Here is a 56,412-nt window from a genome sequence, read left to right as displayed (position 1 = left end):
GCCTATGGCACATTTCGGGTGACCTGCGTAACAGTTTCGAGTGCTTCGCGATACGTGGGTTCGGCGCGTTTGAGGTACCGGACGACGGTGTAGGTGACCGGCATGATCACGATCTCCACCAACGTCTTCCACACGAATCCGATCACCACGTAGTTGATGAAATCGGACCAGGTGCTGATGCCGATCGCCGTCGCGGCGATGGAGCAGAAGACCAGGGTGTCGAAGAACTCCCCGACGACGGTCGAGCCGATGAGCCGAGCCCACAGATGCTGTTCGCCGGCGCGCTCCTTCATCTTCACGAGAACGAACGAGTTCAAGAGCTCGCCGACGACGTATCCGGCGAGACCGGCGGCGACGATTCTCGGGACGGTGCCGAGCACGGCTTCGAAGCCGGCCTGGCCGTCGTAGAAGTCGGCGGCGGGGAGCTCGATCGCGACCCAGAAGCACAGGGAGGCAAGGACGATCACACCGAAGCCCGAGGCGATGGTACGACGCATCGCACGGAAGCCGTATACCTCGCTGATGACGTCGCCGATCACATAGCTGAGCGGGAACAGGAAGAACGCGCCGTCGGTCACGAGGCCGTTGACGTGCAGCGGTCCGAGATCGAACTGGAGCCAGTCGAACAGCACGACGGCTTTGGTGGCGGCGATGTTGCTGATGAGCATCACGCCGACGAACACCGCGGTGAGAACCGCGAAGTACGGGGTGGCGATTCTGGCGAAGACCGCCTTGCCCGACCGGGTCATGCGTTCGGGCGGAGGTAGGGCGGGACGTCCGTTCCGCAGCCGAACAGTTCGCCGATCACGCCCGGTTCGGACGTCGAGACCTCGGTTCGTGCGCCGACCTGCGTTTGATCGCCGGGCGGAATCAAGATCTCACGACGGCCGACTTCGGAACCGTCCTTGGCGCGGGCACGGACGATGCACACGACGGCGTCGTCGGGATTCGCGCGATTGACCGTGTACTGCACGGCCACCCGATCGGACGAGAGGAGCTCGTAGGCGGTGGCCTGACCGGAGATGTCGGGGTCGCCGAATCGCTGGTAGCCGATGACCGCCAGGCCGACGCCTGCGATGATCACCGCGACGCCGAGCGTGTAGAACCAGCGACGCTTGGCACTCGGAGTGCGTTCTGTGGGGTACGTCGCTCGAGGGCCGCTGCGCGGAGTCTGCTGGTCATGGCCCCCGTCTGATGTGCTCACGTGTCAATACCTACCATGTTCAGTAAGAGCGAGCGAAGGTGAGGAAGCGTGACCGAACGCGCGAACGGGCTACGACTCATGGCAGTCCACGCCCATCCCGACGACGAGTCGAGCAAAGCGGCCGCCACCCTGGCACGATACGCCGCGCAGGGCGCTGAGGTGATGGTTGTCACGCTGACCGGCGGCGAACGCGGCGACATCCTGAATCCGGCGATGGATCGACCGGGGGTGCTGGAGAACCTGCCCGAGGTCCGACGCGAGGAGATGGCCGCCGCGGCCGCGGCGCTCGGCGTGGAACAGCGTTGGCTGGGATTCGTCGATTCGGGTCTGCCGGAAGGCGATCCGCTGCCTCCGCTGCCCGAGGGCTGCTTCGCGTTGGTTCCCGTGGAGGAGGCCGACGAGCGGCTGACGGCGGTGATCCGCGAGTTCCGACCGCACGTGATCATCACGTACGACGAGAACGGCGGCTACCCGCACCCCGACCACATCAAGTGCCACGAGGTCTCGATGGCGGCGTGGGAGTCGGCGGGCGACCCCGACAAGTACCCGGACGCCGGCGAGCCGTGGACACCGCTGAAGCTGTACTACACGCACGGCTTCATCCGCGACCGGATCCTGGCCTTCTCCGAGGAGTTCGAGAAGGCCGGTCAGGAGAGCCCGTTCACCGAGTGGCTGAACAAGTGGCGCCGCAATCAGGGCGACATGATGGCCCGCGTGACCACCCAGGTCGAGTGCGCCGAGTACTTCCCCCAGCGTGATGCCGCACTGCGTGCGCATGCGACGCAGATCGACCCGAACGGGTTCTTCTTCGCTGTGCCGATGGAATGGCAGCAGCGGCTGTGGCCGACCGAGGAGTTCGAGTTGGCGCAGACTCGGGTGCACACCGATCTTCCCGAGAACGATCTCTTCACCGGAATCGAGCAGTAATGAACGTCCTGTCCCTCCCGACTCACGCCGCGATGTTCCTGGCCGAAGAGCCCGCGAAGGGCCCGGAGTTCGGTAAAGCGTCGCCGGTCGGACTGCTGATCATCCTGTTGCTGCTGGTCGCCGTCTTCCTGTTGATCCGGTCGATGAACAAGCAGCTCAAGAAACTGCCGGAGAGTTTCGACACGGAGAATCCCGAAGCCGATCAGGCGTTCGACGACGGGACCGACCGCGTCGACGCCGACCCGACGCAGCCGCCCGCCGCCGACGAGAACACGGGAACGTCCGACGAGGCCAAGGGATCCGATGAGGAGCACAGAACCCCGTAGCCGGTGTAGGACGCCTGCTACGGGGTTTCGCCCGAGTGCTCGCTACTTTCCGCTGTACACGGGAAACACGCTCGACTCGCCGTAATCGCGGTCGTTGAGATCCCGCAGCGCGGTCATGTCGTCGTCGGAGATCGTGAAGTCGACGTCGGCGTTGGCGCGCATATGGTCCGGATTCGCGGTCTTGGGCAGCGACACGGTGCCCAACTGCAGGGTGTACCGGATGCACAGTTGGGGCACGCTCACACCGTACTTGTCGGCGATCGCGACGACCTGCGGGTTGTCGAGGATCTCCCCGTGAGCGATCGGCGAGTACGCCTGGACGAGGATGTCGTTGCGTCGGCAGTAGTCGATCAGGGCGGACGGCGTGTTCCCGGCGTGCACGAGGATCTGATTCACGTGGGGTGCGACGACACCGCGCGTGCGGATGTTCTCCAGATCCGCCTCCACGAAGTTCGACACCCCGATGGCGCGGACGCGTCCGGCCTGATAGGCGGCTTCGAGCGCCGTCCAGGCGGCCAGGTTGCCGTCGGCGTAGTCGCCGCCACGAAAATCGTTCCACGGTTGCGGGGAGTGGATCAGCATGAGGTCGACGTAGTCGAGCCCGAGCGTCTCCAGCGAGCCGTCGATGGCGGCGACGGCGTCGTCGTAGTCCTTGATCTCGGCGGCCAGCTTGGTGGAGACGAAGAGACGATCGCGGGGGACGCTCGCGGTCCGTATGCCTTCGCCGACGCCGCGCTCGTTGCCGTACGCCTGCGCGGTGTCGATGTTGCGATACCCGAGGTCGATGGCGGCACGGACCGCGTCGGCGGCCGCCGCGTCGTCGATGAACCAGGTCCCGAGCCCCAGCGCGGGAATCTGGACGTCGTTGGCGAGGGTGTAGGTCTGGGTCAGTGCGGTCATGCATCGTCTCCGTTCGTCGGAAGCTGTCCGTACACCTCGTCGGTGACGGGTTCGAGCCATTCGTTGCGGACGTCGTCGCCCGGTGTGATGAACGCGAGGTGCGAGAACCACGCGTCGGCCTTGGCGCCGTGCCAGTGCTTGGTACCTGCGGGCACCCGGATCACGTCGCCGGGCTTCATGCTGACGGGGGCCCGGCCCTCCGCCTGGTACCAGCCGCTGCCTGCCGTGCACAGGAGGATCTGGTCGCCGCCTCCCGCAGCGCCGTGATGAATGTGCCAGTTATTGCGGCATCCGGGTTCGAACGACACGTTGCTGACCGGCACCGGCCCGTCGGCGACCGGTGCGAGGTAACTCTGGCCGATGAAGTACTGGGCGTAGGCGGTGTTCGGCTCACCGAGCGGGAAGAGCTGATCGAAGTGATCGGTCATGATGACTCCTTGGTTGAGGGTTTCAGTGGGAGGGTGCAGGCACCGGATCGGGTGTCGATGCGGTGACGGTCGGTGACGGCGTCGGCGAACGACGGCGGAGGAGGACGGCATAGGCGACGCCGGCGAGGCCGACCGACACCACGGTCACGACGCCGAGCGGCAGCGCGCTCTGCCCGCCGCCGATTCCGACCAGCGGCGCCGCCAGCCCGCCCAAGCCGAACCGGGCGCAGCCGAAGATCGACGACGCGGTTCCGGCCAGGTCTGGATAGTCGGCCAGCGCGAGGGCGGTCGCCGCCGGCGAACCGACCGCGACGCCCGACGCGAGCGTGAACAGGGAGATCAGCACCACAGCCAGCGGCAGGTGCCACAGTCCGGCGGCGAGCAGACCGAGGGCCGCGATCCCGCTGATCACGACGCCGACCACCAGCGTGCCGCGTCGCGACCAGCGCTCGGAGGCTCGTCCGGCGAGCCAACCGCAGGCCATGAAGCCCGCAGAGTTGGCGCCGAACGCGATCGAGTACGCCTGCGGCGACAGCCCGTAACCGCCTTGGAGAATGTAGGTGGCACCGGACAGGTACGCGAAGAGGGCTGCATAAGTGAGGCCGCAGACGAGCACCGCTCCGACGAAGTGGTGGTCGCGCAACAGTCGCCGGAAAGCGCGTGAGGTGTGTGCGCGGCCGCCCGCGATCCGTCGCTCCACCGGCAGCGTCTCTCGGAAGACGACGAGCGTGGCGAGCAACAGCACCACCCCGATCACGGCCAGGAACGTGAACGTGCCGCGCCAATCGGTGACCTGCGCGAGTTGGCCGCCGATCACCGGGCCGATGATCGCAGCGAGACCGCCGAGCACCGTCAGTCGTGCGTAGTAGCGGATCAGCGCACCGCCCTCGTACACATCGCGCCCGGCGGCTTGCGCGATGACGATGCCGACCGCACCGGCCAGCCCCTGCACGAGGCGGGCGACGACCAGGGTGACGATGGTGGGGCTCACCGCGCACAGCGCCGACGCGGCGATGTAGGCGACGATCCCGATGATCAGCGGTGTTCGGCGGCCGAACCGGTCGGAGAGAGGTCCGGCGATCACCTGGCCGACGGCGAGTCCGATGAGGCACGCGGTGAGCGTGAGCTGTGCGGCCGACGTCGTCGCGTCGAGGTCGTCGGTCAGCGCGGGCAGCACCGGCAGATACAGGTCCATGGAGATGGGACCGAACACGGTCAACACCATGAGCAGCGTGGCGAGCGCGTTCCCGACAGTGCGTCGGGAGGCGATGGGTGGCATGCGGTGGTCTTTCGTGAGTCGAGACAGCGCGGATCCGCTGCCGAGATCCACGTTCCTCTGTCACCTCTCCTCGCGGGAGTCCCGCTCGAGAGGGGTACTGCGAGAGCCTCCCAGCGACTGCCGCCTCGGCTTACCGTTGACACATGGACAATCGAGCACAAGTGCGGGAATTCCTGACGTCGCGGCGTGCTCGGGTGACCCCCGACCAGGTGGGATTGCCCGCAGGCACCAACCGTCGGGTGGCCGGGCTGCGTCGCACCGAGGTGGCCACGCTCGCCGGCGTGAGTGTGGAGTACTACACGAAGATCGAGCGCGGGGCCATCAGCGGAGCGTCACCGGAGATCCTGGACGCCCTCGCTCGAGCGCTGCGACTCGACGACGCCGAACGCGCCCACCTGTTCGACCTGGCGCACGCCGCGAGCCCCGTCGCCCGTCCGCCCCGCCGTCGGAACCCGAAGTCGTGGCGGCCGCACGAGAGCTTGCAGTGGGTGCTCGACGCCATCACCGCCGGTCCCGCGTTCGTACGCAACGGTCGTCTCGACATCCTGGCCGCGAACCCGCTGGGGCGCGCGTTCTACAAAGACGTCTTCGACATGCCGGGCCAGCCGCCGAACATGGCGCGCTACACCTTCCTGGACGATCGGGCGCAGCAGTTCTATCCGGACTGGGATCGATTCGCCGACGTCACCGTCGCCATCCTGCGCACGGAGGCCGGTCGCGATCCGCACAACAAAGACCTGCACGATCTGATCGGGGAACTCTGCACCCGCAGCAACGACTTCCGCGCGCGGTGGGGTTCGCACGACGTCCGGCATCACGGCACCGGGATCAAGACGTTCCACCACGACGTCGTCGGCGAGGTGACGGTGGCCTACGAGGGGATGGAGATGGAGTCCGAGCCGGGGCTCACCCTGACGGTCTACGCCGCGGAGCCGGGCTCGCCGTCGGCCGAGCGGATCCAGTTGCTCGCCTCCTGGGCGGCCAGCGAGTACGGCGCGGACGACACTCGGGCGTCGGACGAGGTGCCCCTGGACCGGTGAGGCCCGACGCAGGTCGGCGGTGAGGCACCATGGAGCCATGAACCGTCTCGCGCAGTCCTCGAGCCCGTACCTGAAGCAGCACGCGGGCAACCCGGTGGACTGGCAGGAGTGGGGCGACGACGCGTTCGCCCAGGCGCGTGAGCGCGACGTGCCGGTCCTCCTGTCTGTCGGCTACGCCGCGTGCCACTGGTGTCACGTGATGGCGCACGAGACGTTCGAGGACGAGCACCTCGCCGAGCAGATGAACCGCGACTTCGTGTGCATCAAGGTGGACCGCGAGGAACGCCCCGACATCGACTCGATCTACATGGCCGCGACCGTCGCGATGACCGGGCAGGGCGGCTGGCCGATGACCTGCTTCCTGACCCCCGACGGCGACCCCTTCTACTGCGGCACCTACTATCCGCCGCACGCCCGCAACGGGATGCCCGGGTTCACCGAGGTGATGGACGCGATCACGCGGACGTGGACGCAGCGGCGCGACGAGGTGCTGGTCGCGGGAACCAAGATCGCCGAACACCTGCGCGCCAACTCGGAGTCGCTGCCGTCCGGACCGCTACCGGATGCGCAACTGTTGGCTGACGCGGTGCGCGCGATCCTGGCCGACGAGGACCCGCGGTCGTCGGGATTCGGCGGCGCACCGAAGTTCCCGCCGACGGCACTGCTGGAATCCCTGCTGCGCGCCGACGAGCTCGCCGGTCACGCCGACGCCGCCGACGCGGCGACGCGCACCGCTCATGCGATGGCCCGCGGCGGCATCTACGACCAGCTCGCAGGCGGTTTCGCGCGCTACGCCGTCGACGCGGAGTGGGTGGTCCCGCACTTCGAGAAGATGCTCTACGACAATGCGCTCCTGCTGCGCGCCTACGTACACCTCGCGCGTCGCGGCGACGCGCTCGCACTGCGCATCGCCGAGGAGACCGTCGCGTTCCTGGACGAGGATCTGTGGACGGGAACGGGATATGCGTCGTCGCTCGACGCGGACACCGAGGGCGTCGAAGGACTGACCTATGTGTGGCGTCCCGACGAGCTCGTCGCCGTCCTCGGGCCCGACGACGGCGCCTGGGCCGCCGAGGTGTTCACCGTCACCGAGACAGGCACCTTCGAGCACGGCTCGTCCACGCTGCAGCTGTTGCGCGACCCCGACGATCTGCTCCGCTTCGCCTCGGTGCGGACCCGGCTGCGCGCCGCGCGCGACGAGCGTCCCCAGCCCGACCGCGACGACAAGGTCGTCACCGCGTGGAACGCGATGGCGGTCACCGCGTTGGCCGAAGGCGGTGCGGCACTGGGGCGTTCGTCGTGGGTGGAACGCGCCGCCGAGTGCGCGCGCGGACTGCTCACGCTGCACCGGGTGGACGGCGATGTCCGACGCTCCTCGCTCGACGGTCGTGCTGCGGTCCCGCTCGGCGGACTCGACGACTACGCCGCATTCGTGACCGCGCTGCTGACCCTGCACCAGGTGACCGGCGAGGTGGAGTGGCGGACCGCCGCGTTGGAGATCGTCGAGCGGATGATCGCGGTCTTCGTCGACCCGGAGGCCGAGGGCGCCTGGTACGACGCGCACGACGACGTCGACCTGCTGCTGCGCCCCCGCGATCCGGTCGACGGCGCCACCCCGGCCGGCGCGTCGCTCGCCGCCGAAGCACTGCTGTTGGCGTCGCTGCTGACGCCCGACCTGGATGCCGCCGCACGGTACGAGGAACTGCTCGACGCCACCATCGGGCGGTCGGGACTGATCCTCGCGAAGGCGCCGCGATCGGCGGGCCACTGGCTCTCGACCGTGCTGGCGCGCACGGCCGGGCCCCTCCAGGTGGCCGTCGCGCAGACCGTCGCGGGCGATGGCGCGATGGCGACCGCGATTCGACGCGGTGCCCCCGGCGGGACGGTGATCGTGGCGGGGGAGAAGGACTCGCTCCCGCTGCTGGCCGATCGTGGACCGGTCGACGGCGCCGACGCCGCCTACGTCTGCCACGGCAAGGTCTGCGACTTGCCGGTGACGGAGGCGGCCGTCGCACTGCTGCGCCTGCGCTGACAGGGACACCCGAGTCCGTCGTCCGGGCGACAGCGGCCACCTCGGACGCTATTCTGTGCTTCCTCAGGCCACATGCGAAGGACGGCACAACCATGCAGCTCGTCTCGACGACGAAACGGGTGGTCGAAGCACACCTGGAGAACAGTTCGATCCGCGCTCTCAGCGGATCGATGATCGCCTTCGAGGGCCAGGTGGCCTTCAAGTCCGCCGGCTTCGGCGGCGGCGAGGGGATCGTCGCCGGGATCAAGAAGAAGGCGACCGGCGAGGGCCTGTCGCTGATGGAGTGCACCGGAACCGGGATCGTCTACCTGGCCCAGGACGCGGCGAACGTCACCGTCGTCGACCTGACCGGCGAGACTCTGCAGGTGGAGGCGGAGCAGTTGCTGGCGCTGACGGCGAATCTGACCACCAACGTGACCTTCGCGGGCGTTCGCGGCGGCGTGTCGGGGCAGGGACTGTTCACGACCACGGTCACCGGTCACGGCCAGGTGGCCCTGCTGTCGCAGGGCGGCCCGCTGGTTCACCTGGAGGTCTCGCCGGAGTTTCCGCTGGTGGTGGATCCGGATGCCTTCGTCTGCGCGCGCGGCGCCCTGTCGCAGTCCTTCGTGACCGACGTGTCGTGGCGCACCGTGGTCGGCCAAGGGAGCGGCGAAGCGTTCTCGCTCCGCTGGGACGGTTCCGGCGTCGTCTCCATCCAACCGGCCGAGCGATAGGAGAGCGACGTGTTCACGAAGGTCAACAACAAGGTCGTCTCGGTCGATCTCGCGCGCAGCGGGCCCATCGTCGCCCGCCGCGGCGCGATGCTGTTCTACACCGGAAACGTGTTCTTCCAGCCGCATCAGATCCCCGGCAGCGGCGGCACGGGCGCGCTGAGCGGCATGGTCGGGGTCGCCGGACGCATGATGCAGGGCGAGCACGAGTCGACGATGGTCGCGCAGGGCGACGGCACCGTCCACTACGGCTTCCGCGGACTCGAGGTCGAGATCGTCGACGTGAACGGGGGCGGCGAGCTCCGAGTGGAGGCGTCTCGACTCCTCGGACACACCCAGGGCCTCCAGTCGTCGATCGTCTCCATCTCCGCGCAATCCGGCGGCGGGGGAGGCGGACTGCGCGGCGCGCTCCGATCGGCGGCGGGCGGCGTGGCGACCGGCCAGGGCATGTACACGACGCGGCTGGTCGGCGCCGGTTCCGCGGTCATTCTGGGACACGGCGGCTTCATCCGACTGCAGGTGGCTCCGGATCGCCCGGTGACAGTCGACCCGCAGGCCTTCGCGGCGTCGATCGGGCAGGTCGAGACCCGCCTGCGGTCGACGGTCAGCTTCCGGAACATGGGCCGCACCGGCGGCGAGGCCTTCCAACTCGACTGCACCGGGCACGGTGTGGTCTACGTTCAAGCATCGGAGCAGCGGCTATGACCCAGGTGAACACGGTGTGGAACCCGCACACCCTGCCTGCCGACGACAACGTCCCGGACAACAAGTACGCCTACACGATCGACCTCGGGAAACCGTGGTTCCTGTCGAAGGGTGCGATGATCGCGTACTACGGCCAGGTGACCTTTACGTCGTTGGAGCACGGACTGCAGGCAGGCATGCTGCACATGGTCGCGCAGACCTTCTCGGCGCCGCTGTATCTCGGCGACTACGTGGTGGCGGAAGGCCACGGCAAGGTGGTGATCGGCGACCGCGGCTACGAGATCAACTCCTACAACCTCGAAGACGACGGCAACCTGACGATCCGGGCGGCCAATCTTCTCGCCTTCGAACCACGCTGGCGCTGAAGCAGTCGATCGTTCCCGGCTTCCTCACCCTCATCGGCACCGGTCGCTTTCTGGCGTCGTCGAACGGTCCGGTGATGTTCGTCGAGCCTCCCGTGCGGGTGGATCCCGAAGCGATGGTCGGCTGGGCCGACTGCCCGTCGCCCAGCCACCACTACGACCAGACGTGGGTCACGGGCCTGCTGCAGGCGGCGGCCTCGCGCGTGGGCGTCCGTTCGGGTGAGGAGCAGCAGTTCGATTTCACGGGGGCGGGCACCGTCCTGGTGCAGTCGAGCGAGAAGGTGATCGACGACAGCGCCGTGGTGCGCAGTATCACCGGACAGCTTCCGGGCGTGTCGGTGGCCGGATTGCAGCAGATCAACAGCCATCTGCAGTCGCAGATGTCACAGCATCAGTAGCGTCTCGTGTTGCGACGGGTCCGCGGTGCGTGTTAGCTTCGACGGCATGTCGACCACCGCATATTGGCGCTTTATCCAGGCTCCGGGAGAGCCTGCGATCCAGCATCGATAACGCGCGTCGCACATCCCGGAGCCCAAGCAGTGACCATTCGGTCACTGCTTTTCACGTTCCGGGATGATTCTTGTCGAGCAGGGCGTTCCGGGACACGAGACCACACCACTCCTGCCGACAGCATCGAAAGGCACATCGTGACCATCACGACCGGTTCCACCACGCAGTCCACCTCCGACCGGAGGGTCACGGCGTTCTCGCCGATCCCGTCGCCGGAGGCACTGCGCACCGAGCTTCCGCTGACCGCTCGGCGCGCCGAGATGGTGCAGCGCGACCGGGAAGAGATCGCCGCGATCCTCGCCGGCCAGGACGACCGGATGATCGTCGTCGTCGGCCCCTGCTCGGTGCACGATCCGGTCGCCGCACTCGACTACGCGCGACGCCTCGCGCCGCTCGCGAAGGAGTACGCGGATTCGCTGAAGATCGTGATGCGGGTGTACTTCGAGAAGCCGCGCACCACGGTCGGTTGGAAGGGCCTCATCAACGATCCGGGAATGGACGGCTCGTTCGACGTGGAGCGCGGCCTGCGTACGGCGCGTTCGCTGTTGCTCGATGTGATCGACCTCGGCCTTCCGGTCGGCTGCGAGTTCCTGGAGCCCACCAGCCCGCAGTACATCGCCGACACCGTCTCGTGGGGAGCCATCGGCGCCCGGACCACCGAGTCGCAGGTCCACCGCCAGCTGGTCTCCGGTCTGTCGATGCCGGTCGGTTTCAAGAACGGCACCGACGGCAACATCCAGGTGGCGATCGACGGCGTCAAGGCCGCAGCCTCCGAGCACGTCTTCTTCGGTGTCGACGACTTCGGTCGCGGCGCGGTGGTCCACACGGCGGGCAACGACGAGTGCCACGTGATCTTGCGCGGCGGCACCCCCGGCCCCAACTACGATGCTCAGTCGGTCGCCGACACCGCGGCCAAGCTCGAGAAGGCCGGACTGTCGCCGAAGGTGATGGTGGACTGCTCGCACGCGAACTCCGGTAAGGACCACGAGCGACAGGCCGAGGTGGCCGTCGAGGTGGCCGAGGCGTTCGCTGCGAACCGTCGCGAGGGCAACGGTCCGGTGCTGTCGGGCGTCATGCTCGAGAGCTTCCTGGTGGCCGGCGCGCAGTCGCTGGGCGGCGAGCTGGTCTACGGCCAGAGCGTCACCGACAAGTGCATGGGCTGGGAGGCGTCGGCGTCGGTGCTCGACGCCCTCGCGCGCGCCGCTCGCTGAGAAAGCGGCGACTGCCCTAGACCGATGGCTGCTTTTCCGGGGCCCAGACCCGGAAAAGCAGCCATCGCTGTCGGACGGGTCAGGACTTCGGTAGTGCTGCCTCCCGCACCCGCGGCAGCACCGTGTCGATCACCAGGAAGGCGAGCAGGGGCCAGCCGAGCAGCGGAAGAAGCCACCCGACCGCGGCCGCGACGACCAGGATTCCCGCAGCGAGGGGCAGCGGAAGATCCCGGAGAGCCCCGCGCGCGGGTGCGGTGCCCGCGCGGGCGTCGCGGGCCCGGCGCTGCCACCACGACCGGTAGCCGAGCACGATCAGCGTGATCAACGCGAGCATGACCGTCAACAGCAGCACCTGGTTCGGCAGACCGAACAGCAGCCCCATGTGCAGGGTGATGCCCCAGGTGGAGAGCTTCGCGGCGAGCGGCCAGTCGGCGAATCGATTGAGGTCGACGACGGCGTCGCGCGAGGGATCCACCGTGATGGAGCTGGTCGATGCGCGCCACGGGACTCGGCGCTGAGCGACGGTGAACGCCGTCGCGTCGTCGGTCGGGACGGTGACCTCCACCGCGCCGTCCACCCCGTTCGCGCGGGCGATGCCGACGGCACCGTCGATCCCGGCCACGGCGTCGACCGTGGCGTCGGAGTGGCCGCCCATGTCGTGACCGCCGTGCTCGGCGTGCTCGCCGCCGGTGGGCGCCTGCCCGCCGGTCAGCGAGGCGTCAGCCGTCGGGGTGGTCCAGCCCAGCGTGGACCGCAGATCGGTGACGTGCTGCCCCGCGTAGGTGGACCAGGTGAGGCCCGTCGCCGAGAGGAAGAGCAGTGCCACGACGATCCAGGCGCCGATGACGCCGTGCCGGTTGACCGTCGCGGCACGACCGCGAGCACCCGGCGACCCACGCAGCAGGGACCCGCGTCCGGTCGCGCGGCGCCGTTTGCGAATCTGCATCACCCAGAGGGTGAGGCCGCCGAGAGCGACCAACCACAGCCACGACGCCGCGAGCTCGGAGTAGAGGCGGCCGGGGTCGCCGAGGTGAAGGTCGCGATGCAAGCGGTCGATCCAGGTCCGAAGCGGAAGCGCACCGGAGGAGCCATAGCTCACGAGCTGCCCGCGAGACTGCGTGGTGACGGGGTCGATGAACACCGCGAGGCGCTCGGAGGCGCCCAGCGACGGGTCGTCGAACAGCACGCGCGTGGTGTCGCCAGGGTTGGTGGCCGGCCAGACGCCAGAGAGATGGAGGTCGGGTCGAACGGCTTGCGCGGCGCGGACCTGCGCCGCGAGAGAGGCCGCCGACCCGGTGGAGTCGGTGTGGAGTTGCGCTCGGTAGACGAGATTCTCGACGGTCGGGGAGACCGAGTACAGCGCGCCGGTCACCGCAGCGACGAGGAGGAACGGGGCCACCAGGACGCCTGCGTAGAAGTGGAGGCGTCGGACGAGCCGGTGAAGAACGGTGCTCACCGGCGCGGAACGCGGCGGTGCGGAGGGTGTCTTCGGGGTCGCCGAAGAGACAGAGATGGACACGAGGTGCCTTTCGGTCAAGCAGCAGGGATCGCGCGCCGACGTCGGCGCGCGATGAGTGAGAACGGGGTGCTACTGAACCGGGGGCGGGCCGCGGCGGCCGATGCCGCCGAGGTAGACCAGTGCCGCAGGCGCGGCGACGGCGGGATACGCCGGAACGGTGACCGTGGTGAGCGGCCGTAGCCGCACGTGCAGGCGCATCGCGCGCAGGGCGAGCGCCGACGCCGCGTGGACCAGGAGTTCGACACCGCACAACAGAAGCAGCGCGGCCAGGGTGCCGACGGTGTGCATCGCCGCCATCGGCGCGGTGAGCAGATCGTGGTGATGGCCGGACGACAGGACCAGCAGGACGTGCACCATCGCTTGACCGCCGATGAGTGCGGGAAGCACACGCGCGGCGGGAAGCGCCGCGACGGCGACGCCGAGCGCGATGGCGGTCGTCGCGACCATCAGCAACGACGCGGTCTCGGGCAGCATGCCCTGTGCCGCCGCGTGCGCTCCGATGCCGGTCAGCGCGGAGGCTCCGCCGACGACGGCGCCGCGCAGGCGCGAGAGTGTCGTCGGGGTCATCCGCTGACTGTAGCCGAGGCCACTCAGCCGATGACCACCAGCCATACGGCGATGTAGTGCAGGAGCGCGGCGATCGCGGTGCACGCGTGGAACACCTCGTGGTGACCGAACACCCCCGGCCACGGATCGGGCCAGCGAAGCGCGAACAGCACGCCGCCGAGACTGTAGAAGACGCCGCCGGTGGCGAGCAGCACGATAACGGCGACCCCGGTGTTGTGGATCAGCATCGGGGCCACCGCGATGATCACCCAGCCGAGCACGATGTAGAGGACCACGCCCAGCCAGCGCGGGGACCCGGGCCAGAGCATCTTCAGGGTGACACCGAGAGCGGCGCCCACCCAGACGATGCCGAGCACCCACCAGCGAGTGGGGGAATCGAGTCCCATGACGCAGAACGGGGTGTAGCTGCCCGCGATGAACACGAAGATCATCGAATGATCGGCGCGTTTCATCGCGATACGGGCGCGCGGTGACGTCCAATTGACTCGGTGATACACGGTGCTGACGCCGAACAGCGCGCAGATGGTGACCACATAGATCACCACGGCGACCACCGAGACGGCACTGCGGTGCATCGCCGTGCCGACGATCAAGACGATGCCGACCGCGGCAGCGATGAACGAGGAGTACTTGTGGATCACACCGCGCAGCGTCGGCTTGGTCTCCGGACCGGTCACACCGTCGATATTAGTGGGCGCCGAGGTCGGGAGAGGGGACTGCTGCATGAACCTACGGTACCGTAAGTTCCGCGCCGGTAACCTACCGTGAGAGTAAGATCGCGGCTGTGAAATTGCTCCCGGACCGGGTGCGCGGCGGCATGCTGCGCGTGTACGAACACCGTCTCGTGCAACTGATGGACGGCACCCGCATACCCCGCCATGTGGCGATCATCTGCGACGGCAACCGGCGGTGGGCGCGCGAAGCGGGATTCGAGGACGTCAGCCACGGACACCGTGTCGGTGCGCGACGCATCGCCGACATGCTGGGCTGGTGCTCGGAACTGGGGATCGAGGCGGTGACGATCTACCTCCTCTCGACCGAGAACCTCTCGCGGGAGTCCGACGAGCTCGACGCGCTGATGGAGATCGTGCCGGACATCGTCGACGAGATCAGCGACGTCGACGCCGACTGGCGGGTCCGGATCGTCGGCAACCTGGACCAGCTGCCCGACGCGGTGGCACGACGGCTCCGCGAGGCGTCGAACCGAACCGAAGGCGCCGCCGACATGACGGTCAACGTGGCCGTCGGCTACGGCGGTCGCCAGGAGATCGTGGACGCCGTGCAGACGCTGCTGACCGAAGCCATCGAGAAGGGCGCCTCGGGCGCTGAACTGGTGGACGCGGTCTCCGTCGACGGGATCGACTCACACCTCTACACCAGCGGCACCCCCGACCCCGACCTGGTGATCCGCACCTCGGGGGAGCAGCGGCTCAGCGGGTTTCTGCTGTGGCAGTCGGCGTACTCGGAGATCTGGTTCACCGATGCGTACTGGCCGGAGTTCCGCCGCGTCGATTTTCTCCGTGCGCTGCGCGATTTCACCGCACGCAATCGCAGATTCGGCAAATGAGACCCAGCAACTGATGAGATCTGGAAGGGACTGACAAGACATGCGGGTGACGGTCGTCGGCGCGAGCGGAGAGTTCGGTTCGATCCTCTGCGAGATCCTCCTCAAACGGGGCGCCCAAGTGATCCCCGCACATCGGAAGACCGGCGTCGACGCGGTCACCGGCACGGGCCTCTCGGCGGCCTGCGCCGGCGCCGATGTCATCGTCGACGCCACCAGCCTGATGTCGCGCAGCGCCGCCGACTCCGAGCGGTTCTTCTCCGCGGTCGCACAGAACATCGCGATCGCCGCCGACGACGCCGACGCCGCCGTGGTGTACCTGACGATCTACGGCGCCTCCGACTCTGCCGTGAACAAGAAGATGGGGCACTACCGCGGCAAGGCGCAGCAGGAGGCCGTATACACCGAGATGCTGGGCGACGCCGCGACCGCGTTCCGATCAACGCAGTGGTATTCGCTGCCGGAGAAGTTCCTCGCCGCGATGACGTTCGGTCCGGTCGCCGTCGCGCCGCGCATGCTGAGCAGACCTGCGGCGGTCGAGGACGTGGCCGAGGCGATGGCCGACGTGGTCCTGGATCCGTCCCGGCCGTCGGACATCATCGTCGCCGGACCGGCGACGATGAACCTGGTCGACATCGCGAAAGCCGTTGCGGCCAAGAACGGCTCACCGAAGAAGGTGTTCGGTGTGAACGTCGGCGGATCCGCGATCCGGTCCGGCGGGCTGGTGCCTGAGCACCCCGACGTGACGACGTCCACGACCTTCGAGCAGTGGCTGGCCGCGCGCTGATGGCCGCTGCGACGCCCGCCATCGCGGCGCTGGAGCGGGCCGCCGTGCCGTTCGACGTGCACAAGTACAAACACGACCGTCACCGCGCCGACTACGGCGACGAGGCCGTCGCCGTCACCGCGTCGACGCTCGGGGTGCAGGCCGCGCAGATCTTCAAGACTCTCGTTATCGACCTCGGCGGCACCCTCGGCGTCGCGGTGATCCCGGTGCCGGAGAAGCTCTCGCTCAAAGCGGCGGCGAAAGCGCTCGGCGCAGCGAAAGGGGAGATGGCGCAGGCGGCGAAGGTCACCCGGTCCACCGGATACGTGCTCGGCGGGGTGTCGCCGCTGGGGCAGAAGACGGCACTGCCGACCGTCGTGGACGCCTCCGCGCTGCAGTGGGACTCGGTCCTGTGCAGCGGTGGTCGCCGCGGCCTCGAGATCCAGTTGGCGCCGTCGGACCTGGTGGCCGTGACCGGCGCGGTGGTCGCCGAGATCACGGCCTGACGCGCCGAATCGGCGATCACAACTTCCGCAGGCGCACCCGGTTGATGGCGTGGTTACCGTCCTTGCGCAGGACCAGCGTCGCGCGCGGCCGGGTCGGCAGGATGTTCTCGATCAGGTTGGGACGATTGATCGACGTCCAGATGTCGCGGGCGGCGATCGTCGCCTGATCGTCGGTCAACGACGAGTAGTAGTGGAAGTGCGATTCCGGGTCGGCGAACGATCCGGTCCGCATCTGGAGGAAGCGGGAGATGTACCACTTCTCGATGTCGGAGGTCTTGGCGTCGACGTAGATCGAGAAGTCGAACAGATCCGAGACTGTCAGCGTGGGCCCGGTCTGCAGCACATTGAGGCCTTCGACGATGAGGATGTCCGGCTGTTTCACCGAATGGACGACGTCCGGCACGATGTCGTAGCTGACGTGGTCGTAGACCGGTGCGGTGACCTCCGGGTTTCCGGACTTGACCTCGGTGACGAAGCGCAGCAGTGCGCGGCGGTCGTACGATTCGGGAAAGCCCTTGCGGTGCATGATGCCCCGGCGTTCCAACTCCTTGGTGGGAAGCAGGAAGCCGTCGGTGGTGATCAGATCGACCTTGGGGTGGGTCTCCCAGCGGGACAGGAGCGTCGCCAGCACGCGGGCGGTGGTCGACTTGCCGACCGCCACCGACCCGGCGATGCCGATCACGAACGGCACCTGGCGATTTCGCTGGCGTTGCCCGAGGAAGGTCGACGTGGCAGCGAAGAGTCGCTGTCTGGCCTCCACCTGCAGGTGGATGAGACGAGACAGCGGCAGGTACACCTCGGCGACCTCGTTGAGGTCGATCTGCTCACCCAGGCCGACGAGCTTCTCCAGCTCCGACTCGTTCAGCACCATCGGCATCGATTTGCGCAGTGCACGCCACTGCGTTCGGTCGAGCTCGAGGTACAGGCCGGGATCGCGGTCGTGCGAATGACGCGCCATGGACCGATAGGTTACTAGGACGTGCGACGCGTTGGCCGACCCCCGGTAGCTTTGGTCACATGAGTGCTGCCGCGGATCCTGTCATCGAGTACCTGCGACTCGGGTTGGCGTTCGACCGGATCGAGGAGGGGTTCGTCGACGCGTACACCGGCGACCGGGCACTGCGGGCCGAATCGGAGAACGGGCCGACGCCCGATCCCGCGGAGTTGGCCAGGCGCGCCAGGGCGCTGCACGAGGAACTCCCCGCCGGGCTGCCCGCCGACCGCGCCGAGTTCGTCGGCACCCACCTGCGGGCGCTGGAGGTCTCCGCACGCAAGTTCGCGGGGGAGCGGGTCGGTTTCATCGACGAGGTGCAGGCGTACTTCGACGTCCGGATCGAACCCGGTGACGAGGACGTCTACCGCCAGGCGCACGCGCGAATGGCCGACGCGCTGGGCGTGCCCGGCGCCACCGGCGATCGACTGCGCGAGGCCTACGCCGCCTATCGCCGGGCCGACGAGATCCCCGCCGACCTCGTCTCCCCGCTGATCCACGAGTTCGCGGGAAGCCTGCGCGAGACCGTCCGCCGCGAGTTTCCGCTCCCCGACTCGGAAGTGGTCGATTTCGAGGTGGTCAGCGACAAGCCGTGGTCGGGCTTCAACTACTACCTCGGCGACTTCCACTCCACGGTGGCCGTCAACACCGATCTGCCGCAACACATGTCGGCGCTGCCCGGCCTGATCGCCCACGAGGCGTATCCGGGGCACCACACCGAGCACTGCCGGAAGGAGCAACGGCTGGTCGGGACCGGACAGCTCGAGCACACCATCTTCCTGGTCAACACGCCGCAGTGTCTGATGGCGGAGGGGTTGGCCGACCATGCGCTCGCCGCGGCCATGGGCACGTCGTGGCACGAATGGGCGGCCGAGATCTACGCCGACTTCGGTCTTCGCTTCGACGCCGAGCGAGCGCGTGCGGTCGGAACTGCGGCGGCGGGACTGCTCCGCGTGCGGCAGGACGCAGCGCTGGCCCTGCACGACCGGGGCGAGAACATCGACGACGTCGCGTTGTTTCTGCAGCGCTGGCTGCTGGTGGCGCCCGATCGGGCCCGCCAGATGCTCCGCTTTCTGACTTCGCCGCTCTGGCGCGCCTACATCTCGACGTACGTGGAGGGATACGCGCTGCTGGGGGCGTGGCTCGACGAGGCGGGCCCCGCAGGTCCGGCGCGGCTCGCGCGCTTCGGTCGGCTGCTCGACGAACCGCTCACCCCGGGGGTGCTGCGCAGCGAACTCGGGTTCTAGACTTGGTGGCCATGAGCCTGTTTTCCCAGTCCCTTGCCGACCTGGACCCCGACGTCGCCGCAGCCATGAACGGAGAGCTGTCGCGTCAGCGCGACACGCTCGAGATGATCGCATCGGAGAACTTCGTTCCCCGTGCCGTGCTGCAGGCGCAGGGCAGCGTGCTGACCAACAAGTACGCCGAGGGCTACCCCGGCCGTCGGTACTACGGCGGCTGCGAGCACGTCGACGTCGTCGAGGACATCGCGCGGAACCGGGCCAAGGAACTGTTCGGCGCCGAGTTCGCCAACGTGCAGCCGCACGCCGGTGCGCAGGCCAACGCGGCGGTCCTGCAGGCACTGATGGAGCCGGGCGAGACCCTGCTCGGACTCGATCTGGCACACGGCGGTCACCTCACCCACGGCATGCGGCTCAACTTCTCGGGTAAGCTCTACGAGAACGCCTTCTACGGCGTCAGCAAGGAAGACTTCCGGATCGACATGGACGAGGTGCGCAAGATCGCCCTCGACACCAAGCCGAAGGTGATCGTCGCAGGCTGGTCGGCCTACCCGCGGACCCTCGACTTCGCGGCGTTCCGTGAGATCGCGGACGAGGTCGGCGCTCACCTCTGGGTCGACATGGCGCACTTCGCCGGGCTCGTCGCCGCCGGTCTGCATCCCAGCCCGGTGCCGCACGCCGACGTCGTCTCGACCACCGTCCACAAGACCCTCGGCGGACCGCGCTCGGGTCTGATCCTGGCCAAGAAGGACTGGGCCAAGAAGCTCAACTCGGCCGTCTTCCCGGGCCAGCAGGGCGGGCCGCTGATGCACGTCGTCGCCGCGAAGGCCGTCGCGCTCAAGATCGCCGCCACGGAGGAGTTCGCCGAGCGTCAGCGTCGCACCCTGTCCGGCGCCAAGATCCTGGCCGACCGACTCACCGGCGACGATGTCGCCAAGGCCGGCGTCTCGGTGCTGACCGGCGGCACGGACGTCCACCTGGTCCTGGTGGACCTGCGCAACTCCGATCTCGACGGCCAGCAGGCCGAAGACCTGCTCCACGAGGTCGGGATCACCGTGAACCGCAACGCCGTGCCGTTCGATCCGCGCCCGCCGATGGTCACCTCCGGACTGCGCATCGGCACCCCGGCGCTCGCGACCCGCGGGTTCGGCGACGCCGAGTTCACCGAGGTCGCCGACATCATCGGCACCGCGCTCGCCGCGGGCAAGTCGGCCGACGTCTCCGCACTCCGCGCACGGGTCAGCAAACTCGCTCTCGACATCCCGCTGTACGACGGCCTGGAGGGCTGGGGTCTGATGAGCTCGACGGGGTCGGCGGAATAACCAACTTCCGCACATCTCGTTTAGGGTGGGTGCCGTGGCCGTACTGAGCAATGAAGACCTGATCAACGCGCTGGAGAAGGCGCTTCCGGAAATCGCGGAGGAGCACGCCGAAGCCGCCCTCTCGTGGACCCCGTCCGACTGGGTGCCGTGGGATCTCGGCCGGAACTTCGCCTTCCTCGGCGGCGAGGACTACGTCCCCGAGGACTCGAAGCTCTCCGACACCGCCGCGGCGGGCCTGTTGGCGCTGCTGTTGACGAAGGACAACCTGCCGTCGTTCCACCGGGTGCTCGCCATGCACTTCCCGGCGTTCTCGGACTGGCGCCAACTGGTCGGCGTGTGGACCGCGGAGGACAATCGGCACTCGATCGTGCTGCGCGACTACCTCGTCGTCACGCGCGCGGTGGATCCGGCCGAAGCCGAGACGCGTCGCCGCATCCACATCGTCGCGGGCTGGCGGCAGACCCCGGAGACCGTCGAGAACGTCGGTCCGATGGACGCTCTCGCACTGCTCGCCGTGCATGAGAACCAGAGCGTGACGTTCGCCGACAAGCTCCTGGCCTACGCCGACGACGACGTGCTGCGACAGATCGTCTCCAAGATCCGCACGGACGATGCCGTGCAGGCGGCGACCTTCCAGGCCTTCCTGGCGGCGGGCATGGTCGCCGACCAGGAGGCGACGATCATCGCCGTCGACAAGGCCCTCGCAGGCATCGAGCACATCGGTGCCGACATCGCCGACTTCGATGATCGTCGGGACTTCATCGCCGACTTCGAAGACGCGTCGACCGACGCCGCGATCGCGAAGAAGCTCGCCGACGAGCTCAAGCTCGACAGCGTCCAGGAACTCAGCGACGAGGCCGAGGCCGCCCGGCAGCGGATCCTGGCCCTCGCCGCGGAGCCCGGCGCCTGATCAACCGAACGAGACCAGCTTCTCGAGCGCGGTCACGTGTGCGGCGAACGCCCGGCGTCCGGCTTTCGTGATGCGATAGGTGGTGACGCTGCCGCGGCCGCGCGAGCGTGTGGAGGTCACGTACTCCGCGGCGATCAGCGCGGCCATCTGCTTCGACAGGTCCGAGTCGCCGATCTGCAGATGGTCCTTTAGGAACGGGAAGTCGGTCGCCGTCGAATGCGCCAGGACGGCCATTGCGGCCAGGCGTTTCGGCTGTTGCAGGACCGGATCGATGCCGTCGAGCGGGCTGTTCATGCCAGGCGCAGGCGAGTCGCGGCGGCGGCGCGGGCGTACGCGCGCTCGTACAGCGCGATCCCGCCGGTGACGAGGACGAACGTCGTCGCGATGGCCGCGAGCGGCGGCGCGAACAGGATCAGCGGGATCACGATCACCCCGAGGACGATGACCCCCATCAGGTAGTGCCGGAAGATGCGCCGGAACTCCGGGGGCGCGTCGGTGATCGTCGGCTGGGTTCCGCGCAGCCGGCCGTACCAGCCGACGAAGCCGCCGAGCAGACCGAGCAAGAACACGAAGATGACGATCGCGATGAGCGGTTCGGGACGGTAGGCGACCACCCCGGCGAGCGTCGCCGCCCACGCGCCGACCGCGGGCGCATACCACGCGGGCGTCGGCGGATAGTCGATGAACGGCGCCGCCGCCGCCCGTTCGGCGATGCGGAGGAGAGCGCGGAGGTCGTCGGGCTGATCGCTTTCCATGATGGAAAGCGTAGGCATCGGTTTCCGGATTGGCAAGTGATCGTGCGGTGGGGCTGATGGTGTGCCTGTGAAACCGGAGGCGGGAGTGCTCTGACGGCGACCTTTCGGTCACGCGAACTTAACCGACGCGCCGACACGTGGTCGCCAATAGGCGGTGTGACCCCGCGTACGTTGAGCCCTAACGGGCCGCGGGGAAGCGGTTCGTTCGGGAGGTTCGATTCGTGAACGACGCAGGTGTCACGAGAGAGCCGGCCCCGGCTCTCGCCGAGGTCCGCTGACCGTCATCAGACGGTGAACGGGCAAGGCACGAGCCGACCGGCTGCTCAAGACAACATGGTTCCGTGCGGGGCCGCACGGACGCCTAGGAGTCCGACGTGACCGTTCGCACCTACGTCCTCGATACCTCCGTTCTGCTGTCCGACCCGTGGGCGGTGACTCGCTTCGCCGAGCACCACGTCGTCCTCCCACTGGTCGTCATCTCAGAACTCGAGGGCAAACGCCACCACAGCGAGCTGGGCTGGTTCGCCCGCCAGGCTCTGCGACTGCTCGACGACCTGCGCATCAAGCACGAGCGCCTCGACATCGCCATCCCCATCGGGGACGACGGCGGCACCGTGCAAGTCGAGCTGAATCACACCGATCCCTCGGTGCTTCCGGCGGGCTTCCGCAACGACACCAACGATTCGCGGATCCTCGCGTGCGCGCTGAATCTGCGCGCCGAGGGTCGTGACGTCACGCTGGTCTCGAAGGACACGCCGCTGCGGGTGAAGGCCGGAGCGGTGGGACTCGCGGCCGACGAGTACCACGCGCAGGACGTGGTGGTCTCCGGATGGACCGGCATGGACGAGGTCGACGTCGCCGACACCGCGATCGACGCGCTGTTCGCCGACGGCGTCATCGATCTCGACGAGGCCCGCGACCTGCCGTGCCACACCGGACTGCGGCTGCTGGGCAACGGGCAGAGCGCGCTCGGTCGGGTCACCGACACCAAGCAGGTGCGGCTGGTGCGAGGCGACCGGGAGGCCTTCGGGCTGCGCGGTCGCTCGGCGGAGCAGCGGGTTGCGCTGGATCTGCTGCTCGACGAGTCGGTGGGGATCGTCTCGCTCGGCGGCAAGGCGGGCACGGGCAAGTCGGCACTCGCCCTGTGCGCCGGTCTGGAAGCCGTGCTGGAGCGACGGACGCACCGCAAGGTGGTCGTCTTCCGGCCGCTGTACGCGGTCGGCGGCCAACAGCTCGGCTACCTGCCCGGCAGCGAGGCCGAGAAGATGGGGCCCTGGGCTCAGGCGGTGTTCGACACCCTGGAAGGACTGGTGTCGACGGAGGTCATCGACGAGGTCCTCGATCGCGGCATGCTGGAGGTGCTGCCGCTGACCCATATCCGCGGGCGGTCGTTGCACGACTCGTTCGTGATCGTCGACGAGGCGCAGTCGCTGGAGCGCAACGTGCTGCTGACCGTGCTGTCCCGACTCGGCTCCGGATCGCGCGTGGTGCTGACGCACGACGTCGCGCAGCGTGACAACCTGCGCGTTGGACGGCACGACGGCGTGGCCGCGGTCATCGAGAAGTTGAAGGGGCATCCGCTGTTCGCCCACATCACACTCTCGCGCAGCGAGCGGTCGCCGATCGCCGCGCTGGTCACTGAGATGCTGGAGGAGTTCGCGCCCGGCGCGGGTGCATAGCCGCAGCTACTGACATCTGCGTCCCCGTAGCACCCTTGCCGAGGGCATCCGCCCTCGCCTCGGTGTCACGGGGACGCAGATCTTCTCTGCTGTGCCCACTTACGCAGTCGCCCGCGTTCTCGGTGCCCGAGTCCTCAGTGTCGCAGGATCGAGACGGCGAAGTCGGCGTCGTCGTGCCAGGGGCGGAGGTCCCACGTCGCCAGACGCAGATCCAGGACGAGGTCGGTCTCGGCCAGCGCGGCGTCGAAATCGGCCAGTGCGAGTTTCGCGACGTGGAAGCCGACCGCGAGGCGGCCGGTCGGGGCGAGGTGCTCGCCGAGCCGGCGCAGCACCTGCGCCTCGGTGTCTGGGGCGACGAAGGCGAGGACGTTGCCCGCGCAGACGATGGCGTCGAATCGGGTTCGACTGCCATCGGGCTCTCGGAGGTCGAGCTCGGCGAGATCGCCGACCCGCCAGTCCGGTCCCGGGTAGTCGGCCTCGGCGGCTTCGATCAGCGTGGGATCGACGTCGACGCCGGTGACGCGGTGACCCACCGTGTGCAGATATCCGCCGACGCGGCCGGGACCGCACCCGGCGTCGAGCAGACGGGAGCCGCGGCCGACCATCGCGTCGACGAAGCGCGCCTCGCCGAACAGGTCGGCGCCGTCGGCGGCCATCTCACGAAAGCGCTGGATGTACCACTCGCTGTGGCCGGGTTCGGTGTCGGTGATCCATCGGGGAGCAGGAGTCATGGTCTCCACCGTAGTCGGATTCGCGCTACGTCGTTCTTGTCGGGATCTGACCGTTTGTGCTGCTCACAGAACAGTTGCGGAAAGGTGACGATGATCTCCGCGGGTGGCGATCACGTCGTCTCGGCTGGCACACTGAGGTGGTGCTGAAGTTACTGATGAGGCGAATGTTACAACTGGGGTTTGCGCTGACGGCGCTCCTCGGAGCACTTGTCGTGGGTGCTGGACAGGCCGCAGCGGTTCCGCAGACGGCGCCGCAGACCGGGTCCGGCAGCATCACCACGCTGATCGACAATCTGCTCAAGGGGCTGACCACTCCGGGCGCACCCGCCGTGCCCGGTGCCGCGGAGACTTCACAGATGATCGTGGTGACCGCGCCGGTGGCGTCGTCCCAGACGGCGACACTCACCGGGTTCGAGAAGGACGCGACCGGGACGTGGAAACCGGTCCTCGGTCCCACCAAGGCGTACCTCGGCGAGAAGGGCATGGGGAAGGCGCAGGACAATGTCTACCGCACCCCGCAGGGCACCTTCCCGATGAACATCGCGTTCGGTCGGCAGGACAAGCCCGAGGGAACCAAGATGGAGTACTTCAAGACCACCACGCGCGATTGGTGGGACTCGAACGAGAAGTCTCCCACCTACAACACCCACGTCGTCTCCGACACCAGCCCGGGCGGCGACAGTGAGAACCTGTACAACTCGGGACCGGTGTACGACTACGCGGTCAACATCAACCACAACCCGACGCGCACACCCGGCGACGCATCGGCGATCTTCCTGCACGTGACCGACGGCAAGCCGACTCAGGGCTGTGTCGCCATCGCCCGCGACGAGATGGTGAAGGTGCTGCAGTGGCTTGATCCCGCCAAGAACCCGCAGATCACGATCGGTGTCAACGTCGATGCGCCGAAGGATGCACCCAGTGCGCAGCAGCAGTCGTTGCCGGGTGCGGACGTGATCGGCGGAGTCGTCGGGAACCTCGCCGACCTGATTCCTTCCGTGCTGGCGGGTTCAGCATCCTGAGGTAGCCACGAAAGCCATACCGGTGATCCCGGGGCCGTACGCGAACGAGCGTGCGGCCCCGGTGCTGTGTCGGGGCTACTCCGTCGGGCGAATCTGCTCGAAGCCCGATGCCCGGGCGGCGTCGAAGCCGTCGATCGGCTGGGTGGACCACTCCACTTGCTGACGTGCCTGGGCCTGGACCGGGGTGGCTGGATCGAGCACCTCGAGGTAGACCTGGTGGCAGGTCAACGACTCGACGGCCTTCTCGGTGAAGCCGGTGACGTCGACCGCGTGAGTCGGATTGGGCCCGTTCCAGAACACGGTGGACCGTGCGTCGGGCAGTTCGTCATACGCGTCGATCACTGCTGCGGCGAACTCGATGTGGTCGCGCTGATTCGGCGGCTTGCCCTCGCCCCAACTGGGGCCGCCGTAGGTGCAGGCGATGACGTCGGGGTCGACGCGTTGGATGACCTCTCGGATCTTGGCGCGCAGTTCGGGGGAGTTGAAGACCTGGCTGTCCGGGAATCCCCAGAACTCCACGTCGTCGACGCCGACCACCGCGGCCGACGCGATCTGTTCGGCCTCGCGCAGCGGCCCGGCTTCGGCGGCGTCCATGCCCTCGATGCCGACCTCGCCGCTGGTCGCCAGGCCGTAGACGACGTGCTTGCCTTCGGACGTCCACCGCGCGACGGCGGCGGCCATTCCGTACTCGGGGTCGTCCGGGTGCGCGACCAGGACGAGTGCGGTGGACCAGTCGGTGGGGAATGTCGCAGGAGTCATGGTGGTCACGCTACCGGGGGAGTGGCCCGGGTGAACGATGTTGGACGAGCGGTGCTCGGGAGGCGAGATCTCACGTCTCGATCAGTGCGCGTTCGGCATCGGTCGAGACCGGTCGGATCGAGACCGTCCGGCCCGCGCCCTCGGCGAGGATCGTCTCGTCCGGGCCGCGTCGAAGGGCCGGACCGGTGTCGGACGGCGGATCGTCGATGCGATGGATTCTGATCAGGGTGGCGCCGGGCGGTGCGGTCACCCCGCCGGCGTCGGAGTCGTCGACGACCACCTGTACCGGACGCTGTGGAGCACCGCCCGACCCGAGGCCAACGCCGACCGAGTCGGCGAGCCGCTGCCATGGCTGCGCGTCGTCGGACGCGACGTCGACGGCGAAACCGAGCGCGGCGAGGCGGACGACGACCTGCTGTGCGACGGCTCGATCGCCGAGGACGTTGCAGCGCGGAATGTCGCGACCGGCGAGTCGGAGGGTGACCGGTCGTCCGGACCGATCGGCGCCGACGAGCTGACCGTCGCCTGCGATCGGGATCGGCAGCGTGAGGAGAGGCAGTGTTTCGGCAGGCCCCACACGAGGGACCATCGCGTCGATTCGCGGACTGCGGCGCCGGAGCGGCGGCAGCCCGACGGGAAGGCCGATCGCCGCAGCAGGCGGAGCCTCGAGCCGCATGAGCCCGAGCTCGCCGGTCCGGTCGACGGCACGACCGCCGTTGTCGCGGACGGTCACGCGCATCGACGGTCCGGCCGCGATGCTGACCGTGACCGTCGTGGAGAGTGCGTCGGCGGAGATTGGCGCGGCCAGTAGCGCGGCCAACGACTCTGGCGTCGGAGCGGGCAACGCGTAGCTGACCAGCGACGATCCGGGCGTCTGCAGGCTCCGGACGTCGATGCCCTCGGTCAGTCGCGCGGTCAGTTCGGTGATCTCCGCGGCGGTCAGCGGGCGGGTGCCCACCGCGGCATCAGACAGTCGGGAGCGGACGCGGCGTAGGCACCAGAGGGCGGTCCGCAGGGTTCCCGCGCCCGGCCCTCCGCGTGCGTTGACAGCAGCGGGGAAGGCGGCTGGTCGGAGTCGGACCACGAGGTGGACGCTGCGGTGCGACGCGATGTGCAGCCCGCCGAGAAGGCCGCGATAGCTGCGCGCCGCGGGGGTGGCGCCCCAGCAGCCCATCGTGTGGCTGACGACGTCGATCGCGACCGGGGCCGCGTCGTGATGCGTGAGAGCCGCGGCGACCGCGTTCAGCAGCTGTGCATCGCCGGAGGCGGCCGCGCCGACGACGATCGGCGCCGGTGCCGTCGGCGTCACGGCGAGGACGCCGATGAGAGTGTCGCCGTCCCGCTGGAGGCCGATGTACTCCTCGCCCGCCGGGACGTCGAACGGCGCCGTGGGGTGCCATGCGGAGTCGCGGCGAGACAACAGTCGTGTCTGCAATGTTGAGTTCCCCCTGACAACGATTTGTCCGAATCGTCGTGGAGTGAGGCTATCGCGCGGTTAGTCTCCATGCGGGGAAATCGATCGGGGGAATGGATGTCACGACACCTCACCACGCGTGCTCAGGTCAGTGGATACCGGTTCGGCCTGGCACGAGCCGAGCACGCGCTGGTTCGGCGAGACGTGCGGATGATGCATGATCCGATGCGCGCACAGACCCGTTCGCTGATCGCAGGCGCCATCCTGGCGGTGGTGATCGTCGCCGGCGCGGGGATCTACGGATTCATCCGGCCGCAACCCGCGGTGAAGGACGCCCAGATCGTCACCGACGACGCCGGCGCGGTCTTCGTCCTGCTGGACGAGGTGATGCATCCGGCGACGAATGTGGCCTCGGCGCGGCTGATCCTCGGGCAGGCCGCGCCCGTGCGTCATGTCAGCGAGAGCGCGCTCGCGACGTACCCGCGCGGCGCGCAAGTGGGCATCGTCGGCGCACCGTCGGCCCTCGCGGGAGCCGCCGACGCCGATCGCTCCACCTGGACCCTGTGCGAGTCCGCCGGGATCGACGCGGTGATCGTCGGCGCCACGGCTCCCGCGTCGCCGACCGCGACCGCTCTGGTGGAGAGCGACGGCGTCGTCTGGCTGCTCTATTCCGCCCCGGAGACCGGCGGGACCGCGACACCGGTGCGCGCCAGCGTCGACCGAGGCAGCGTGGAACTGCTGCGCGGTCTTGGACTGGAATCGGCGACGCCGCGACCGGTCGCCGCGGGGTTCCTCGGCTCGTTTCCAGTTCGCCCGGCACTGCGGGTGCCCGATGTGCCCGGTCGCGGCGGCGTCGGCGTGCTCGGCATGCCGGTCGGCTCGGTGGTGGCGACGGCGGGAGCGGACGGGACCGTGCGCTACCACTTGATCCTGCGCGATGCGGTGCAGCCGCTGTCCGCGGCGGCGGCCGAGGTGATGCGGCTCGCCGATCCCGCCGCGGGACAGACGGTGCGGCGGGTGGCGCCTGCCGAGGTGGCGACGTTGCCGGTCCGGGAGCAGGTGTCGCTGACGCATTTTCCGCGGACAGTGCCGGTGATCTCGGACGACGAGCAGCCGGTCCTGTGTCATCGCTGGAGCCGTGGGCGCGACGATTCCCGCGCGAGCACTCAACTTCTCACCGCCCGTCGCCTGCCGGTTCCTGATGGCGGGCGGCCGGTGGCGCTGGCGTCGGCGGACGGGGTGGGACCGGCGCTCGATCTGGTCTACCTCGCACCAGGGTCCGGCGAGCATGTGCTGCTGACCGGCGTCGAGACGGACTCGCGACGCGCGTCGACACCGCTTTACATCAGCGATGCCGGGGTGCGCTACCAACTGGCGGGTGCCGAGACGGCGACGATGCTCGGGCTCGACGACCCACTTCTCGCTCCGTGGCCGATGGTGTCGCTGCTGCCGAGCGGCCCGGAATTGAGTCGCGAGGCCGCCGCGGTCACCCGCGACGGAACCGGCTGAGCGCGGCGTGCGGCAGCGAGGTCAGTGCCCCGCCACCAGGCGCCGGATCATGGCCTCCCAGTCGTCGGCGATCTCGGCGCGCGTCATGCCGATCACGTCGACCAGGTGGCGCACGGTCTGCGCCATCAGCGGCGCCTGAATCGCCTGGGCGGTCACCTCGATGCGACCGCTGAAACCGAGTTCGCCCAACAGCATGCGGACATGGTGCGTGGACATCGTCCACACCGGATGCGACAGATGATCGGGCTGGTCGGCACCCGCTTCGAGGAGGATGTCGAGGTGGTCGGTGGTCATCTTCAGTCGCGCGCGTCCATAGGCGATCAGCCGCTCGAGCGGCGGTGCGCCGGGACCGAGCGGTTCGGGACCGGACAAGAAGCCCTGCTGCAGATCCGACTCGGAGTGGTCGAGCAGCGCCAGCATCAGGCCGGTGCGGTTCCCGAAGCGGCGAAACACGGTCCCCTTGCCGACGCCGGCGGCGCGCGCGACGGCCTCCATCGTCACCGCGGCGGCGCCCTGGCTGTCGATCAGCGACTGCGCGGCGGCCAGCAGCAGACGACGATTGCGCGCGGCGTCGGCCCGCTCCGGCAGGGGAGCGGGGGAGTTCGTCACGTGCAGTTCGAGTGGTCCGGGGCCGTCGAGTGGCATGCTCCGACCATAGTTCATGTCGGCGATGTCGTAGTCGTCCCAATGGCGGCGTCGCAGAATTCCGGACCGCGGTCCGGATGTGTCGGGTGTCACGGCTCGGATTTGGAATCATGGCGGGTCAAGGCATGTTGTCCCTCGGGTAACCCGCGGTAGCTTCGGCGCCGTACGCAGACATCACTTCAGGGAGATCGACCATGTCGGACAGCAATCTCACCATCGCCATCCTCGTCGGCAGCCTCCGTGCCGGTTCGCACAACCGCGCACTCGCCGAGCTCGCCGTCGCCAACGCACCCGAGGGCATCTCGCTCAGCATCGTCGACGGTCTGGGGGAACTGCCCTTCTACAACGAGGACCTCGACACCGCCGAGGCGCTGCCCGCCTCCATCGCGGCGCTCCGCGGGTCCGTCGCCGAGGTGGACGCATTCCTGTTCGTCACTCCGGAGTACAACGGCACCATCCCGGCCGTCCTGAAGAACGCCATCGACTGGTTGTCGCGTCCCTACGGCGCCGGCGCCCTGGCGGGCAAGCCCGCGGGCGTCATCGGTGCGGCCCTGGGTCGCTATGCGGGCACCTGGTCGCGTGAGGACGCTCGGAAGTCGGTCGGCATCGCAGGCGCCAAGGTCGTCGAGAAGGTCGAGATCGGCATCGGCACCGGCGACCTGGGCGACGAGGGTCTCGCCACCGCCGAGATCGTGGAGAGCGTCGTCGCCGCCGTGCGCAGCCTCGCCGACGAGGTCGCCGTCGCCGTCTGATCCACGCCCTGCGAACGTGTGGCCGCGACCGATTGGTCGCGGCCACAGTCGTCTCAGGGAGAGGGCTCGCACGGCGCCGATCGACGTCGTCCACAGATGCTGTGGACTGCCCTGTGAGTGGTGCTGTGGACGCCTGTGAACGACACGCCCGGACACGCCGAGACACGCCGATTCGGTTGTGGACAAGGAGCGCGCGACCTGCGAGTTTCATGAATGTTATTCACAAGTTCTTGTGGTCTGGCAAAAGGTCAGCCACAAGGTGTAGTGTTTGAAGAGTCCGGGGGGCGGACGGCGACCGACGGAATTACGCGGATGTCGTTCACTGCGAGAGCAGGTACCGGGTCAGAGAAGTGCAGCGGCGCGAGTCGCGGCAGAGAATTCGTCTTCAAGGGAGCTCATCGATGGCCATCACCGTTTACACCAAGCCCGCATGCGTCCAGTGCAACATGACCTACAAGGCGCTCGACAAGGCCGGGCTGGAGTACGACGTCGTGGACATCAGTCAGGACGACGAGGCCCGCGACTACGTGATGGCTCTCGGCTACCTGCAGGCGCCCGTCGTGGTCGTCGGCGACGACCACTGGTCGGGCTTCCGCCCGGAGCGCATCAAGTCTCTCGCCGCTTCTGCAGCCTGATCGGGGGCGCGCCGATGGCCGCTGACACTGACACTCGGATCTCGACGTCGGAGTCGTCGTACGGAACCGGCGATCTCCCCTTGATCGTCTACTTCTCGTCGGTCTCGGAGTACACCCACCGCTTTGTGCAGAAGTTGGGACTCCGGTCGGTCCGGATACCGCTCATCGATCGCACCGCGTCGTTCCGCGTGGACGAGCCCTACGTCTTGATCACCCCGACGTACGGGGGTGGCAAGATCAGCGACACGGGTTCGGTCATGGCGCACGCAGGTGGCGGGTACGTGCCCAAGCAAGTCATCAAATTCCTCAACATCGAGCACAACCGGGCACTGATCCGGGGCGTGATCGCCGGGGGCAACACGAACTTCGGAGCGGAGTTCGCGTTGGCCGGGGACATCGTCTCGCACAAATGCCAGGTGCCCTATCTGTTCCGATTCGAACTGATGGGCACCACCGACGACGTCGACAGGGTGCGCGAGGGGCTGGCGAGCTTCGCCCAGAGTTCCGCGTTCACCGGTCGAGCGGCCTGAGGTCGCCCGACCAACCACCACGATCGGATTCGTTCCGATCGATTCATTCACATCACGTTTTACCCAGGGAGAAGCAGTGTCGCCCACCGCAGTTTCTGTCAATGACTCCGACGTCTCGGCCAGCAAGTCGGGGGTGCACGCCGGGCCCGCGGGGCATGAGCCGGGTGACCTCGATTTCCACGCGCTCAACGCGATGCTGAACCTGTACGACGCCGACGGCAAGATCCAGTTCGACAAGGACAAGGAAGCTGCGCGCCAGTACTTCCTGCAGCACGTCAATCAGAACACCGTCTTCTTCCACGATCTGGACGAGAAGCTCGAGTACCTGATCAAGGAGAACTACTACGAGCCCGAGGTTCTCGAGCCGTACGACCGTGAGTTCGTGAAACTGCTGTTCAGCCACGCCTACGGCAAGAAGTTCCGCTTCCCGACGTTCCTGGGCGCGTTCAAGTACTACACCAGCTACACGCTCAAGACGTTCGACGGCAAGCGTTACCTCGAGCGTTTCGAGGACCGCGTTTGCATGGTGGCGCTGACGCTGGCCGCGGGCGACACGGCGCTGGCTCGTCACCTGGTCGACGAGATCATCGAGGGTCGCTTCCAGCCGGCCACGCCGACCTTCCTGAACTCGGGCAAGAAGCAGCGCGGCGAGCCGGTCTCGTGCTTCCTGCTGCGGATCGAAGACAACATGGAGTCGATCGGCCGCTCCATCAACTCTGCGCTGCAGCTGTCGAAGCGTGGCGGCGGCGTCGCACTGCTCCTCTCGAACGTCCGGGAGCACGGCGCCCCGATCAAGCGCATCGAGAACCAGAGCTCGGGCGTCATTCCGATCATGAAGCTGCTCGAGGACTCGTTCAGCTACGCCAACCAGCTCGGCGCACGTCAGGGCGCGGGCGCGGTCTACCTGCACGCGCACCACCCGGACATCTACCGGTTCCTGGACACCAAGCGTGAGAACGCCGACGAGAAGATCCGCATCAAGACGCTCTCGCTCGGCGTCGTGATCCCGGACATCACGTTCCAGCTGGCGAAGAACAACGACGACATGTACCTGTTCAGCCCGTACGACGTCGAACGCGTCTACGGGGTGCCGTTCGCGGACATCAACGTCACCGACAAGTACGACGAGATGGTCGGCGACAAGCGGATCCGCAAGACCAAGATCAAGGCGCGTGAGTTCTTCCAGACGCTCGCCGAGCTGCAGTTCGAGTCGGGATACCCGTACATCATGTTCGAGGACACGGTGAACCGCGCGAACCCGATCGAGGGCAAGGTGACGCACTCCAACCTGTGCTCGGAGATCCTGCAGGTCTCGACGCCGTCGGAGTTCAACGAGGACTTGAGCTACGCGAAGGTCGGCCGCGACATCTCGTGCAACCTCGGCTCGATGAACATCGCGAAGACGATGGACTCGCCCGATTTCAGCCTCAGCATCGAGACCGCCATCCGCGGCCTCACCGCCGTCGCCGATCAGACCTCCATCGAGTCGGTGCCGTCGATCAAGCGCGCGAACGACGAGGGCCACGCGATCGGTCTCGGTCAGATGAACCTGCACGGCTACCTGGCGCGCGAGCGGATCTTCTACGGCAGCGACGAGGGCATCGACTTCACGAACATGTACTTCTACACGGTCGTGTACCACGCGATCCGTGCGTCGAACGTCATCGCGAAGGAGCGCGGCACGGCATTCGCAGGCTTCGAGAACAGCAAGTACGCGTCCGGCGAGTACTTCGACAAGTACACCGACCAGGTCTGGGAGCCCGCCACCGAGAAGGTGCGGACCCTCTTCGACGACGCGGGCATCGCGATCCCGACGCAGGACGACTGGCGTGCGCTGAAGGCCTCGGTCCAGGAGCACGGCATCTACAACCAGAACCTGCAAGCCGTCCCGCCGACCGGCTCGATCAGCTACATCAACCACTCGACCAGCTCGATCCACCCGATCGCATCGCGGATCGAGATCCGCAAGGAAGGCAAGATCGGCCGCGTCTACTACCCGGCGCCGTACCTCACCAACGACAACCTGGAGTACTTCCAGGACGCGTACGAGATCGGTTACGAGAAGGTCATCGACACGTACGCGGCCGCGACCCAGCACGTCGACCAGGGACTGAGCCTGACCCTGTTCTTCAAGGACACCGCCTCGACACGCGATGTCAACAAGGCCCAGATCTACGCGTGGCGCAAGGGCATCAAGACGCTCTACTACATCCGCCTGCGTCAGATGGCGCTTGAGGGCACCGAGCTGGAGAACTGCGTCAGCTGCATGCTCTAGCGGTACCGTCGCTACACTCGCTGGCCAGGGGAGATATCCTCTGGCCAGCGTTTTGTCTCCGGGAGCGAGACAGTTGGACGATGCCGCCGGCTCATCGATTGGCGAGGTGCGTGCGAATGAGGAAGAGCACGGCGCCGACCGCGATCGCCGCCGCGCCTGCTGCGACGGACGCCCACGGCAGAGTGACGGCGAGAACGACGCAGCCGACGGCTCCGAGGACCGGAATCACGCGTGCGGGACGACCTTCGGACTCCGACAGGGTCCACGCGGAGGCGTTGGCGATGCAGTAATACGCGAGCACACCGAACGAGGAGAAGCCGATCGCCCCGCGGACATCGACGGTGGCGGCCAGGACGGCGACGATCACGCCGACGGCCAACTCGGCGCGATGCGGAACTCGATAGACCGGGTGCACCGACGCGAGCAGCGGTGGCAGGTGGCGGTCTCGGGCCATCGCCAGGCTGGTGCGGGAGACTCCGAGGATCAGCGACAGCAGCGAGCCCAGGGCTGCGATGGCACCGCCGAATCCGACGATCACCACGATGCCAGGGACTCCGCCGACCCTGGCGACATCGGTCAGCGGCGCGGTCGACGCAGCCATCTGCTGCGGGCCCAGCACCGCGAGCGCGGTCACGGCGACGACTCCGTAGACGACCAAGGTCACCGCCAGCGCGAGGGAGATGGCCCGGGGGATGGTGCGCTGCGGATCGCGGACCTCTTCTCCAAGGGTCGCGATCCGGGCGTAGCCCGCGAATGCGAAGAACAGCAGGCCCGCGGCCTGCAAGACCCCGTACGCGGAGACGTCGGCGGAGGGCATGAGCCGATCTGCGTGCAGCGCCCCGGTGCCTGCTGCGCAGATCACCACCGCGGCCAGCACCGCGAGCACAGCGGCGACGATCGCCCGGGTCGCCAGCGCTGACTTCTGGATGCCGCGGTAGTTCAGTGCGGTCAGGGCCACGACCGCGGCGACCCCGACCGCCCGTGCATGGTCCGGCCACGCATACGCGCCGACTGTCAGCGCCATCGCCGCACAGGACGCGGTCTTCCCGACCACGAACGCCCACCCTGCCAGATGGCCCCAGAACGGGCCCAGCCGCTCACGCCCATAGACGTAGGCGCCACCGGACTGCGGATACCTGGCTGCGAGCCGGGCCGAGGACACCGCGTTGCAGTACGCGATGACAGCGGCCACCGCCAACCCGATCAGCAATCCGGATCCCGCCGCGGCGGCTGCCGGTGCCAGCGCAGCGAAGATCCCCGCGCCGATCATCGATCCCAGGCCGACGACGACCGCGTCCCCGAGCCCTAACCGTCGCTGCAGCGCGGGCTGCTCCACCATCAGATTCCCAGTTCGCTCGGGTTCCCTCGAATGCTGATGACGGTAGTCGACATCGCCGGGTGCCACCGGCTGAGCGGTCGTGGACGACGGCATGGGCCACGGCGTCGTTGCGGTCGCGCGATCACGTCGCGGGCCGCGGCGGCGGGGCGGCGGCGATTCCGCGGACCGCCTGCTCGAGCACATGTCGCGCCACCGGGTCGGCGACGCCCTCGCCTCTCAACAGCAACGCTCCGGGCAGATCCACGACGCCGTGCCTGATCGCGGTCACGGCGGGGCGATCCGTGCGGTCCCACAGGGCAGCCGACAGTTGGACGGACAACTGCCCGAGTTCGCTGCGGAGACGGTCCAGCATGGTGCGGGAGGACTCGTCGAGTTCGGGGGTAAGCAGCTCGTCCCGATCGGCGGCGAGCAGGACGCGGGCGCCGTCGACGTCGTTCTCTGCGTAGGTCGCCGGCGCGAGGGCTGCTGCGACGAAGGCCGCCACCGGACCGTCCTCCGCCATCGCCGCGGTCACGTGCTCCTGCTGAAAGACGAGGAATTCGTGGGCGTCTCGCGCCCAGACGCGGGCGAGAACCCCGGCTCGCGAGCCGAAAGCATGGTAGACGGCGCCGTTCGAGGCGCCGGACGCCGTGCTCAGGGCGCGGATCGTGACGGCGGCGACGCCGCCGGTGAGCCACAGCGTCCGGGCGTGGTCGAGAAGATCGTCGACGTCGTACCGGCGGGGTCGTCCCACGCGGCCTACTTCGTGCCGCCGGTGCTGTCGCCGGTCAGCGCGTCGACGGCGTCGCCGAACAGGCGCGACTTGATGGTGCCGAGCGTCGTCCGGTCCTTACCCGCCAAGTCGCGAACGAACTCGGTCGCGGTCTCGAGAAGTCGGTCGAGCGGCGCCGACGCGTCGACGATGCCGATGGTCTCCGCGTCGACGCCGGAGTACCGGCGTCCGCTGGTCATCGACTGCTGTGCCGCGCGGGGAGCGAGTTTGGCCGTGATCAACGCCGACATCCCCGGCGTGAACGGGATGTTGATGTCGACCTCCGGGAAGCAGAAGAATCCGCGGTCGGCGCGCATGACCCGGTAGTCGTGCGCCATGGCCAGCATCGCGCCGGCGCCGAACGCGTGCCCGTTCACGGCGGCGACGGTCGGCACCGGCAACGTCAGGACGCGGGCGAACAGCGCCTGCACACGGTCGACGTAGGCCTGATGCTGTTCCGGGTGTGCGCCGAGCCACTCCAGGTCGAGCCCGTTCGAATAGAACTTGCCGTCGCCGGTCGTGATGAGGACGGCCGGCTCGGTCGACGCCTCCAACTCGTCGAGCGCGGATTCGACGGCGCCGAGCCAGTCGGGTGAGAAACGATTCTCATCGGCTCCGAGGTCGAGGGTCCAGATCGATCCGTCCCGCGAGATTGCCACCATGATGAACTCCTCAAGTCGTGCCCGGGCGCGATCCGTGCGCGCCGTTTCGTATACCCGTCGAAGAATAACAGAGCGTTGCTCTAAAAGATGCCGGCGAGGCGACGACGTCGGCTCATCCCAACTGCCATGCGAACGCCGCAGCCACCGCGCCGGCGCCGTTGGCCGCCCAGTGCAGTGCCAGGCAGGGGAGCAGGCTGCCGGTCTTCACCCGGAGCCAGCCGAAGACGATGCCCGACAGTCCGGTGAACGCGACGGCACCCAGGATGCCGAGAATCGTACCGACGGTGCCTGTGCCGACGGCACCGCTGAAACCCTCGTTGCTCGCGGTGAGTCCGAGCGACGACACCACGTGCCACAGTCCGAACAGCACGGCTTGGATCGCGACGGCGACGACCGTCGACCGACGCCGCAGGAGCGAGCCCAGAATGATGCCGCGGAACAGCAGTTCCTCGGGGATCACCGTCTGCAGGGGGATCAGGACGAACGCTGAGGTCAGGGCCCACGGCAGGGTGCGGTAGGCGTCGTTGTGAAACAGGTCGCGCAGTCGCGGGATCGCGAGGGCGACGGCGATCGCGGCCACCACCACGACGATGATCGTTGTCGCCCACCGGATTCCGCGGGCGTACGTACTCGGGCCGAGGCCGAAGTCGGCGGGTTTCAGGCCGGCGCCGAAGGCGAGGATCGTCGCGACGGCGGCCGTGATCGTGACGATCCAGCGGGACCACGTGAAATGGGTGAAGTGCATCGTCGCCTCGGCGGCGAACATCACCGCGATGAGCGCGATCAGCGTGTAGTAGTTGCGGACGCGCGACTGGACCAGACGGGCGCCCTCGAACGACGGACTGGGCACTGTGCGCATGGCGTTGTCCCTCCCCGTCGACGATGTGGTGCGAGTCTATCTGGACCGGGGCGGGCGAAACGGGTGATGGATCAGCGCCCTCACCGAGCGCTGATCCATCACCTGTTCACGACGGGTTCACAAGGCGGGCACGGCCTCGGAGAACAGCGCACCGCGTCGACGCTCCAATTCGGCGCCGAGTGAGAAGACGGTGTCGTCGTCGTACGGGTGGCCCACCAACTGGACGCCCGTCGGCATGCCGTTGGCGGCGAACCCGCTGGGGACGGCCAGCACCGGGCACCGATTGTTGACGTTGAAGGGCAGCGTCAGGAGACCTTCGCTCCAGTTGACGATCTTGTCGTCGATGGTAATGCCATCGATCATTGTGTCGCCCGCCGGAAAGCCGACGGCGGCCGTGGTGGGGCACACCAGGGCGTCGAAGCCGACCATCGTCGCACCCAGCGCCTGCTGGATCGCGTATTCGTTGCGCACGGCGTCGAACATCGACAGATGCTGTCGGCCGACGGTCGTCATGCGGACGTACTCCTGGGCGTAGTCGGACATGAGATCGATGCGATCGCCGACCGCGTGCGCCACCGACGCAGCCATCATCTGCGCGAAGTGCGCGATGATTCCGGCACGGAGTTCATCGATGTCCCAACCGATCCGGACCTCCTGCACGTCGGCGCCCGCGGCCGCGAGATCATCGATCACCCGGCGCGTGTTGGCGGCCACCTCAGGATCGACGGCGAACGCGTCCAGATCGGGCGAGAACGCGATCCGCATGCCCTTCACCGGCCGGCCCGCGTGGACCGTGACCTTCGGCAGGGACGCTTGATCGCAGCGATGCTGACCGGAGATCACGTTGGTCATCAGCAGTGCGTCGTCGACGGTGCGAGCGAGGGGGCCGTCGCCGCGGTAGTAGTCGAGGCTGGTCGCGCCTTGACCGGGGATGCGGCCGTACGGCGCCTTGTAGCCGACGGTGCCGGTGAAGGCCGCCGGGCCGCGGGTGGATCCGCCGATGTCGGAGGCGGTGGCCAAGGTGGTCAGCCCCGCGGCGAGCGCGGCGCCCGCGCCGCCCGACGAGCCGCCCGGCGACGAGTCGAGGTGCCACGGGTTGCGGGTGATTCCCCACTTGCGGGTGTGGGTATAGGTGGCGATGGAGAACTCGGGGGTCGCGGTCCGCGCGTGGATCACGGCGCCGGCGGCGAGAAGCCGATCGATGATCGGGTGGTTCTCGGTGGGCACCCAGCCGTCCCAGGCCAGTGAGCCCTCGGTGATGCGGTGCCCGGCGATGGCGTGCTTCTCCTTCGCGGCGACGGTGATGCCGTCGAGGGGAAGGGCGTCGCCGTCGCGGTAACGGCGTTCGGATTCGGCCGCTGCGGCGAGCGCGGCGCCGTCCATTCGCTCGATGAAGGCGCCGATCTTGTCGTCGACGGCGTCGGCGCGGCTCAACTGCGCGCGGACGACCTCGACGGGCGAGACCTCACGGCGTCGGTACAGGTCCAGGAGTTCGTGGGCGGATGCGTACAGCGGATCGAAGGACATGGTTCTCAGGCTTTCCCCGCGGTGACCGCGGTGGGTTCGGTGAAGAGGAGTTCGGGTGCGACTCGGCGGCGGAAGCCTTCGATGTCGCGGGGGAGGAACAGCGTCGTGACGATCGAGATGACACCGCCGACGGCGAGAGCGGCCCAGGCGGCGCTCCAACCGGAGCTGTCGACGATGGCTCCGAACAAGGTGGGGGCCACGACCCCGGCGACCATGCCGCCCATCAGGATCATCGCGGCGCCGACGCCGGAGAACGTCGGGGCGAGCGCTTTGAGGGGCACACTGAAGGCGCCGATGTACGCCGTGGCCGCCGCGGTGACGGTGATCGTTGCGACGATCACGAATCCGGCCACGCCCGGCACATGCGGGAGCACCAGGACGCCGATGGTGGCGATGGACATCCCGGGCACGATCAGCGGACGCGGGCGTCCGCCGATCCGGTCGGAGTAGCGGCCGGCGATGATGATCGACGCCGCGGCGCACAGTCCGGCGGGCAGAAGAAGGAGCGCCGAGGCCGACGCGGAGACGCCGAGCTCCTCCTGCAGATACGACGGTGCCCATGCGTTGGCGCCCCAGACGATGATGTCGTAGCCGAAGAACGCGATCGAGAACAGCCACATGGTCGGCGACCGGAGGAGCGCCTTCGTGGTCCGGCTGGGTGGCGTCGGGTCGGCCGGATACAGGGGCGCAGGCATCCGACGGGCGAAGGTGACCGTGATCGCAAGCCCGAGGACCGAGATCGCGATGAACATGCCGCGCCACCCGAGGAGGGGGATCAAGGCTGCGGCGATCACCATCGCGAGAACGATGCCGACCGCGTTGGAACTGTTGACCCAACCGTTCGCCGTCATCCGTTCCTCCGGCGTCGACCGTTCGGTGAGCAACTTCATCGCCGCGCTCGGAAACAGACCCTGTGCCAGACCGAACAGGATTCGAATGAGAATGAGTGCGCCGAACGACATCGCCGCCGCGGTGAGTCCGGTGAACACCGACCACGCGATCAAGCCGGCGACGGCCACGCGGACCGCGCCGAATCGGTCGGCGAGCAGTCCGCCCGGCAGCTGTGCCAAGGCGTAGGCGAGGAAGAATACCGAGACGACGAGCCCCAACTGGCCGTGGCCGAGCCCGAGATCGTCGCCGATCGCCGGGAGAGCCACACCGATCACGGTCCGATCGATGAAGTCGATGCACCATGCCGCGAACAGCAGGATCACGGTGGTGCGAGTGGTGGGGCGCATGGCGGCTCCATGGGTGAGGTGGATCAGGGATCCCCGTGAACGTGACCGCTGTCATACTCGGGGGATGGACGGAACTGTAGAGATCCCGGACCTGGAGATCGTCAGATCGCTCATTTTCGGCAATTCTGAAGTGAACTCGACGATTTCCGGTCAGGAAGTCCTGTCCGACGAGGACCAACTGTTGATCGGCGCGATCCAGGAGCGACCGCGTGCGTCGTGGCAGGACATCGCTCGCGCGGTCAACTCCAGCGCCAGCACCGTCGCGCGACGCTTCGAGAAATTGCGGGCGGACGGTCTGGCGTGGGTGACCGTCTATCCCGCCCGTCTCGTCGCGACCACCGGATACTGCTGGGTGTCGGTGTCGCCTGCCGCCCGCCGCGATGTCACCGTCCGGCTCGCAGCACACCCCGCGACGTTCTGGATCGAGGAGCTCGACGGCGATCGGGCCTTCTTCGTGGGCCTCGGGGCGTCGTCGTTGCGCAGGCTGACGCAGTTCGTCGGTGAGATCGCCGCGATGCCCGGCGTCACCGACACAGTCCTGCAGACCAGTCGGTCGGTGCTCCATGACGGCTCCCTGTGGTTCCCGCGACTCGCCGGGACCGCTGGGCCGCATGCGCCCGTGTGGCGCGCCGAGTTGCCGGAGTCGATCGCTCATCCGACGCCACAGGACCTGCGCATGTTCGACGCCCTGATGCGCGACGGTCGCGTCACCTACGTCGACCTGGCCGCGGCGGCGGGTGTCTCCGAGCGGACGGTGCGCCGCCGACTGCCGCAGATGTTCGACGGCGGACTCCTCAACTCCCGCTGCGATGTCAGTCGCGAGGCGCTCGGCATGCAGGCGGGCATCCTCCTCTCAGTTCGGTGGACGCCGAAATGGCGCGCGTTGATCGACGTGGCGACACGGATCTCCGGAGCGCGACTGGTGGCCGGCACCAGTGGCTCGGCGCCGTTCCTCCTGCACTTCTGGATCAAGACGGTGGGTGAGGGCGACCGGATCCTCGCCACCCTCCAGAACGCTGTCCCCGATCTGGAGGTGGAACGGATCGACTATGCGGTGCGGACCGTGAAGCGCTACAGCAGGTTCTTCGGGCCCGACGGGATCGCCACGGGCTTCACCGGAGACGTCGGCGGAACGTCGGTGTTCGAGGTGATGACCGGAGCCTGAGGGAGCCGGGCGCCCGCGCTACTGGGCGCCTCGTGCGACACGCCGAGTCGGACACGCCGGAGGCGGGCAGACACACGATGTAGTGCTCGCTCAGGGGGTCGGGCCCAAGCGGTAGGGTTGTAGCCGTTGCTTCAAGTTCAATCTCTTCTCACGTGGGGTGTCATGTCTGAGTTCGCTCACAGTCCTGCCGACGGTTCGCCGGTCAAGCTGATCAATCGGGTCTCGGCCATCAACTGGAACCGCCTCCAGGACGATAAGGACGCCGAAGTCTGGGACCGGCTGACCGGTAACTTCTGGCTGCCCGAGAAGGTCCCGGTGTCCAACGACATCCAGTCGTGGGGGACCCTGACCGAGTACGAGAAGACGCTGACGATGCGGGTCTTCACGGGCCTCACCCTGCTCGACACGATTCAGGGCACCGTGGGCGCCATCTCCCTGATCCCCGACGCGATCACCCCGCACGAAGAGGCGGTGTACACCAACATCGCGTTCATGGAGTCGGTCCACGCCAAGAGCTATAGCCAGATCTTCTCGACGCTGTGCTCCAGCAAGGAGATCGACGAGGCCTTCCGGTGGTCGGAGGAGAACGAATACCTCCAGCGCAAGGCGCGCATCATCATGGACTACTACCGTGGTGACGACCCGCTCAAGCGCAAGGTCGCGTCGACGATCCTCGAATCGTTCCTCTTCTACTCCGGCTTCTACCTGCCGATGTACTGGAGTTCGCGAGCCAAGCTCACCAACACCGCCGACATGATCCGATTGATCATCCGCGACGAGGCCGTCCACGGCTACTACATCGGCTACAAGTACCAGCGTGGGCTGGAAGTCGAGACCGCAGAGCGGCGCCAGGAGCTCAAGGACTACACCTTCGACCTGCTGTACGAGCTCTACGACAACGAGTCCGACTACACCGAGGCCCTCTACGACGAGGTCGGTCTGACCGAGGACGTCAAGAAGTTCCTGCGGTACAACGCCAACAAGGCGTTGATGAACCTGGGCTACGAAGCGCTGTTCCCGAAGGACGAGACCGACGTCAACCCGGCCATCCTGTCGGCCCTGTCGCCGAACGCCGATGAGAACCACGACTTCTTCTCGGGGTCGGGCAGCTCGTACGTCATCGGCAAGGCCGTCAACACCGAAGACGACGACTGGGACTTCTGAGTCGACGGGGGATCTGAGTCGACGGGCGATCTCGATACACCACTTGCTCGCTCCGCTCGCAGGTGGCACTCGATCAGCGTAGAAAAGCTGCGTTCGACCAGCGTCACCAGGGTGGGGCGCCCACCCCGGTCATTCGCACGGTTCCCCACGGGGTCACCTCGGCGAACTTCGCGGGCACGGGATCACCGTCGGCGACGGTGACGGTCACCGACGTCGTGCCGCCGTGCTTTCGTTCTGCGGCGCGGTCGCTGTACAGCATGCCGACCCAGTGGAAGCGACCGTCGTTGCCGTCGACGACGCCCCGTGCCCGCAACCGCGCGGTGAATGCCTCGTCACCTGCGGAGACGGTCACGTCGTCGTCGAAGGACTCGACGTCGATCGACTCGTCGGTGAGCCAGTCGTAGTCGACGGGATCGAACCGCGTGCCGCGTCGCAGCATTCGCCGTGCGAGACGCTGCCACGAGGACTCCAGGCCGAGGACCGGCGCCTCGGGATCGTCCTGCACCGTCCGGCGCACCCGGACCCCGCGCGCATCGGCCAGGTGCGCCTCGGTCAGCGCGGCGACGATGTAATCGACAGTCGCGTCGTTGCAGAAGAATCGGTTCGGCGCATCGGCGGCGGCGACGCCGAGGTGATTCGGAACCGGTGCGGCCTCGTCGGTCACCACCAGATCCGCGAGACCGGCGTCGTCGACCAGCCGGAACGGCAGCGGGGAGTCGTCGAGCAGGCGGCGTACCCGCTCGATGGTCGACGACGTGCCGACCAGTGCGATCGTCGTCATTGCAGGAACCCCGATCGCCGCCACATCCGTTCGGCGAACGGGCCCATCAGGCCGTTCTTGGTGAGGAAGGTGGCGAGCGGCTCGAACGACATGATCTGGGATTCGTGGAAGTTCGGATTGCTGCGGGCGATCATCGCCATGCGGGCCGGATCGTCGAAGCCGGCGCGCCGATACATCTCGGGATTGGTGAACAGGAGCCGGAAGATCGGTGCCGCCAGCCCGTGGAGGTTGGCCGAGGCGACGGTCTCGAACCGGGACCGGATCGGTCCGCGGCGGACGATGGCGTCGCGTGCGAAGCCGATGTGACGTGCTTCTTCAGTGACGTGGACGGTCATGACGCGCGCCACCATGGGCTGCAGTTCGGGATCGTTCCGGATCTCCCGCTGCAGCGCGTCGAAGAGTTCTTCACCGACCAGCGTGATCACCCACATCAGGGTTCCGCGCATCACCAGTGGCAACGCGTGCATGACGGCGCGTTGCCAGCGGCGCATGGTGTAGGCGCGGGCTCCGGATCGCTCGATGGTCTTGCCGAACATGGTCATGTGGCGGCATTCGTCGCCCATTTCGGTGAGCGAGTAGTGCGTCGTCGCCGCGGCCGGGTCCGTGCGCATCAGGCGATTCAGCAGGGCTCGGTTGAGAAGGTTCTCGAACCAGATGCCGACCGAGAGGATGTTCGCCATCTCCTGACGGGACAGTTCGATCCGCTGCTCCTGGGTCATCGACTCCCAGACGTCGGTGCCGTAGAGCGAGACCACCTGCGGTGGCAGAAAGTACTTGCCCTCGGCGAGCGGGGCGTCGAAGTCGATGTCGATGACGGGATCGTACGAGCGGTTCGCCGAACTCTTGAGCAGGCGGCGAGCGGTGGTGGCTCGGGCGTCGCGTTCTTCGCGCCGGGCGTTCGCGTCCAGAGCGCGATTGTCGTGGGCGGCGGTGGTCATGACGATCCTCCTTGATGCGGCCGATGAGGTGACTACAGTCACTGTATCAGTGAATACTGAGACAATGAGTGATGTAAAGATAATCGACGGGTCGCGGAGTGAAATGATCGATCCCCGGACGTGGGCCGTCCAGGGATCGATCAGGTCGTGGGCTTCGAGTTATGACGTGGGCACGCTCGAGCCCTCGCTGTATCGGTCGCGGAGCAGACGCTTGTACAGCTTGCCGGTGGCGTGTCTCGGCAACTCGTCCTCGAAGTCGATCCGTCGAGGACACTTGAACTTGGCGAGCCGGTCGCGGAGATAGTCGAGCAGCTCTGCGGCCAACGCGTCGTCGCCGACCTCGCCGGGGGCGGGGGCGACCACCGCGTGCACCACCTGCCCGAGCTCTGGATCGGGGATTCCGAAGACCGCGACATCGGCGACCTTCGGGTGCATCGCCAGGATGTCCTCGGATTCGCGCGGGTAGACGTTGACGCCTCCGGACAGGATCAGATCGGCACGTCGATCCGACAGGTACACGTAGCCGTCCTCATCCACGTAGCCCAGGTCGCCGACCGTCGACCAGCCCTGTGCGTTCCTGGTCGACGCGGTCTTCTCGGGGTCGTTCAGGTAGGCGAAGTCCATGCCGCCCTCCGACCAGAGGGTGCCGATCTCGCCGGGAGGCAGTGGTTGTCCGGTCTCGTCGAGGACGTGGGGCGTGCCCAACTGCGCCCGACCGACGGAGCCGGGACGATCGAGCCACTCGTGGGAGTCGAGGGTGGTGAACAGATAGTTCTCCGTGGACGAGTAGAACTCGTCGATGATCGGCCCGAGCCACTCGATCATCGCGCGCTTGGTGTCCGCCGGACAGGGCGCGGCCGAATGGATGACGGTCGTCAGCGACGACACCTCGAACGCCTGCCGTTGTGCGTCGGGGAGCTTGAGCATCCGAATGAACATCGTCGGGACCATCTGCGTATGCGTGACGCGGTACCGCTCGATCAGTTCCAGCGCGGCGACGGCATCGAACCGCTCCATGATCACCGCCGTTCCGCCGTGACGGTGGACCGTCATGATGAAGCGGAGCGGTGCCGCGTGGTACATCGGCGCCGGCGACAGGTAGATGCTGTCATTGTCGAGTCCCCAACGCTGATGCAGCAGATCGGAGACTCCGGGAGCGGTCCCGAGCGGCGGGAGTGTCAGCGATGCGGCCACGCCCTTCGGTCGGCCGGTCGTTCCGGACGAGTAGAGCAGGTCGACGCCCTCTCGCTCGTCCGGCTCCACTCCGGCGGGCGTCGACGCGAGCGCGGACGACAGACTCTCGAAGTCCGGATCGTCCACGTCGTCGACGACGAACACGGACTCGACCGAATCCAGACCCACGCTCGCCTGCCTCACCACGTCGGCCATACGAGCGCTGGTGAACAGCATCCGGGCGCCGGAATCGGCGAGGATGTACCTCACCTCGTCCGGAAGCAGCTTGGTCGACACCGCCACATAGCGCAGGCCGCTTCGCTGCGCGGCCCACGCCACCTTGGGCAGCGCGAGATGGTTCTCGATGAGGATCGCGACGCAGTCACCGTGGCGCAGACCGCGGGACCACAGCAGGCGCGCGATCCGGCGAGACGCGTCGACCAGCTCGCGGTAGGTGACGGCGACGCCCGAACCCGCCATGACGTAGGCGGGCTTGTCCGGTGTCGCCTGCGCGTAAGTGTCCGGGAAGGGAAGAGTCATTGAGTGCTCCTTAAAGACGGCGGTGACGATCGATGGACTCACGCGGCGGACGGTGTCCGGGCCTGACGGAGATGCAGGGCGTACAGCGAGGCCAGAGCGATGACCGCGAGCAGCGTCAGGACGGGGCCGATGCGCCAGATGTTGTCCACCTGCCCGTTGATCACCGCGACCATGACCATGGGCGACATGCCGCCGACGATGGCCGCGAACTGATAACCGAGAGTCGCGCCCGAGTAGCGGAGTTCAGCGGGGAAGATCTCCGCGAACAACGCGGGCTGAGGACCGGTCTGGAACGCCATGGCGACGCACGACATGATGAGGGCGACGGCCAACGGCCAGGTGGTCCCCGGGCCGGCGTGCGCGATGAGCAGCCACATCGGGATCGCCCACACGCCCATCAGGGCGATGCCGATTCCGTAGATCAGTTTGCGACCGTACTTATCAGACAGGTGCGCTGACAGCGGGCCGAGCGGAATCAACACGGCCGCGCTGACCAAGACGATCCAGAGGGTGTCGGAACGACTCATCCCGAGATTGGTCGTCGCAACCTGGATCGAACCGGTGATCGTCAGGTAGAACATCGCGATGCCGATCAGGTACGTGCCTGCGGCGAGCGCCACCGTGCTGAAGTTGTGGCGGAGCACCTGGATGACCGGGGATCGACGCGGCGTGTTCACCGCCATCTTGGCCTCGACGCGTTGGAACTCCGGAGTCTCCTCGAGATACCGATGAATGCCCATCGCCACCAGGACGATGACGGCGCTGATCCAGAACGGGATGCGCCAGCCCCACGCCATGAACGCGTCGGGCGACGTGAGCCACGTGAGCACCAGGAAGATGCCGTTGCCGAGGATCAGGCCGATGGGGATGCCGAGTTGGGGGAAACTCCCGTAGAACCCGCGTCGGTGAGGCGGCGCGTACTCGGTCGCCAGCAGGACGGCGCCGCCCCATTGCCCGCCCACGGCGAGGCCCTGGGTGATGCGGAGGATCACGAGCAGCGTCGGCGCGAGCCACACGGTCGAGGTCTCCGGAACGAAGCCGATGAGCACCGTCGCCAGCCCCATGAGGAGGGTCGATGCGACGAGCACGGGCTTGCGGCCCACCTTGTCGCCGAAATGACCGGCCACCACGCCGCCGATCGGACGGGCGATGAACCCGACCGCGACGGTGGCGAAGGAACTGACCGCGGCGACGACTTCGCTGTCGGTGGCGAAGTACGTCTCGTTGAACACGAGCGCTGCGGCGGTGCCGTAGATGTAGAAGTCGTACCACTCGAGTGAGGTGGCGAGTGCGGCCGCGATGCCTGCTTTCCGCGCGGTTCGCTCGTCGCTGGTCGAGGCCGGTGTTTCGAGTGTCGGAGGGGAAACCATGGAATCGTCCTTCTGGTCCTGGCTGCGAAGATCGTAGCGACTGTGATGATCGGGATGGGAGTTGAATGTCGGGGGAGGGTTCGGCTACTGCCCGAACCAGCGCGGTCGCCGCTTCTCCAAGAACGCGCGGACGCCCTCCTGGAGATCGCGGGAGGCGCGCACTTCGGCGTCGGCGACGGCCGTCAGCTCCCAGCCGAGCGCGTCGGACCGGTGAACATAGGCGTCGCACGCCTGCAGGGAGGCTTGGACGGCGAGCGGCGCATTGCCTGCGATGCAGTCGGCCATCGCCAGTGCCGCGCGTTCGGCGTCGCCGTCGTCGACCGTCTCGTTGACCAGTCCGTACTGGAGCGCGCGGTCGGCAGAGATGGATTGTCCGGTCAGCAACAGCTGCCGAGCGATGTTGAGCGGTACGCCGCGATGAGCGCGAAAGAGTGCGCCGCAGTTGGCGACGACACCGTGCGTCACCTCGGGCAGCCCGAACTGAGCCGTGCGACCGCTCACGATCAGGTCGCACGCCAAAGCCATCTCGAACCCGCCGCCGAGAGCGAAGCCTTCGACGGCCGCGATGAGAGGCTTGCGCCGACGCCGTCCGACGACTCCGTAGCCGCCGCCGCGTGCGGTGGGCTGCCCGGGACCGGAGGCCAGATCGGTGCCCGCGCTGAAGTGGTCCGGACCGCCGCTCAAGACGCCGCAGCGCAGGTCGGGATCGTCCTCCAGAAGATTCAGCGCGGCGTCGAGTTCGGTCGTCATCGACGCATCGACCGCGTTCTTCTTCGCCGGACGATCCATCCGGATCAGCAGGACGTGCTCGAGTCGGCAGGTATGGACGCGCGCGGTCGAGAGATCAGTCGTCGTCATCGATCGATCCAGTCGACGACGTCGTCGATGTCCGCGCGCGAAGTGCGGTATCCGTTCACCGGGTGCAGCGAGTCGGCGTAGCCGAACGAGATGCCGCAGACGATCTTCCGGTCGTCGCTCAGGCCCAGTTCGGTCCGGAGCACGTCGGGGTACGCGGCCAGCGCAGCTTGCGCGATGGTGGCGACGCCGTGCGTCGTGGCCGCGAGGAGAAAGGTGCTCACGTAGGCGCCGCAGTCGACGGCGCCATAGGGGCCGAGTTGTTCGTCGACGTGGAGGACCGCGACGTGCGGCGCACCGAAGAACCGGTAGTTCTCCAACATCTGTGCGCGCTGGCGCTCCTTCTCTCCGCGCTCGATCGCCACCGCGTTGTACAGCTGAAAACCGCTCTCGCGACGACGGTCACGATGAACGCCCCGGTATTCCGCGGGAAACGGGAAGTCGGTCGAGGTCGGCTCATGCTCAGCCGCATGGGCGTAGAGCGCGTTCCGGAGGCGTTCGGTCCCGTCGCGGCGCGTCACGGCGACCTGCCAGGACTGACTGTTGCACCACGACGCCGTGCGCTGCGCCATCGTGAGGATGGCGCGGATGGTCTCGTCCGGCACCGATTCGTGCGTGAAGGCGCGGCAGCTGGTCCGGGCGATCAGTGCGTCGCCGACGACCTGGGCGGCGTGGCGCGGCACCGTCGCCTCCGGATGGGTGAGGGGAATCGAGATCGATTCGTCTATGGACACGAATTTCCTTTCGGTTCGCAGCAGACTATCTAGCGCTCGTTATAGAGATACCCGTCACTGTGGCGTGCGTCAACCATTGTCTTTATCTAGCGCTCGTTATACGAAGGTGGTAGTCGTTGACGTGGGCCGACACGATCTCGCAGGGTCGCGTCGTCCGCGATCGCACCGGGACGTGGCCCGGCGATCCAGTCGAATCCGGAAGTGACGGAGTAGTGATGCACGCAGTTCAATTGGTGGAAGCCGTGGGTCCGGACGGTCTGCGCCTCGTCGAGGTCGATGAACCTCACGCGGCCGATGGCCGGGTGGTCGTCGATCTCGCTGCGGCGGGGGTGTCCTTTCCGGATCTCCTGAGAACGATGGGGAGCTACCAGATGGTCGCCGACCTGCCGTGCGTCCTGGGCGTCGAAGGCGCGGGCGTGGTGCGGTCGGCGCCGCCGGGAAGCGGAGTCCGTGAGGGGGATCGGGTCGCCGTCCTCGCCCTCGACGGCGCCTGGCAGCAGACGGTGACGCTGGATCCGACCGCCGTCTTCCCGCTGCCGGACGGGGTGTCTCTGGCAGCCGCGGCAGGGATCGTCATGAACTACCTGACCGTCCACTTCGCTCTCGATGAACGAGCGCGGTGTCGGGCCGGCGAGGTGGTCCTGGTCCACGGTGCGGCCGGCGGAATCGGCGTCGCCGCACTTCGGGTCGCGTCGGCGCTCGGACTGACCACCATCGCGGTGGTGAGCAACGACGCCAAGGCTGCGGTGGCCGAGGACAACGGCGCCGACCACGTGGTTCGTGTCGACGGATTCAAAGACGCGGTGAAGGAGATCACCGTCGGCCGAGGAGTCGACATCGTCATCGACCCCGTCGGCGGCGACCGCTTCACCGACAGCCTTCGCAGCCTCGCCATCGGTGGCCGGGCAGTCGTCCTCGGGTTCACCGGCGGCTCCATTCCGACGGTGAAGGTGAATCGCCTGCTCATGAACAACGGATCGGTCGTCGGTGCGGGCTGGGGCGAGTACATCCGCGTCGATCCGGGCTACCCCTCCCGGCAGTGGGCCGCTCTGCATCCGCTACTCGAATCGGGCGACCTCGGCATTCCAGAGCCCACTGTCCTGTCGATGGACCGAGCGGCGGATGCGCTCCGGCTGCTGGAGAGCCGGACGTCGACGGGGAAGATCGTGCTCGACCTTCGCTCCGACGCCGAAAGGCGGTGACAGTGTGCCGACCAGACGGCGATCGGTCGATAGAGTGGTCAGAGATCAGCAGGGAGGTGCGGGATGTCGAGTGGTGCGGTAACCGAGTCGTCGATCGACTGGCGTCACTACGACGATCTTCCGCTCACGCCGATCTTGACGGCATCGTTGGAGGCGTTCGAGTCCAACGGGTACCACGGGGCGTCGATCCGTGACATCGCTCGTCGGGTCGGCGTCTCGATGCCGTCGCTGTACTACCACTACGGAAGCAAAGAAGGGATCCTGAGCGCCCTCCTCGAGGTCGGGATGGACGACCTGCAGATGCATCTGCAGGGAGCGCTCGCCGACGCCGGCGACGATCTGTTCACTCAGTTCTGCCATTTCGTCACTGCCGTGAGTCTGCACGAGTCGCGGAGGAGAGACCTGGCGAAGCTGCATCCCGAGTCGCGGTTTCTGGGTGCGGAGGCGTTCGCGGTGTACGTGGCGCGGCGTAACGCGGTGGGCGACCAGTTCATCGAGTTGATCGAACAGGGGCAGGAGGCGGGCCTGTTCGACGTAGCGGACAGTCATTTCGTGGCCCGCGGCGCATTCGCCATGATGCAGGGCACGCCGCGATGGTTCCGCGCCAGCGGTCCGGACACCCCCGAGGCGGTCGCGGCCAAGTATCTGCAGGTGATCATCAAGATGGTCGCGTCGACGGAGATGGCTCCGGAGCTGCTGGAACGGGCGTCCGCATTGCCGTCGCAATCGGATTCGACCCCAGCTCACTGACGTCGCGTCAGCACGTCGTAGTAGATCGCCAGATCGTCGAGCGCCTCCGCGACCTCGGTCATCGCAACGCCGGTGGCACGCAGGGCCTGACGCAGCATCGCCGGATCCAGTTCGGTGAGGGCGTCGAGAGTGGGGAACGATGGCGCCGGCGGCGGCAGTCGGTGATCGCCGAACGGATCGTCGACGGTCAGCGGCGCCGACTCCACGTCCGCGGGCTGCGCATCGCCGTCGTGGGCCGCCGCGAGGAGCTCGGGGAGATCGGTGCCCATCACCGTCAGGAGCGTGGTCGGTCGCCGGTCGATCTCGGCGGCCACCTCGAATGCAACCGCCAGGACATGGGTGCACCGCGGTGCGTCGTCGGGGCAGGTGCAGTCGGAGACGACGTCGGCGGGCTCGGTCGGCGCGATCAGATCGCCGAGTGCGGGCGGTTGCTCACCCCGTGCCAACTCGAGGAGCGCATCGGCGTCTCCGGTGCGGCGGAGCAGGTCGATCACGGTCGCCGGGTCGACCGTTCGCGTCTCCAGCTGCACGTCGAACGGGTCGAGCTGACTGCCGCGGACCGACGCGGTGACCCATCCGTGCGCAATCTGCAGTCCGTCGACGTGCCGATCGCGAAAGTATCGGCGCGCACCGGTGATCCGACGATGATCGGCTCCTGCCTCCATCACGCTCACGAATGCGCGCGACCAGCCGGTGATGCCGTAGCCGCGGACCGCGGGTTTGGTGCGACGAGACCGTCCGGGACTCATTCGCCCACCGCCTCGTCGCGCAAGGCGAGCAGGTCGAGCAGGGTGTCGTCGTCGAGTTCGGTGAGCCAGGACTCCCCGGTGCTGACCGTCAGTGCGGAGAGTTCCCGCTTGGCGGTGATCATCTCGTCGATGCGCTCCTCGAGAGTTCCGACGCAGACGAACTTCCGGACCTGTACGTTGCGCTGTTGACCGATGCGGTAGGCGCGATCGGTCGCCTGATCTTCCACCGCCGGATTCCACCAGCGATCGGCATGGATCACGTGATTGGCGGCCACCAGGTTCAGCCCGGTGCCACCTGCTTTGAGCGTCGCGAGAAGAACGGGAGGGCCGTCCGATTCGGCGAATCGAGACACCATCGCGTCGCGTTGCTCGCGGGAACTGCCGCCGTGCAGCAGTGGAACGTCGGTGCCGAGGACCGGTGCCAGCCACTGCGAGAGCAGCTCGGCGAAGGCGGCGAACTGGGTGAACACCAGGGCTCGTTCCCCGTCGGCGATCACCGTCGTCAGGATGTCGACGAGCAACTCCACCTTGCCCGAGCGGTGCCTGCCGCGGCGCAGCATCGCGGAACCGTCGTCCAGGTAGTGGGCGGGATGATTGCAGATCTGTTTGAGGCGGGTCAGTGCGGCGAGGACGGTGCGCCGACGCGGCCCGCTCTGCCTGGTGTCGGCAAGCGCCTCGTTCAGCTCGTTCAGCACCGCCTGATACAGACCGGCCTGTTCACTGGAGAGGTTGGTCCGCACCAGCAACTCGGTCTTGGCGGGCAGGTCGGGGGCGATCGCCGGATCGGTCTTCTCCCTCCGCAGAATGAACGGCCGCGTCACCGCGGAGAGTCGAGCGACGGCACGCGGATCACGGTCGCGTTCAATCGGTTCGGCGAATCGTGCGCGGAACGACGAGGCGGTCCCGAGCATGCCCGGATTCACCAGATCGATCACCGCGCGCAGATCCTCGAGGCGGTTCTCCACCGGGGTGCCGGTCAGCGCGATTCGCTGCGCGGCGCCGATGGCGCGCAGAGCTTTCGCCGCGGCCGTGTGGACGTTCTTCACATGCTGGGCCTCGTCGACCACCAGTTCTGCCCACGCCGACGCGGCCAGCGCGACACGGTCCCGGGAGAGCGTCGCGAAGGTCGTGAGGACCACGTCCGGTCGGTCGACGGCGATGCGGTCCGCGGACCGGCCGGACCCGTGATGGACCAGCACCCGCAGATGCGGTGCGAAGGTCGCCAGTTCGCGACTCCAGTTGCCGATGACCGACATCGGGCAGACCACGAGTGCAGGCGGAGAATCCGCCGATCCCTCACGATTCGCCGTCAGCAACGCGATGACCTGCACTGTCTTGCCGAGACCCATGTCGTCGGCGAGGACGCCGCCAGCGCCGATGCCGCCGAGCGCGGCCAGCCACTCCAGGCCGCGTTGCTGGTAGGGCCGCAGCTGCGCCCGGAGGCGAGACGGCGCAGGGAGCTGCGGCGGAGCGAAGACGCCGCCGTCCGCGATGTCGTCGAGCCACCCGAGGCCGGACACGGCCGAGAGCGGAACGGGCAGCGCGCCATCGCGATCGGTGACGAGCGCCAGCAGCTCGGCCATCGTCGGCCGCGCATCCGCGGACGCGAGCGCGCGCTGCGCCGCGATGAACGAGGCCGCCCGATGCAGCGCCGCGCCCTCGGCGCGCAGCCACTTGCCGCGGAGTCGCACCAGGTCGCCGCTCTGCTGGGCCAGTTCGTCGATGTCGGATTGAGTGAGGTCGTGCCCGCCGGCGACGTCGCCCAGCGCAAGCCGCCACTCGAAGTCGGAGATCTCGTCGAGGCCGACGAAACCGGGGCGCGACCCGCCGCCGGGCACCTGCTCGGACCGGATCGACAGCGTCGGGGTCACCGCGGCGATGGACGACGGCAGCAGCACAGTGATCCCGGCGGCCTGCAGATCGGCGACGCCGCCGCCCAACAGTTCGTCGACGACGCCGGTCGTCAGCAGGAAATCGAGGCTGTGCGGGTCGGCTTCGGCGCGGCTCAACTCACCGAAGGCGACCGTCGCCCGCGCGAGCTCGGTGGTGACGGCGTCGAGCTCGTGCGGATCGAGCCGATGCGGGACGGCCGGGGCCAGCTCTCCGGTCGGGGTCTGCCTGCAGACCTCGAGTCGCCACCGCACCTGCGCGGGAGAGAGCGGCGGCTCATCCGGGTCGTCGTCGGGAGTGTGCAGTCGGAGCACCACCGCGGCGGTACCCGGCCCTGCGGTACCGACCCAGTCCTGCCACGACTGCAGGCTGCGGGGCCCGGCATCGGCGGAGAGCAGCGTCGGCGCGCGGTCGGCGAGCCCGGCGATCACCGGCACGCTCGACGACCGGCGTGCCGCAGCCAGCCGACGCCGACACTCGTGGTCGAGTGCCTGGTCGACGAAGTCGGTCACCGCGGCGGCGTCGGCCGCGATCAGCGGTGGCGCCGAGGCGTGCGCGACCGCCAGCCAACTACGCCACGCAGGCGTCGGGACGGCGACCCAGCGGACTTCGTACTCCCCACCCGCCAGGCACGTGCTCGGGGCCACCGCACCCGAGGAGATGTATGCGCGGACGCCGGCCAGTAGATAGCGGTAGAAGGCGATGTCGCCGCCGACGGGCAGGTGCTCGCACCGGTCGAGCAGTTCGACGGCACTCGGCACTCCCAGACCCGTCGCCGGCCGATACTGCCGGGTTCCGTCGCCTCCGAGGTCGACGGCATGCCGAAGTCGGCGCTCCGCGAGGAGATCGGCCAGTGAGGCGGGCACCTCAACGACGGCGCCGAACACCTCTCCGGCCTCGGCGGGAGCGTCGGGCCAGACGGCCAGGCCCAGCCCCGACACCCACCGGACACGCAGCGGTGCGATCACCCCGACGAACTGCTGTTGAGCGAGCTCTTCACGTCGTTGAGTACCAGCCAGGCGGCAGCCAACCCGGAACCGGAGAACCAGACGGTGTCGTCGACGTTGAGGACGCGCTTCCAGGTCGGGGCGCCCATGTCGAGCCACCGATCGCTGAGCAGGACCTCCTTACCGCGCTCGGTGCCCTGCGGGCCCTGGAAGGCGACATAGATGAGGTCGGCGTCGGCGTCGGTGTAGTTCGCATCGGTGACCGGCACTGCTTTCGGGGCGCGCTGTGTCGCCGGCCTGCCGACGCCGACCTGCGCCATCACTTGCGCACCGAACGACGACGTGCCCTCGATCAGCTCGGCGTCGGGCGTGAAGCGGACCAGTGATACCTGTGTCTGCGCCGCATCCATGACGCGGCCGACGCGGGTGGCTTCGGCGGCGAACTCGGTCAGGCGGGTCTGCGCGGCCGCCGACCGGTGGACGGCGGCCGCGACTGCGCGGAACGACGTCTGCCACTCGGTCGTCGGATCGACGGTCACGACGCGGACGGCGCCGACGGCACCGGTGTCGCGCAGGGCGGCGAGCCGGTTCGCGGTAGCGGGGGAGGAGAGGATGACGTCCGGGGCGGCGTTCGTGACCGCCGCGGCGTCGGGCGTGTCGCCGAGCGCGGGGATCCCGGTCAGCTGCGGACCCAGAAACTCGGGAACCGATCCGGCGGGTGCGACGATTCCCTTGACCTGGCCGCCCATGCCGAGTGCACAGAGTGCATCGAGCAGTGCCGGGTCGGTCACGACGATCCGGGTGACGTCAGTGGCGCCCGGATCGGGTGCGGTCGGTGCCAAGCACGTCTTCGCGTAATCGCGGCCGGCGTTCACGATGTTGACCTCGGCGATCCGTGTGACGGTGGTGCTGATGACCGATCCGTCCGGCGTGCGGAGAATCCCGTCGTCGCTCGCGCACGCGCCGAGGCCGACGGACAGTGCGGCGGTCGCGGCGAGCGCGCCGGTGCGGCGTAGCGCAGAAGTGGGGAGCTTGAAGAACACTCGCCCACGCTAGCATCGACGCGCCCGGTGAAAGACTGCTGCAGAAGGGGACTACCTGCGGCGATCAGACAGGGCTATCTTGTAATTACGACAGATCGTAGGACCCGGTCGGAACTGCACGTCGCTCTGGTTTACGATCAGTACGTAGCGCAAGCGCCATAGGTGACTAGGGCAGCAGAGTTTGGGCCGTGAGGCCTGGTGCCCACCAGCGGCGCCGAGGAGGAGGAATCTGTGACCGCGGTAGACCAACCGACGACCAGAGTGGAGGCTGAGCGGCCGTATCCGGCTCGCGTCCAGCCCAAGGGGTCGTTCTTCTACAAGCTCATCACGACCACCGATCACAAGCTGATCGGTCAGATGTACATCGCCACGTGTATCGCCTTCTTCATGGTCGGCGGTCTGATGGCGCTGCTCATGCGTGCCGAGCTCACCATGCCGGGACTGCAGTTCTTGTCGAACGAGCAGTTCAACCAGCTGTTCACCATGCACGGCACGGTGATGCTGCTGATGTACGCGACGCCGATCGTCATCGGTTTCGCCAACTTCGTCCTGCCGCTGCAGATCGGCTCGCCGGACGTCGCCTTCCCTCGCCTGAACGCACTGGGCTACTGGCTGTTCCTGTTCGGCAACCTCGTCGTCCTGGGTGGCTTCCTCACCCCGGGTGGCGCTGCTGACTTCGGCTGGACCGCCTACACGCCGCTCACCGACGCCGTGCACGCGCCGGGCGTCGGCGCCGACCTCTGGATCATGGGCCTGGGCGTCGCCGGTCTGGGCACCATCTTGGGCGCGGTCAACATGATCACGACCGTCGTGTGCCTGCGCGCACCCGGTATGACCATGTTCCGCATGCCGATCTTCACCTGGAACATCCTGGTCACCAGCATCCTGATCCTGCTGATCTTCCCGCTGCTGACCGCGGCGCTGATGGGCCTGGAGGTGGACCGCCAGTTCGGCGCGCACCTGTACGACCCCGCCAACGGCGGCGTGATCCTGTGGCAGCACCTGTTCT

General features: G+C 67.8%; 55 protein-coding genes and 1 pseudogene (1 of these 56 cut by a window edge). 26 read left to right on the top strand and 30 right to left on the bottom strand.

Annotated features, from left to right (window positions below):
- Positions 1-2: 2 nt before the first annotated feature.
- Positions 3-749, bottom strand: a complete 747-nt coding sequence (locus tag GH2_RS09665; RefSeq protein ID WP_066166463.1) for a queuosine precursor transporter — start codon at positions 747-749, stop codon at positions 3-5.
- The gene (locus GH2_RS09660; protein ID WP_066166460.1) at positions 746-1,204 is read right to left on the bottom strand and encodes a DUF4307 domain-containing protein; all 459 of its coding nucleotides are present in this window, start codon (positions 1,202-1,204) and stop codon (positions 746-748) included. Before GH2_RS09660 ends, GH2_RS09665 begins: the two co-directional genes overlap by 4 nt.
- Positions 1,205-1,282: 78 nt before the next feature.
- Here GH2_RS09660 and mca point away from each other — a divergent pair, with 78 nt between their 5' ends.
- Together mca and GH2_RS09650 are read left to right on the top strand one after the other, a co-directional pair.
- The gene (gene mca, locus GH2_RS09655; RefSeq protein WP_066166456.1) at positions 1,283-2,131 is read left to right on the top strand and encodes a mycothiol conjugate amidase Mca; all 849 of its coding nucleotides are present in this window, start codon (positions 1,283-1,285) and stop codon (positions 2,129-2,131) included.
- Positions 2,131-2,457, top strand: a complete 327-nt coding sequence (locus tag GH2_RS09650) for a hypothetical protein (RefSeq protein WP_066166454.1) — start codon at positions 2,131-2,133, stop codon at positions 2,455-2,457. Before mca ends, GH2_RS09650 begins: the two co-directional genes overlap by 1 nt.
- Positions 2,458-2,499: 42 nt before the next feature.
- Here GH2_RS09650 and GH2_RS09645 read toward each other — a convergent pair whose 3' ends face one another.
- Genes GH2_RS09645 through GH2_RS09635 form a run of 3 tightly spaced genes read right to left on the bottom strand, consistent with a single transcriptional unit; the run spans position 2,500 to position 5,064 of the window.
- Positions 2,500-3,357, bottom strand: a complete 858-nt coding sequence (locus tag GH2_RS09645) for an aldo/keto reductase (RefSeq protein WP_066166451.1) — start codon at positions 3,355-3,357, stop codon at positions 2,500-2,502.
- The gene (locus tag GH2_RS09640; protein WP_066166448.1) at positions 3,354-3,785 is read right to left on the bottom strand and encodes a cupin domain-containing protein; all 432 of its coding nucleotides are present in this window, start codon (positions 3,783-3,785) and stop codon (positions 3,354-3,356) included. Before GH2_RS09640 ends, GH2_RS09645 begins: the two co-directional genes overlap by 4 nt.
- 22 nt (positions 3,786-3,807) lie before the next feature.
- Positions 3,808-5,064: a multidrug effflux MFS transporter gene (locus GH2_RS09635; RefSeq protein WP_066166662.1), complete on the bottom strand. Its 1,257-nt coding sequence runs from the start codon at positions 5,062-5,064 to the stop codon at positions 3,808-3,810.
- Positions 5,065-5,207: 143 nt separating this feature from the next.
- Between GH2_RS09635 and GH2_RS09630 the strand changes: the two genes are divergently transcribed.
- The 6 genes and pseudogenes from GH2_RS09630 to GH2_RS09605 all read left to right on the top strand — a co-directional run bounded on the left by GH2_RS09630 (position 5,208) and on the right by GH2_RS09605 (position 11,634).
- Positions 5,208-6,104 carry a helix-turn-helix transcriptional regulator gene (locus GH2_RS09630; protein ID WP_066166445.1) on the top strand — a complete coding sequence of 299 codons (897 nt, stop codon included), beginning with the start codon at positions 5,208-5,210 and terminating at the stop codon, positions 6,102-6,104.
- Positions 6,105-6,141: 37 nt separating this feature from the next.
- Positions 6,142-8,136: a thioredoxin domain-containing protein gene (locus tag GH2_RS09625; protein ID WP_066166442.1), complete on the top strand. Its 1,995-nt coding sequence runs from the start codon at positions 6,142-6,144 to the stop codon at positions 8,134-8,136.
- Positions 8,137-8,228: 92 nt separating this feature from the next.
- On the top strand, positions 8,229-8,849 hold the full coding sequence (locus GH2_RS09620; RefSeq protein WP_066166438.1) for an AIM24 family protein: 621 nt from the start codon (positions 8,229-8,231) through the stop codon (positions 8,847-8,849).
- A 9-nt stretch (positions 8,850-8,858) separates the two neighbouring features.
- The gene (locus GH2_RS09615) at positions 8,859-9,551 is read left to right on the top strand and encodes an AIM24 family protein (RefSeq protein WP_066166435.1); all 693 of its coding nucleotides are present in this window, start codon (positions 8,859-8,861) and stop codon (positions 9,549-9,551) included.
- Positions 9,548-10,311, top strand: a pseudogene (locus GH2_RS09610) (AIM24 family protein). Before GH2_RS09615 ends, GH2_RS09610 begins: the two are co-directional and overlap by 4 nt.
- Positions 10,312-10,560: 249 nt before the next feature.
- Positions 10,561-11,634 carry a 3-deoxy-7-phosphoheptulonate synthase gene (locus tag GH2_RS09605; RefSeq protein WP_066166432.1) on the top strand — a complete coding sequence of 358 codons (1,074 nt, stop codon included), beginning with the start codon at positions 10,561-10,563 and terminating at the stop codon, positions 11,632-11,634.
- 79 nt (positions 11,635-11,713) lie between these two features.
- On the opposite strand, the gene GH2_RS09600 is transcribed toward GH2_RS09605, so the two are convergent.
- From GH2_RS09600 to trhA, 3 genes are all read right to left on the bottom strand, one after another.
- Positions 11,714-13,153 carry a PepSY-associated TM helix domain-containing protein gene (locus GH2_RS09600; protein ID WP_066166429.1) on the bottom strand — a complete coding sequence of 480 codons (1,440 nt, stop codon included), beginning with the start codon at positions 13,151-13,153 and terminating at the stop codon, positions 11,714-11,716.
- 69 nt (positions 13,154-13,222) lie between these two features.
- A complete protein-coding gene (locus tag GH2_RS09595; protein ID WP_066166426.1) occupies positions 13,223-13,720 on the bottom strand; it encodes a hypothetical protein in 498 nt (165 codons plus the stop codon).
- 23 nt (positions 13,721-13,743) lie between these two features.
- A complete protein-coding gene (trhA, locus tag GH2_RS09590; protein WP_084247408.1) occupies positions 13,744-14,445 on the bottom strand; it encodes a PAQR family membrane homeostasis protein TrhA in 702 nt (233 codons plus the stop codon).
- A gap of 59 nt (positions 14,446-14,504) precedes the next feature.
- Here trhA and GH2_RS09585 point away from each other — a divergent pair, with 59 nt between their 5' ends.
- From GH2_RS09585 to ybaK, 3 genes are read left to right on the top strand one after another with little or no spacing between them, the layout of a single operon-like run.
- Positions 14,505-15,287 carry an isoprenyl transferase gene (locus GH2_RS09585; RefSeq protein WP_066166422.1) on the top strand — a complete coding sequence of 261 codons (783 nt, stop codon included), beginning with the start codon at positions 14,505-14,507 and terminating at the stop codon, positions 15,285-15,287.
- 40 nt (positions 15,288-15,327) lie between these two features.
- Positions 15,328-16,071 carry an SDR family oxidoreductase gene (locus tag GH2_RS09580; protein WP_066166420.1) on the top strand — a complete coding sequence of 248 codons (744 nt, stop codon included), beginning with the start codon at positions 15,328-15,330 and terminating at the stop codon, positions 16,069-16,071.
- Complete coding sequence (gene ybaK, locus GH2_RS09575) at positions 16,071-16,556, top strand: Cys-tRNA(Pro) deacylase (RefSeq protein WP_066166658.1); 486 nt, start codon at positions 16,071-16,073, stop codon at positions 16,554-16,556. Before GH2_RS09580 ends, ybaK begins: the two co-directional genes overlap by 1 nt.
- Before the next feature lie 16 nt (positions 16,557-16,572).
- On the opposite strand, the gene coaA is transcribed toward ybaK, so the two are convergent.
- Positions 16,573-17,514, bottom strand: a complete 942-nt coding sequence (gene coaA, locus GH2_RS09570; RefSeq protein WP_066166418.1) for a type I pantothenate kinase — start codon at positions 17,512-17,514, stop codon at positions 16,573-16,575.
- 59 nt (positions 17,515-17,573) lie between these two features.
- Here coaA and GH2_RS09565 point away from each other — a divergent pair, with 59 nt between their 5' ends.
- The 3 genes from GH2_RS09565 to GH2_RS09555 are packed head-to-tail and all read left to right on the top strand — an operon-like array spanning position 17,574 to position 21,020.
- Entirely contained in the window at positions 17,574-18,794 is a 1,221-nt protein-coding gene (locus tag GH2_RS09565) for a hypothetical protein (protein ID WP_066166415.1), read from the top strand.
- An 11-nt stretch (positions 18,795-18,805) separates the two neighbouring features.
- Positions 18,806-20,110, top strand: coding sequence for a serine hydroxymethyltransferase (gene glyA, locus GH2_RS09560; protein WP_066166656.1), 1,305 nt, complete (start codon positions 18,806-18,808; stop codon positions 20,108-20,110).
- 34 nt (positions 20,111-20,144) lie between these two features.
- A complete protein-coding gene (locus GH2_RS09555; protein ID WP_066166653.1) occupies positions 20,145-21,020 on the top strand; it encodes an acyl-ACP desaturase in 876 nt (291 codons plus the stop codon).
- Here GH2_RS09555 and GH2_RS09550 read toward each other — a convergent pair whose 3' ends face one another.
- Both GH2_RS09550 and GH2_RS09545 read right to left on the bottom strand, forming a co-directional pair.
- Positions 21,021-21,314 carry a transcriptional regulator gene (locus tag GH2_RS09550; protein WP_066166410.1) on the bottom strand — a complete coding sequence of 98 codons (294 nt, stop codon included), beginning with the start codon at positions 21,312-21,314 and terminating at the stop codon, positions 21,021-21,023. It lies immediately after the preceding gene.
- A complete protein-coding gene (locus GH2_RS09545; RefSeq protein ID WP_066166407.1) occupies positions 21,311-21,775 on the bottom strand; it encodes a hypothetical protein in 465 nt (154 codons plus the stop codon). Before GH2_RS09545 ends, GH2_RS09550 begins: the two co-directional genes overlap by 4 nt.
- Positions 21,776-22,149: 374 nt before the next feature.
- Here GH2_RS09545 and phoH2 point away from each other — a divergent pair, with 374 nt between their 5' ends.
- Complete coding sequence (gene phoH2, locus GH2_RS09540; RefSeq protein WP_066166404.1) at positions 22,150-23,454, top strand: RNA 5'-3' helicase PhoH2; 1,305 nt, start codon at positions 22,150-22,152, stop codon at positions 23,452-23,454.
- Positions 23,455-23,588: 134 nt separating this feature from the next.
- On the opposite strand, the gene GH2_RS09535 is transcribed toward phoH2, so the two are convergent.
- A complete protein-coding gene (locus tag GH2_RS09535) occupies positions 23,589-24,185 on the bottom strand; it encodes a class I SAM-dependent methyltransferase (protein WP_066166650.1) in 597 nt (198 codons plus the stop codon).
- Between the two features lie 164 nt (positions 24,186-24,349).
- On the opposite strand from GH2_RS09535, the gene GH2_RS09530 reads away from it, so the two are divergent.
- Positions 24,350-25,207, top strand: coding sequence for a L,D-transpeptidase family protein (locus GH2_RS09530; protein ID WP_066166401.1), 858 nt, complete (start codon positions 24,350-24,352; stop codon positions 25,205-25,207).
- A gap of 75 nt (positions 25,208-25,282) precedes the next feature.
- On the opposite strand, the gene GH2_RS09525 is transcribed toward GH2_RS09530, so the two are convergent.
- Both GH2_RS09525 and GH2_RS09520 read right to left on the bottom strand, forming a co-directional pair.
- Positions 25,283-25,966: a PIG-L deacetylase family protein gene (locus tag GH2_RS09525; RefSeq protein WP_066166648.1), complete on the bottom strand. Its 684-nt coding sequence runs from the start codon at positions 25,964-25,966 to the stop codon at positions 25,283-25,285.
- A gap of 70 nt (positions 25,967-26,036) precedes the next feature.
- On the bottom strand, positions 26,037-27,386 hold the full coding sequence (locus GH2_RS09520) for a type VII secretion protein EccE (protein WP_169802433.1): 1,350 nt from the start codon (positions 27,384-27,386) through the stop codon (positions 26,037-26,039).
- Positions 27,387-27,497: 111 nt separating this feature from the next.
- Here GH2_RS09520 and eccB point away from each other — a divergent pair, with 111 nt between their 5' ends.
- On the top strand, positions 27,498-28,889 hold the full coding sequence (gene eccB / locus GH2_RS09515) for a type VII secretion protein EccB (protein WP_066166396.1): 1,392 nt from the start codon (positions 27,498-27,500) through the stop codon (positions 28,887-28,889).
- Between the two features lie 21 nt (positions 28,890-28,910).
- Here eccB and GH2_RS09510 read toward each other — a convergent pair whose 3' ends face one another.
- Positions 28,911-29,534: a TetR/AcrR family transcriptional regulator gene (locus GH2_RS09510; RefSeq protein ID WP_066166645.1), complete on the bottom strand. Its 624-nt coding sequence runs from the start codon at positions 29,532-29,534 to the stop codon at positions 28,911-28,913.
- Between the two features lie 194 nt (positions 29,535-29,728).
- On the opposite strand from GH2_RS09510, the gene GH2_RS09505 reads away from it, so the two are divergent.
- The 4 genes from GH2_RS09505 (at position 29,729) to nrdE (ending at position 33,726) form a co-directional block, all read left to right on the top strand.
- The gene (locus GH2_RS09505) at positions 29,729-30,286 is read left to right on the top strand and encodes an NAD(P)H-dependent oxidoreductase (RefSeq protein ID WP_066166392.1); all 558 of its coding nucleotides are present in this window, start codon (positions 29,729-29,731) and stop codon (positions 30,284-30,286) included.
- Positions 30,287-30,687: 401 nt separating this feature from the next.
- A complete protein-coding gene (nrdH, locus tag GH2_RS09500) occupies positions 30,688-30,921 on the top strand; it encodes a glutaredoxin-like protein NrdH (protein WP_066166389.1) in 234 nt (77 codons plus the stop codon).
- Positions 30,922-30,935: 14 nt separating this feature from the next.
- Complete coding sequence (nrdI, locus tag GH2_RS09495; protein ID WP_084247407.1) at positions 30,936-31,451, top strand: class Ib ribonucleoside-diphosphate reductase assembly flavoprotein NrdI; 516 nt, start codon at positions 30,936-30,938, stop codon at positions 31,449-31,451.
- A gap of 76 nt (positions 31,452-31,527) precedes the next feature.
- Entirely contained in the window at positions 31,528-33,726 is a 2,199-nt protein-coding gene (gene nrdE / locus GH2_RS09490; RefSeq protein WP_066166382.1) for a class 1b ribonucleoside-diphosphate reductase subunit alpha, read from the top strand.
- 91 nt (positions 33,727-33,817) lie between these two features.
- Here nrdE and GH2_RS09485 read toward each other — a convergent pair whose 3' ends face one another.
- From GH2_RS09485 to GH2_RS09460, 6 genes are all read right to left on the bottom strand, one after another.
- Positions 33,818-35,065, bottom strand: coding sequence for an APC family permease (locus GH2_RS09485; protein WP_066166639.1), 1,248 nt, complete (start codon positions 35,063-35,065; stop codon positions 33,818-33,820).
- Positions 35,066-35,186: 121 nt separating this feature from the next.
- A complete protein-coding gene (locus GH2_RS09480) occupies positions 35,187-35,798 on the bottom strand; it encodes a TetR/AcrR family transcriptional regulator (protein ID WP_066166379.1) in 612 nt (203 codons plus the stop codon).
- A gap of 5 nt (positions 35,799-35,803) precedes the next feature.
- Positions 35,804-36,481: an enoyl-CoA hydratase-related protein gene (locus GH2_RS09475; RefSeq protein WP_439951462.1), complete on the bottom strand. Its 678-nt coding sequence runs from the start codon at positions 36,479-36,481 to the stop codon at positions 35,804-35,806.
- A 109-nt stretch (positions 36,482-36,590) separates the two neighbouring features.
- Complete coding sequence (locus tag GH2_RS09470) at positions 36,591-37,337, bottom strand: CPBP family intramembrane glutamic endopeptidase (RefSeq protein ID WP_239588591.1); 747 nt, start codon at positions 37,335-37,337, stop codon at positions 36,591-36,593.
- Between the two features lie 117 nt (positions 37,338-37,454).
- Positions 37,455-38,864, bottom strand: coding sequence for an amidase (locus GH2_RS09465; protein ID WP_066166375.1), 1,410 nt, complete (start codon positions 38,862-38,864; stop codon positions 37,455-37,457).
- Between the two features lie 5 nt (positions 38,865-38,869).
- Positions 38,870-40,102 carry an MFS transporter gene (locus GH2_RS09460; protein WP_084247406.1) on the bottom strand — a complete coding sequence of 411 codons (1,233 nt, stop codon included), beginning with the start codon at positions 40,100-40,102 and terminating at the stop codon, positions 38,870-38,872.
- A 64-nt stretch (positions 40,103-40,166) separates the two neighbouring features.
- Here GH2_RS09460 and GH2_RS09455 point away from each other — a divergent pair, with 64 nt between their 5' ends.
- Both GH2_RS09455 and nrdF read left to right on the top strand, forming a co-directional pair.
- Positions 40,167-41,267 carry an Lrp/AsnC family transcriptional regulator gene (locus GH2_RS09455; RefSeq protein WP_066166372.1) on the top strand — a complete coding sequence of 367 codons (1,101 nt, stop codon included), beginning with the start codon at positions 40,167-40,169 and terminating at the stop codon, positions 41,265-41,267.
- A gap of 162 nt (positions 41,268-41,429) precedes the next feature.
- A complete protein-coding gene (nrdF, locus tag GH2_RS09450; RefSeq protein ID WP_066166370.1) occupies positions 41,430-42,431 on the top strand; it encodes a class 1b ribonucleoside-diphosphate reductase subunit beta in 1,002 nt (333 codons plus the stop codon).
- A gap of 103 nt (positions 42,432-42,534) precedes the next feature.
- On the opposite strand, the gene GH2_RS09445 is transcribed toward nrdF, so the two are convergent.
- From GH2_RS09445 to GH2_RS09420, 6 genes are all read right to left on the bottom strand, one after another.
- Positions 42,535-43,212: a DUF4873 domain-containing protein gene (locus tag GH2_RS09445; protein ID WP_066166367.1), complete on the bottom strand. Its 678-nt coding sequence runs from the start codon at positions 43,210-43,212 to the stop codon at positions 42,535-42,537.
- Positions 43,209-44,150, bottom strand: coding sequence for an AurF N-oxygenase family protein (locus tag GH2_RS09440; RefSeq protein ID WP_084247404.1), 942 nt, complete (start codon positions 44,148-44,150; stop codon positions 43,209-43,211). The genes GH2_RS09445 and GH2_RS09440 overlap by 4 nt, the downstream gene beginning before the upstream one ends.
- Positions 44,151-44,309: 159 nt before the next feature.
- Complete coding sequence (locus GH2_RS09435; RefSeq protein WP_066166364.1) at positions 44,310-45,863, bottom strand: AMP-binding protein; 1,554 nt, start codon at positions 45,861-45,863, stop codon at positions 44,310-44,312.
- 38 nt (positions 45,864-45,901) lie between these two features.
- On the bottom strand, positions 45,902-47,233 hold the full coding sequence (locus GH2_RS09430) for an MFS transporter (protein WP_066166361.1): 1,332 nt from the start codon (positions 47,231-47,233) through the stop codon (positions 45,902-45,904).
- A gap of 84 nt (positions 47,234-47,317) precedes the next feature.
- Complete coding sequence (locus GH2_RS09425) at positions 47,318-48,091, bottom strand: enoyl-CoA hydratase-related protein (RefSeq protein WP_066166359.1); 774 nt, start codon at positions 48,089-48,091, stop codon at positions 47,318-47,320.
- Positions 48,088-48,822 carry a nitroreductase gene (locus tag GH2_RS09420; protein WP_307825361.1) on the bottom strand — a complete coding sequence of 245 codons (735 nt, stop codon included), beginning with the start codon at positions 48,820-48,822 and terminating at the stop codon, positions 48,088-48,090. The genes GH2_RS09425 and GH2_RS09420 overlap by 4 nt, the downstream gene beginning before the upstream one ends.
- 215 nt (positions 48,823-49,037) lie before the next feature.
- On the opposite strand from GH2_RS09420, the gene GH2_RS09415 reads away from it, so the two are divergent.
- The gene (locus GH2_RS09415) at positions 49,038-50,024 is read left to right on the top strand and encodes an NADPH:quinone oxidoreductase family protein (RefSeq protein ID WP_066166624.1); all 987 of its coding nucleotides are present in this window, start codon (positions 49,038-49,040) and stop codon (positions 50,022-50,024) included.
- Positions 50,025-50,087: 63 nt separating this feature from the next.
- Positions 50,088-50,774 carry a TetR/AcrR family transcriptional regulator gene (locus tag GH2_RS09410; protein ID WP_066166357.1) on the top strand — a complete coding sequence of 229 codons (687 nt, stop codon included), beginning with the start codon at positions 50,088-50,090 and terminating at the stop codon, positions 50,772-50,774.
- Here the strand turns inward: GH2_RS09410 and GH2_RS09405 are convergent.
- From GH2_RS09405 to GH2_RS09395, 3 genes are read right to left on the bottom strand one after another with little or no spacing between them, the layout of a single operon-like run.
- Positions 50,768-51,523 carry an SWIM zinc finger family protein gene (locus GH2_RS09405; protein ID WP_066166354.1) on the bottom strand — a complete coding sequence of 252 codons (756 nt, stop codon included), beginning with the start codon at positions 51,521-51,523 and terminating at the stop codon, positions 50,768-50,770. The two genes, GH2_RS09410 and GH2_RS09405, sit on opposite strands and share 7 nt — an antisense overlap.
- On the bottom strand, positions 51,520-54,381 hold the full coding sequence (locus tag GH2_RS09400; RefSeq protein WP_157086045.1) for a DEAD/DEAH box helicase: 2,862 nt from the start codon (positions 54,379-54,381) through the stop codon (positions 51,520-51,522). Before GH2_RS09400 ends, GH2_RS09405 begins: the two co-directional genes overlap by 4 nt.
- Positions 54,378-55,403: an ABC transporter substrate-binding protein gene (locus GH2_RS09395; RefSeq protein WP_066166351.1), complete on the bottom strand. Its 1,026-nt coding sequence runs from the start codon at positions 55,401-55,403 to the stop codon at positions 54,378-54,380. Before GH2_RS09395 ends, GH2_RS09400 begins: the two co-directional genes overlap by 4 nt.
- Before the next feature lie 231 nt (positions 55,404-55,634).
- On the opposite strand from GH2_RS09395, the gene ctaD reads away from it, so the two are divergent.
- A protein-coding gene (gene ctaD / locus GH2_RS09390; RefSeq protein ID WP_066166344.1) for an aa3-type cytochrome oxidase subunit I crosses the window boundary here: on the top strand, positions 55,635-56,412 show its 5' end (the start). It continues 944 nt past the right edge of the window; 778 of the gene's 1,722 nt are visible here — the first part of the coding sequence; it begins with the start codon at positions 55,635-55,637; the stop codon falls past the right edge of the window.

Origin of the sequence: Gordonia hydrophobica NBRC 16057 (assembly GCF_001592365.1) — a bacterium.
In the GTDB taxonomy this organism is placed as follows: domain Bacteria; phylum Actinomycetota; class Actinomycetes; order Mycobacteriales; family Mycobacteriaceae; genus Gordonia; species Gordonia hydrophobica.
The sequence above is the reverse complement of the archived record's forward strand: the minus strand, read 5'-3'. Positions and strand labels throughout refer to the sequence as shown.

Bases quoted from the DNA above. Each gene is read 5' to 3' on its own strand.
- GH2_RS09410 (WP_066166357.1), top strand. From the start codon at position 50,088: ATGTCGAGTGGTGCGGTAACCGAGTCGTCGATCGACTGGCGTCACTAC.
- glyA (WP_066166656.1), top strand. From the start codon at position 18,806: ATGAGCCTGTTTTCCCAGTCCCTTGCCGACCTGGACCCCGACGTCGCC.
- GH2_RS09435 (WP_066166364.1), bottom strand. From the start codon at position 45,863: ATGACTCTTCCCTTCCCGGACACTTACGCGCAGGCGACACCGGACAAG.
- GH2_RS09625 (WP_066166442.1), top strand. From the start codon at position 6,142: ATGAACCGTCTCGCGCAGTCCTCGAGCCCGTACCTGAAGCAGCACGCG.
- GH2_RS09580 (WP_066166420.1), top strand. From the start codon at position 15,328: ATGCGGGTGACGGTCGTCGGCGCGAGCGGAGAGTTCGGTTCGATCCTC.
- GH2_RS09665 (WP_066166463.1), bottom strand. From the start codon at position 749: ATGACCCGGTCGGGCAAGGCGGTCTTCGCCAGAATCGCCACCCCGTAC.
- GH2_RS09595 (WP_066166426.1), bottom strand. From the start codon at position 13,720: ATGACCCCGACGACACTCTCGCGCCTGCGCGGCGCCGTCGTCGGCGGA.
- GH2_RS09455 (WP_066166372.1), top strand. From the start codon at position 40,167: ATGGACGGAACTGTAGAGATCCCGGACCTGGAGATCGTCAGATCGCTC.
- GH2_RS09620 (WP_066166438.1), top strand. From the start codon at position 8,229: ATGCAGCTCGTCTCGACGACGAAACGGGTGGTCGAAGCACACCTGGAG.
- GH2_RS09505 (WP_066166392.1), top strand. From the start codon at position 29,729: ATGTCGGACAGCAATCTCACCATCGCCATCCTCGTCGGCAGCCTCCGT.
- GH2_RS09640 (WP_066166448.1), bottom strand. From the start codon at position 3,785: ATGACCGATCACTTCGATCAGCTCTTCCCGCTCGGTGAGCCGAACACC.
- GH2_RS09405 (WP_066166354.1), bottom strand. From the start codon at position 51,523: ATGAGTCCCGGACGGTCTCGTCGCACCAAACCCGCGGTCCGCGGCTAC.
- GH2_RS09565 (WP_066166415.1), top strand. From the start codon at position 17,574: ATGAGTGCTGCCGCGGATCCTGTCATCGAGTACCTGCGACTCGGGTTG.
- GH2_RS09465 (WP_066166375.1), bottom strand. From the start codon at position 38,864: ATGTCCTTCGATCCGCTGTACGCATCCGCCCACGAACTCCTGGACCTG.
- nrdF (WP_066166370.1), top strand. From the start codon at position 41,430: ATGTCTGAGTTCGCTCACAGTCCTGCCGACGGTTCGCCGGTCAAGCTG.
- GH2_RS09440 (WP_084247404.1), bottom strand. From the start codon at position 44,150: ATGACCACCGCCGCCCACGACAATCGCGCTCTGGACGCGAACGCCCGG.
- GH2_RS09530 (WP_066166401.1), top strand. From the start codon at position 24,350: ATGTTACAACTGGGGTTTGCGCTGACGGCGCTCCTCGGAGCACTTGTC.
- GH2_RS09470 (WP_239588591.1), bottom strand. From the start codon at position 37,337: ATGCGCACAGTGCCCAGTCCGTCGTTCGAGGGCGCCCGTCTGGTCCAG.
- nrdI (WP_084247407.1), top strand. From the start codon at position 30,936: ATGGCCGCTGACACTGACACTCGGATCTCGACGTCGGAGTCGTCGTAC.
- GH2_RS09630 (WP_066166445.1), top strand. From the start codon at position 5,208: ATGGACAATCGAGCACAAGTGCGGGAATTCCTGACGTCGCGGCGTGCT.
- GH2_RS09485 (WP_066166639.1), bottom strand. From the start codon at position 35,065: ATGGTGGAGCAGCCCGCGCTGCAGCGACGGTTAGGGCTCGGGGACGCG.
- GH2_RS09525 (WP_066166648.1), bottom strand. From the start codon at position 25,966: ATGACTCCTGCGACATTCCCCACCGACTGGTCCACCGCACTCGTCCTG.
- nrdH (WP_066166389.1), top strand. From the start codon at position 30,688: ATGGCCATCACCGTTTACACCAAGCCCGCATGCGTCCAGTGCAACATG.
- GH2_RS09650 (WP_066166454.1), top strand. From the start codon at position 2,131: ATGAACGTCCTGTCCCTCCCGACTCACGCCGCGATGTTCCTGGCCGAA.
- GH2_RS09535 (WP_066166650.1), bottom strand. From the start codon at position 24,185: ATGACTCCTGCTCCCCGATGGATCACCGACACCGAACCCGGCCACAGC.
- GH2_RS09545 (WP_066166407.1), bottom strand. From the start codon at position 21,775: ATGGAAAGCGATCAGCCCGACGACCTCCGCGCTCTCCTCCGCATCGCC.
- trhA (WP_084247408.1), bottom strand. From the start codon at position 14,445: ATGCAGCAGTCCCCTCTCCCGACCTCGGCGCCCACTAATATCGACGGT.
- GH2_RS09445 (WP_066166367.1), bottom strand. From the start codon at position 43,212: ATGACGACGATCGCACTGGTCGGCACGTCGTCGACCATCGAGCGGGTA.
- mca (WP_066166456.1), top strand. From the start codon at position 1,283: ATGGCAGTCCACGCCCATCCCGACGACGAGTCGAGCAAAGCGGCCGCC.
- eccB (WP_066166396.1), top strand. From the start codon at position 27,498: ATGTCACGACACCTCACCACGCGTGCTCAGGTCAGTGGATACCGGTTC.
- GH2_RS09635 (WP_066166662.1), bottom strand. From the start codon at position 5,064: ATGCCACCCATCGCCTCCCGACGCACTGTCGGGAACGCGCTCGCCACG.
- GH2_RS09425 (WP_066166359.1), bottom strand. From the start codon at position 48,091: ATGACGACGACTGATCTCTCGACCGCGCGCGTCCATACCTGCCGACTC.
- ybaK (WP_066166658.1), top strand. From the start codon at position 16,071: ATGGCCGCTGCGACGCCCGCCATCGCGGCGCTGGAGCGGGCCGCCGTG.
- GH2_RS09415 (WP_066166624.1), top strand. From the start codon at position 49,038: ATGCACGCAGTTCAATTGGTGGAAGCCGTGGGTCCGGACGGTCTGCGC.
- GH2_RS09550 (WP_066166410.1), bottom strand. From the start codon at position 21,314: ATGAACAGCCCGCTCGACGGCATCGATCCGGTCCTGCAACAGCCGAAA.
- GH2_RS09645 (WP_066166451.1), bottom strand. From the start codon at position 3,357: ATGACCGCACTGACCCAGACCTACACCCTCGCCAACGACGTCCAGATT.
- coaA (WP_066166418.1), bottom strand. From the start codon at position 17,514: ATGGCGCGTCATTCGCACGACCGCGATCCCGGCCTGTACCTCGAGCTC.
- GH2_RS09430 (WP_066166361.1), bottom strand. From the start codon at position 47,233: ATGGTTTCCCCTCCGACACTCGAAACACCGGCCTCGACCAGCGACGAG.
- GH2_RS09510 (WP_066166645.1), bottom strand. From the start codon at position 29,534: ATGCCACTCGACGGCCCCGGACCACTCGAACTGCACGTGACGAACTCC.
- GH2_RS09460 (WP_084247406.1), bottom strand. From the start codon at position 40,102: ATGCGCCCCACCACTCGCACCACCGTGATCCTGCTGTTCGCGGCATGG.